The organism is Actinoplanes sp. URMC 104 (assembly GCF_051386375.1).
GTDB lineage: Bacteria > Actinomycetota > Actinomycetes > Mycobacteriales > Micromonosporaceae > Actinoplanes.
The window spans coordinates 56,842-113,247 of the sequence record NZ_JBPQTO010000005.1 but is presented as its reverse complement, the minus strand read 5'-3'; the positions used below and the strand labels follow the sequence as shown (position 1 = coordinate 113,247).

General features: G+C 73.2%; 50 protein-coding genes and 1 riboswitch (2 of these 51 cut by a window edge). Of the genes, 26 read left to right on the top strand and 24 right to left on the bottom strand.

The genetic code is table 11. The features are described 5' to 3' along the window. Positions 1-492, top strand: partial view of an alpha-galactosidase gene (locus ACSNN8_RS20415; protein ID WP_436650866.1) — the 3' portion only. The gene continues 1,593 nt to the left of window position 1, outside the view; 492 of the gene's 2,085 nt are visible here — the last part of the coding sequence; the start codon falls outside the window, past its left edge; the stop codon is at positions 490-492. Between the two features lie 60 nt (positions 493-552). Here the strand turns inward: ACSNN8_RS20415 and ACSNN8_RS20410 are convergent, their stop codons facing one another. Both ACSNN8_RS20410 and ACSNN8_RS20405 read right to left on the bottom strand, forming a co-directional pair. Then, complete coding sequence (locus ACSNN8_RS20410) at positions 553-1,146, bottom strand: hypothetical protein (RefSeq protein ID WP_436650865.1); 594 nt, start codon at positions 1,144-1,146, stop codon at positions 553-555. Between the two features lie 115 nt (positions 1,147-1,261). Beyond that, on the bottom strand, positions 1,262-2,776 hold the full coding sequence (locus ACSNN8_RS20405; RefSeq protein ID WP_436650864.1) for an FAD-dependent oxidoreductase: 1,515 nt from the start codon (positions 2,774-2,776) through the stop codon (positions 1,262-1,264). A gap of 76 nt (positions 2,777-2,852) precedes the next feature. On the opposite strand from ACSNN8_RS20405, the gene ACSNN8_RS20400 reads away from it, so the two are divergent. Next, on the top strand, positions 2,853-3,875 hold the full coding sequence (locus ACSNN8_RS20400; RefSeq protein WP_436650863.1) for an SMP-30/gluconolactonase/LRE family protein: 1,023 nt from the start codon (positions 2,853-2,855) through the stop codon (positions 3,873-3,875). 60 nt (positions 3,876-3,935) lie between these two features. Here ACSNN8_RS20400 and ACSNN8_RS20395 read toward each other — a convergent pair whose 3' ends face one another. Then, the gene (locus tag ACSNN8_RS20395; RefSeq protein WP_436650862.1) at positions 3,936-6,134 is read right to left on the bottom strand and encodes an MMPL family transporter; all 2,199 of its coding nucleotides are present in this window, start codon (positions 6,132-6,134) and stop codon (positions 3,936-3,938) included. Positions 6,135-6,307: 173 nt separating this feature from the next. Here ACSNN8_RS20395 and ACSNN8_RS20390 point away from each other — a divergent pair, with 173 nt between their 5' ends. Both ACSNN8_RS20390 and ACSNN8_RS20385 read left to right on the top strand, forming a co-directional pair. Then, entirely contained in the window at positions 6,308-7,987 is a 1,680-nt protein-coding gene (locus tag ACSNN8_RS20390) for a sensor histidine kinase (protein ID WP_436650861.1), read from the top strand. Continuing rightward, positions 7,984-8,703 (top strand): response regulator, encoded by a 720-nt coding sequence (locus ACSNN8_RS20385; protein WP_436650860.1) that lies wholly within the window; start codon positions 7,984-7,986, stop codon positions 8,701-8,703. The genes ACSNN8_RS20390 and ACSNN8_RS20385 overlap by 4 nt, the downstream gene beginning before the upstream one ends. A gap of 31 nt (positions 8,704-8,734) precedes the next feature. Here the strand turns inward: ACSNN8_RS20385 and ACSNN8_RS20380 are convergent, their stop codons facing one another. Continuing rightward, positions 8,735-9,223 (bottom strand): DUF1772 domain-containing protein, encoded by a 489-nt coding sequence (locus ACSNN8_RS20380; protein WP_436650859.1) that lies wholly within the window; start codon positions 9,221-9,223, stop codon positions 8,735-8,737. A 141-nt stretch (positions 9,224-9,364) separates the two neighbouring features. Between ACSNN8_RS20380 and ACSNN8_RS20375 the strand changes: the two genes are divergently transcribed. Then, on the top strand, positions 9,365-10,774 hold the full coding sequence (locus ACSNN8_RS20375) for an Nramp family divalent metal transporter (protein ID WP_436650858.1): 1,410 nt from the start codon (positions 9,365-9,367) through the stop codon (positions 10,772-10,774). Positions 10,775-10,786: 12 nt separating this feature from the next. On the opposite strand, the gene ACSNN8_RS20370 is transcribed toward ACSNN8_RS20375, so the two are convergent. The 3 genes from ACSNN8_RS20370 to ACSNN8_RS20360 all read right to left on the bottom strand — a co-directional run bounded on the left by ACSNN8_RS20370 (position 10,787) and on the right by ACSNN8_RS20360 (position 14,641). Continuing rightward, a complete protein-coding gene (locus tag ACSNN8_RS20370) occupies positions 10,787-11,299 on the bottom strand; it encodes an FMN-binding protein (protein WP_436650857.1) in 513 nt (170 codons plus the stop codon). Then, positions 11,296-12,687 carry a ferredoxin reductase family protein gene (locus ACSNN8_RS20365; RefSeq protein ID WP_436650856.1) on the bottom strand — a complete coding sequence of 464 codons (1,392 nt, stop codon included), beginning with the start codon at positions 12,685-12,687 and terminating at the stop codon, positions 11,296-11,298. Before ACSNN8_RS20365 ends, ACSNN8_RS20370 begins: the two co-directional genes overlap by 4 nt. 64 nt (positions 12,688-12,751) lie before the next feature. Next, positions 12,752-14,641: a Na+/H+ antiporter NhaA gene (locus ACSNN8_RS20360; RefSeq protein WP_436650855.1), complete on the bottom strand. Its 1,890-nt coding sequence runs from the start codon at positions 14,639-14,641 to the stop codon at positions 12,752-12,754. Between the two features lie 172 nt (positions 14,642-14,813). Here ACSNN8_RS20360 and ACSNN8_RS20355 point away from each other — a divergent pair, with 172 nt between their 5' ends. Then, positions 14,814-15,914, top strand: a complete 1,101-nt coding sequence (locus ACSNN8_RS20355) for a diguanylate cyclase domain-containing protein (RefSeq protein WP_436650854.1) — start codon at positions 14,814-14,816, stop codon at positions 15,912-15,914. An 18-nt stretch (positions 15,915-15,932) separates the two neighbouring features. Further along, positions 15,933-16,370 carry an RDD family protein gene (locus ACSNN8_RS20350; protein ID WP_436650853.1) on the top strand — a complete coding sequence of 146 codons (438 nt, stop codon included), beginning with the start codon at positions 15,933-15,935 and terminating at the stop codon, positions 16,368-16,370. A 2-nt stretch (positions 16,371-16,372) separates the two neighbouring features. Here the strand turns inward: ACSNN8_RS20350 and ACSNN8_RS20345 are convergent, their stop codons facing one another. The 4 genes from ACSNN8_RS20345 to ACSNN8_RS20330 form a co-directional block, all read right to left on the bottom strand. After that, complete coding sequence (locus tag ACSNN8_RS20345; RefSeq protein WP_436650852.1) at positions 16,373-16,495, bottom strand: hypothetical protein; 123 nt, start codon at positions 16,493-16,495, stop codon at positions 16,373-16,375. A gap of 158 nt (positions 16,496-16,653) precedes the next feature. Then, positions 16,654-18,132: a serine/threonine-protein kinase gene (locus ACSNN8_RS20340; protein ID WP_436650851.1), complete on the bottom strand. Its 1,479-nt coding sequence runs from the start codon at positions 18,130-18,132 to the stop codon at positions 16,654-16,656. Positions 18,133-18,135: 3 nt separating this feature from the next. Next, on the bottom strand, positions 18,136-18,564 hold the full coding sequence (locus ACSNN8_RS20335) for a phosphotransferase family protein (protein ID WP_436650850.1): 429 nt from the start codon (positions 18,562-18,564) through the stop codon (positions 18,136-18,138). Positions 18,565-18,718: 154 nt separating this feature from the next. Then, a complete protein-coding gene (locus ACSNN8_RS20330; protein ID WP_436650849.1) occupies positions 18,719-19,378 on the bottom strand; it encodes a hypothetical protein in 660 nt (219 codons plus the stop codon). Positions 19,379-19,510: 132 nt separating this feature from the next. Between ACSNN8_RS20330 and ACSNN8_RS20325 the strand changes: the two genes are divergently transcribed. Both ACSNN8_RS20325 and ACSNN8_RS20320 read left to right on the top strand, forming a co-directional pair. After that, positions 19,511-20,629, top strand: coding sequence for a sensor histidine kinase (locus ACSNN8_RS20325; protein WP_436650848.1), 1,119 nt, complete (start codon positions 19,511-19,513; stop codon positions 20,627-20,629). Further along, positions 20,626-21,294, top strand: coding sequence for a response regulator (locus ACSNN8_RS20320; RefSeq protein ID WP_436650847.1), 669 nt, complete (start codon positions 20,626-20,628; stop codon positions 21,292-21,294). The genes ACSNN8_RS20325 and ACSNN8_RS20320 overlap by 4 nt, the downstream gene beginning before the upstream one ends. Before the next feature lie 5 nt (positions 21,295-21,299). On the opposite strand, the gene ACSNN8_RS20315 is transcribed toward ACSNN8_RS20320, so the two are convergent. Genes ACSNN8_RS20315 through ACSNN8_RS20305 form a run of 3 tightly spaced genes read right to left on the bottom strand, consistent with a single transcriptional unit; the run spans position 21,300 to position 22,871 of the window. After that, entirely contained in the window at positions 21,300-21,887 is a 588-nt protein-coding gene (locus tag ACSNN8_RS20315) for an HAD family acid phosphatase (RefSeq protein ID WP_436650846.1), read from the bottom strand. A gap of 58 nt (positions 21,888-21,945) precedes the next feature. Beyond that, on the bottom strand, positions 21,946-22,323 hold the full coding sequence (locus tag ACSNN8_RS20310) for a VOC family protein (RefSeq protein WP_436650845.1): 378 nt from the start codon (positions 22,321-22,323) through the stop codon (positions 21,946-21,948). 2 nt (positions 22,324-22,325) lie between these two features. Next, complete coding sequence (locus ACSNN8_RS20305) at positions 22,326-22,871, bottom strand: carboxymuconolactone decarboxylase family protein (RefSeq protein WP_436650844.1); 546 nt, start codon at positions 22,869-22,871, stop codon at positions 22,326-22,328. A gap of 213 nt (positions 22,872-23,084) precedes the next feature. Here ACSNN8_RS20305 and ACSNN8_RS20300 point away from each other — a divergent pair, with 213 nt between their 5' ends. Then, on the top strand, positions 23,085-24,872 hold the full coding sequence (locus ACSNN8_RS20300) for a carbohydrate-binding module family 20 domain-containing protein (protein ID WP_436650843.1): 1,788 nt from the start codon (positions 23,085-23,087) through the stop codon (positions 24,870-24,872). A 61-nt stretch (positions 24,873-24,933) separates the two neighbouring features. Continuing rightward, a complete protein-coding gene (locus ACSNN8_RS20295; protein WP_436650842.1) occupies positions 24,934-25,401 on the top strand; it encodes a hypothetical protein in 468 nt (155 codons plus the stop codon). On the opposite strand, the gene ACSNN8_RS20290 is transcribed toward ACSNN8_RS20295, so the two are convergent. Beyond that, positions 25,379-26,284 carry a YihY/virulence factor BrkB family protein gene (locus ACSNN8_RS20290; RefSeq protein ID WP_436650841.1) on the bottom strand — a complete coding sequence of 302 codons (906 nt, stop codon included), beginning with the start codon at positions 26,282-26,284 and terminating at the stop codon, positions 25,379-25,381. The two genes, ACSNN8_RS20295 and ACSNN8_RS20290, sit on opposite strands and share 23 nt — an antisense overlap. A 123-nt stretch (positions 26,285-26,407) precedes the next feature. Between ACSNN8_RS20290 and ACSNN8_RS20285 the strand changes: the two genes are divergently transcribed. After that, positions 26,408-28,147, top strand: coding sequence for a hypothetical protein (locus ACSNN8_RS20285; RefSeq protein WP_436650840.1), 1,740 nt, complete (start codon positions 26,408-26,410; stop codon positions 28,145-28,147). A gap of 51 nt (positions 28,148-28,198) precedes the next feature. Here the strand turns inward: ACSNN8_RS20285 and ACSNN8_RS20280 are convergent, their stop codons facing one another. Next, a complete protein-coding gene (locus ACSNN8_RS20280; RefSeq protein ID WP_436650839.1) occupies positions 28,199-29,107 on the bottom strand; it encodes an N-acetylglucosamine kinase in 909 nt (302 codons plus the stop codon). A 95-nt stretch (positions 29,108-29,202) separates the two neighbouring features. Here ACSNN8_RS20280 and ACSNN8_RS20275 point away from each other — a divergent pair, with 95 nt between their 5' ends. From ACSNN8_RS20275 to ACSNN8_RS20240, 8 genes are all read left to right on the top strand, one after another. Then, on the top strand, positions 29,203-30,120 hold the full coding sequence (locus ACSNN8_RS20275) for a MurR/RpiR family transcriptional regulator (protein WP_436650838.1): 918 nt from the start codon (positions 29,203-29,205) through the stop codon (positions 30,118-30,120). A 20-nt stretch (positions 30,121-30,140) separates the two neighbouring features. Beyond that, positions 30,141-30,869, top strand: a complete 729-nt coding sequence (locus tag ACSNN8_RS20270; protein WP_436650880.1) for a sugar isomerase domain-containing protein — start codon at positions 30,141-30,143, stop codon at positions 30,867-30,869. A gap of 14 nt (positions 30,870-30,883) precedes the next feature. Further along, positions 30,884-32,308 (top strand): N-acetylglucosamine/diacetylchitobiose ABC transporter substrate-binding protein, encoded by a 1,425-nt coding sequence (gene ngcE, locus ACSNN8_RS20265; protein ID WP_436650837.1) that lies wholly within the window; start codon positions 30,884-30,886, stop codon positions 32,306-32,308. Further along, positions 32,308-33,198, top strand: a complete 891-nt coding sequence (locus ACSNN8_RS20260; protein WP_436650836.1) for a carbohydrate ABC transporter permease — start codon at positions 32,308-32,310, stop codon at positions 33,196-33,198. Before ngcE ends, ACSNN8_RS20260 begins: the two co-directional genes overlap by 1 nt. Next, positions 33,195-34,064: a carbohydrate ABC transporter permease gene (locus ACSNN8_RS20255; RefSeq protein WP_436650835.1), complete on the top strand. Its 870-nt coding sequence runs from the start codon at positions 33,195-33,197 to the stop codon at positions 34,062-34,064. Before ACSNN8_RS20260 ends, ACSNN8_RS20255 begins: the two co-directional genes overlap by 4 nt. A 40-nt stretch (positions 34,065-34,104) precedes the next feature. Beyond that, positions 34,105-35,307 carry a glycosyl hydrolase gene (locus ACSNN8_RS20250; RefSeq protein WP_436650834.1) on the top strand — a complete coding sequence of 401 codons (1,203 nt, stop codon included), beginning with the start codon at positions 34,105-34,107 and terminating at the stop codon, positions 35,305-35,307. A 78-nt stretch (positions 35,308-35,385) separates the two neighbouring features. Continuing rightward, positions 35,386-35,479, top strand: a riboswitch (glycine riboswitch). 234 nt (positions 35,480-35,713) lie between these two features. After that, entirely contained in the window at positions 35,714-37,039 is a 1,326-nt protein-coding gene (locus tag ACSNN8_RS20245; RefSeq protein ID WP_436650833.1) for an L-serine ammonia-lyase, read from the top strand. Between the two features lie 127 nt (positions 37,040-37,166). Then, positions 37,167-39,077 (top strand): hypothetical protein, encoded by a 1,911-nt coding sequence (locus tag ACSNN8_RS20240; RefSeq protein WP_436650832.1) that lies wholly within the window; start codon positions 37,167-37,169, stop codon positions 39,075-39,077. Positions 39,078-39,137: 60 nt separating this feature from the next. On the opposite strand, the gene ACSNN8_RS20235 is transcribed toward ACSNN8_RS20240, so the two are convergent. Further along, positions 39,138-41,675 carry a hypothetical protein gene (locus tag ACSNN8_RS20235; protein WP_436650831.1) on the bottom strand — a complete coding sequence of 846 codons (2,538 nt, stop codon included), beginning with the start codon at positions 41,673-41,675 and terminating at the stop codon, positions 39,138-39,140. 266 nt (positions 41,676-41,941) lie between these two features. Between ACSNN8_RS20235 and ACSNN8_RS20230 the strand changes: the two genes are divergently transcribed. Beyond that, positions 41,942-42,487 (top strand): hypothetical protein, encoded by a 546-nt coding sequence (locus ACSNN8_RS20230; RefSeq protein WP_436650830.1) that lies wholly within the window; start codon positions 41,942-41,944, stop codon positions 42,485-42,487. Positions 42,488-42,494: 7 nt separating this feature from the next. On the opposite strand, the gene ACSNN8_RS20225 is transcribed toward ACSNN8_RS20230, so the two are convergent. After that, positions 42,495-43,205, bottom strand: a complete 711-nt coding sequence (locus ACSNN8_RS20225; protein WP_436650829.1) for an anti-sigma factor family protein — start codon at positions 43,203-43,205, stop codon at positions 42,495-42,497. Then, complete coding sequence (locus ACSNN8_RS20220; protein ID WP_436650828.1) at positions 43,202-44,167, bottom strand: DUF1996 domain-containing protein; 966 nt, start codon at positions 44,165-44,167, stop codon at positions 43,202-43,204. Before ACSNN8_RS20220 ends, ACSNN8_RS20225 begins: the two co-directional genes overlap by 4 nt. Before the next feature lie 351 nt (positions 44,168-44,518). Here ACSNN8_RS20220 and ACSNN8_RS20215 point away from each other — a divergent pair, with 351 nt between their 5' ends. The 3 genes from ACSNN8_RS20215 to ACSNN8_RS20205 all read left to right on the top strand — a co-directional run bounded on the left by ACSNN8_RS20215 (position 44,519) and on the right by ACSNN8_RS20205 (position 47,126). Continuing rightward, positions 44,519-45,535 carry an arabinan endo-1,5-alpha-L-arabinosidase gene (locus ACSNN8_RS20215; protein WP_436650827.1) on the top strand — a complete coding sequence of 339 codons (1,017 nt, stop codon included), beginning with the start codon at positions 44,519-44,521 and terminating at the stop codon, positions 45,533-45,535. 56 nt (positions 45,536-45,591) lie between these two features. Beyond that, complete coding sequence (locus ACSNN8_RS20210; RefSeq protein WP_436650826.1) at positions 45,592-46,431, top strand: helix-turn-helix domain-containing protein; 840 nt, start codon at positions 45,592-45,594, stop codon at positions 46,429-46,431. A gap of 65 nt (positions 46,432-46,496) precedes the next feature. Further along, positions 46,497-47,126: a dihydrofolate reductase family protein gene (locus ACSNN8_RS20205; RefSeq protein ID WP_436650825.1), complete on the top strand. Its 630-nt coding sequence runs from the start codon at positions 46,497-46,499 to the stop codon at positions 47,124-47,126. On the opposite strand, the gene ACSNN8_RS20200 is transcribed toward ACSNN8_RS20205, so the two are convergent. Continuing rightward, a complete protein-coding gene (locus ACSNN8_RS20200) occupies positions 47,072-48,484 on the bottom strand; it encodes an alpha/beta fold hydrolase (protein ID WP_436650824.1) in 1,413 nt (470 codons plus the stop codon). The genes ACSNN8_RS20205 and ACSNN8_RS20200 overlap by 55 nt on opposite strands. A 90-nt stretch (positions 48,485-48,574) precedes the next feature. Then, positions 48,575-50,191 carry a glycoside hydrolase family 13 protein gene (locus ACSNN8_RS20195; protein ID WP_436650823.1) on the bottom strand — a complete coding sequence of 539 codons (1,617 nt, stop codon included), beginning with the start codon at positions 50,189-50,191 and terminating at the stop codon, positions 48,575-48,577. Between the two features lie 109 nt (positions 50,192-50,300). On the opposite strand from ACSNN8_RS20195, the gene ACSNN8_RS20190 reads away from it, so the two are divergent. Then, complete coding sequence (locus ACSNN8_RS20190; RefSeq protein ID WP_436650822.1) at positions 50,301-51,767, top strand: ATP-binding protein; 1,467 nt, start codon at positions 50,301-50,303, stop codon at positions 51,765-51,767. Between the two features lie 6 nt (positions 51,768-51,773). Here the strand turns inward: ACSNN8_RS20190 and ACSNN8_RS20185 are convergent, their stop codons facing one another. Then, positions 51,774-52,550, bottom strand: coding sequence for an SDR family NAD(P)-dependent oxidoreductase (locus tag ACSNN8_RS20185; protein WP_436650821.1), 777 nt, complete (start codon positions 52,548-52,550; stop codon positions 51,774-51,776). Positions 52,551-52,636: 86 nt separating this feature from the next. Here ACSNN8_RS20185 and ACSNN8_RS20180 point away from each other — a divergent pair, with 86 nt between their 5' ends. Then, entirely contained in the window at positions 52,637-53,485 is an 849-nt protein-coding gene (locus ACSNN8_RS20180) for a helix-turn-helix transcriptional regulator (protein ID WP_436650820.1), read from the top strand. On the opposite strand, the gene ACSNN8_RS20175 is transcribed toward ACSNN8_RS20180, so the two are convergent. Both ACSNN8_RS20175 and ACSNN8_RS20170 read right to left on the bottom strand, forming a co-directional pair. Beyond that, positions 53,473-54,693 (bottom strand): MFS transporter, encoded by a 1,221-nt coding sequence (locus tag ACSNN8_RS20175; RefSeq protein ID WP_436650819.1) that lies wholly within the window; start codon positions 54,691-54,693, stop codon positions 53,473-53,475. The two genes, ACSNN8_RS20180 and ACSNN8_RS20175, sit on opposite strands and share 13 nt — an antisense overlap. A 58-nt stretch (positions 54,694-54,751) precedes the next feature. After that, positions 54,752-56,406, bottom strand: the 3' portion of a protein-coding gene (locus ACSNN8_RS20170; protein WP_436650818.1) for a putative bifunctional diguanylate cyclase/phosphodiesterase. The gene runs 538 nt beyond the window's last position; the window shows 1,655 of its 2,193 coding nt (coding positions 539-2,193); the start codon falls outside the window, past its right edge — the gene reads right to left on this strand; the stop codon is at positions 54,752-54,754.

Below are 56,406 nucleotides of genomic sequence, written 5' to 3'. Positions count from 1 at the left end.
GTCAGCGCGCCGTGCTCGCACCAGACGCAGCGGGTGCTGCCGCTGGACTTCCGGGCCGCCACCGCGCTGTTCGGTCACTTCGGCATCGAGTGGGACCTGACCGCCGCCACGGAGGAAGATCTGGTCGCGCTCGCCGCGTGGATCGACGTCTACCGGACCCACCGCGGGTTGCTGCACTCGGGCCGGACGGTCCGGCTCGACACCGCTGCCGGAGAGCCCTGGGTGTACGGGGTGGTCGCGCCCGACCGGTCGGCGGCCGTCATGGCGTACGCCCAGCTCGACGAGCTGACGCACGAGCCGCCGAGGTTCCGCGTCCCCGGCCTGTCCCCGGCGGCGCGCTACACCGTGCGGCGCCTCGGCCCGGCCGCCCGGCCCGGGTACGACCCGCCCGCGGTCCCCCTCAGCGGCGCGGCGCTGGCCGACACCGGGCTTCCCGGCCCGCCGCCCGCGCCGCTGTCGGTGCTGGTCGTGCTCCTGACGGCGCAGTGGTGAAGGCGGACGCCCGCGGAGCCGTGCGGCTCCGCGGGCGTCGATCCGGTGATGGTGGAACGGTCAGGCGAGGACGCGCACGGCCTCGATGCTCTGCGCGCGACCGACGGTGCCGACCTGGATCTGGCCGCCCCGGCGGGCGCACTGCCACTTCTGCCAGCCGACGTTGGCCACGTGCGCCTGGGCGCAGACCGGCGTGCGGGTGCTCAGCCGCAGCGCCTCGAGCCGCAGCGAGCGGCCCTGGGTGCCGATGGCCAGCGTGCCGTTGGCGCCGGTGCACCTGGCGCGCTGCCAGCCCTGGTCCTGCACGTGCGCCTGGGCGCACACGCCGCCGGGGCGGCGGGTCGAGATGGCCAGCGCCTCGAGCCGCAGCGAGCGGCCCTCGGTGCCGGCGACCGCGGGACGGCGGTTGCTGGAGCACCGCCAGCCCTGCCAGCCGACGTTCTGCACGTGGGCGTTGACGCAGACCGCGTTGCGGTCCCGGTTCATCACGATCCGGGCCGCCGGGCTCAGCATCGGAGCCTTGACGACGACGGCGGGAGCGGGCGGGGCGGCCGGAGCAGCCGACGCGGTGCCGCCGGCGACCGGCAGCAGGACTGCGGAGACGGCCAGGCCGGCCATCGCCGCGTTACGGAGGAACTTCGGTAGCTTTGCCATGCTGGGGCAAACGGCCGGGCGCTCGGAGCATGACGCTTTCCGGCGCGCTTTTGCCCATTTGCCACCCGGTCGGGTTACAAGCGTGTTTCGTCCGTTTCGTACGGGAAAAGGGGCGTCAGCTCCGGCGTCCGGCCAGCAGGCCGCGGGTCGGCACGGAGAACACCTGCACCGGTCGGGCGCCGTGCCGGCGGAGGATGGCGTTGACCGCGACGGCGGCCGAGGCTGCCGAGCGTTCCATCAGCGCGCAGGGGATGGGCATCCGCACCCAGTCGCCGGCCAGCAGCAGCCCGTCGGCGTCGGTGACCGGGCCGGGACGGGTGGCGTCGCTGCCCACGTCGAACGCCGGGGCGTCGTACCCGACCCGGCTGTCGCTGTCCACGCTGCGCAGCCACCCTGCCTCCGGCCAGATCCCGGCGAGCTGCGACCACATCTCCTTGGCCGCGGTGTCGGCGTCGATCTGGGAGTCGGCGGCGTACGCGTGCAGCTCCACGACGGCGCCGCCGGTGCGCCGCGCCCACCGGGCCGAGCCGCGTTCGATGCGATGGAACAGGCTCACCGAGTCCAGCAGCGGCTCGCGCGCGACACCGCTGAACACGGCGCGCTCCGCCGCCACGTCGCGGTCGGTCCAGAAGCGGCTCACCGCGTACGGCGCCGTGGTGGCGACCGTCGCCATCTCGCTCGTCAGCCGGGGCGGGAGGCCGGACGAGGCGGCGACGACGGCCCGCGCGGACGCCGGGTCGGTGGCGAGCACCACGTGGTCGGCGGTGATCTGCTCGCCGCCGGTGAGGGTGACGGTCCAGCCGGGTTCGATGCGGTCGACGCCCGCGCCGGTGCGCAGGTCCGCGCCGAGCGCCTGCAGCCGCTCGCTCAGCGGCGCCCAGATCGCGGTCTGGTAGTCGTCCTCGGGCGCGTCGAAGTCCAGCCCCTCGGGGTTGCGCAGGAAGTAGAAGTGGAACTGCATGATCATCTCGGCCGCCGACATCTCGGCCGCGTGGTTGAAGAACGAGTGGGCGAACACGTCGAACAGCAGCGCGCGGGCCCGTTCCGGCATGGCGAGCCGGTCCAGGTACTCCGCCGCGGACATCGAGTCGAACTCCCGGTACGTCTGCGCCCGCGAGTACCGCAGCAGCGCCACCGAGGCCGGCCCGTCGACGTCGCGCATCTCGCGCAGCCGCAGGCTGGGGGAGCGGGCCAGCAGCGCGGCCAGGCTCCACGGCGGGCCGCCCGGCAGGCCGCCGAAGTCCTCCTCCGGCCAGGTCCGCGACACCACGGGATAGTGCTCGGCCGGGCGCAGGAACGACAGCGACGGGTCGATGCGGCGCAGGACGTGGCGCCAGTTGTAGTACTGCCGGAAGAACGCGTGGAACCCGTGGCCGACCATCTGGGTGGACCCGTCCGCCAGCCGCTTGGGCCAGGCCGACAGCCGCCCGCCGAGCCGCTCGTCGCGTTCCAGCAGGGTCACCGCGACGCCGCGCTCGGCCAGCAGCAACGCCGCCGTCATCCCGGCGATGCCGCCGCCGACGACCACGGTGCGTACGGGATGTCCGACCTTCTGCGGCAGCGAGCGGTCGACGCGTACCAGGCGGCGGGCGTGGCGGCTGGAGTCGCCGGCACTGCGAAAAGGGCTCATGCTTCCTGGTTCCCGCCCGCCGATGATCCAACCGTGCCGGTCCGCGGGCGGGGCGCAGTCGCGGCAGGATGAGCAGATGCCGATTCCCCGCCCGCCCGCGCCGTGGCTCATCCGCCCTCAGAAGCTGCCCGCCACCACGCCGCCGCCGCTCACCGGGCCGTGGGCACCCGCCGACACCCGCCTCGACGACGTGGAGCTGCTGGCCCTGCCGCACGGGCACGGGCCCGAGGACGTCGCGGTCGGGCCGGACGGGCACGTCTACTCGGGCACGCACGAGGGGCAGATCTGGCGCTGGCCGCCGGACGCGCACGCCGGCGCCGTGCCCGAGCTGATCGCCGACACCGGCGGCCGGCCGCTGGGCATCGAGGCCGACCCCCGCGACGGCAGCCTGATCGTGTGCGACGCCTACCGCGGCCTGCTGCGGCTGACCGGCGACGGCACCATCACCGACCTGGCGCACCGGGTGGCCGGCGAGCGGATCCTGCTGTGCAACAACGCCGCCGTGGCCCGCGACGGCACGGTGTACTTCACCGACAGCTCGCGCCGGTTCCCCGTCTCGCACTGGCGGCGCGACCTGCTGGAGCACCGGCCCAACGGGCGCGTGCTGGCCTACGACCCGGTGTCGCGCCGCACCGACGTGGTCGCCGAGGGCTTCCACTTCCCGAACGGTGTGGCGCTCACCCCGGGCGAGGACGCGCTGCTGGTCTGCGAGACGGTGTCCCACCGGCTGGTGCGGCTGTCGCTGCCGGACGGCGCCGTCCGCGTGCTCGGCGACCTGCCCGCCTACCCCGACAACATGTCCTCGGCGGGCGACGGCACCTACTGGATCGCGCTGGCCAGCCCTCGCGTCGCGCTGGCCGAGCGGCTGCTGCCGCATCCGGCGCTGCGCCGGATCGCGGCCGTGCTGCCCGCCCGCCTGCAGCCGCAGCCGTTGCCGTACGTCATCGCGGCCGAGGTCGACGGCGACGGCGCCGTGCTGCGGACCCTGCACGGCCCGTCCGGCCGCTACGTCATGGCCACCGGGGTGCGCCGGCACGGCGACACGCTCTGGCTGGGCAGCCTGACCGAGAGGGCGATCGCCCGCACCCCGCTCTCCTGAGGCGACGAGCCGACCGGAACCGGGTGCCCGGCGCGGGCCGGGCACCCGGAGAGGGGCCCCTCAGCGGCCGGCGCCGACCGGCTGAGGCAGGGCGGGCGGCTCGTCGGGGACGGTCTCGCGCAGCCGTTCGCCCTCCACGTCGACGTTCGGCAGGAGCCGGTCGAGCCAACGCGGCAGCGCCCACGCCCGGCGGCCGAGCAGCGCCATCACCGCCGGCACGATCGTCATCCGCACCACGAACGCGTCCAGCAGGATCGCCGCGGCCAGCGCGAAGCCGATCGACTTGATCAGCGGATCGGGCGCCAGGACGAACCCGGCGAACACGCTGATCATGATGATCGCCGCGGCGGTGACCACCCGGGCGCCGTGCGCGAAGCCCACGGTCACCGACCGGTCCGGCGGCGCGCCGTGCACGTGCTCCTCGCGCATCCGGCTGACCAGGAACACCTCGTAGTCCATGGCGAGGCCGAACACGATGCCGATGAGGATGACCGGCAGCAGGCTGACGATCGGCCCGGTCTGGTCCACCCCGATCAGCCCGGCCAGCCAGCCCCACTGGAACACCGCCACCACCGCGCCGAACGTCGCGACGACCGACAGCAGGAACCCGCCGATCGCCTTGAGCGGCACCAGCACCGACCGGAACAGCACGGTGAGCAGCAGGAACGCCAGCACGACGATCACCGAGACGTACGGCAGCAACGCGTCGCCCATCTTCGCGGCGATGTCGATCGTGACCGCCGTCGTGCCGGTGACCGACAGGTCGGCGCCGGTGCGGTCCCGCAGCTGCGGGTCGGCGTCGCGGATCGCGTGCACCAGGTCGGTGGTCTGCGTGCTGTCGGGCGCCCCGGCCGGGACCACCTGCAGCATCGCGGTGTCGCCGGCGGGGTTGAACGTCGGCGGGCTCACCGACACCACGCCCGGCAGGGCCGAGATCGTGCCGGCCGCCTCGGTCGCCGCCGCCTGGGGATCGGCGCTGCCGGCGGCGTCGACGACCACCAGCAGCGGCCCGTTGAAGCCCGCGCCGAAGCCCTCGGTCACCAGGTCGTACGCCTTGCGCTGGGTGGTGTCCGGCGCGGCCATGTTGTCGCCGGGCAGCCCCAGCCGCAGATCCAGCGCGGGCACGGCGATCAGCAGCAGCCCGGCGACGGCGGTGCCCACGGTCAGCAGCGGACGCCGGGTGATCGCCCGCGCCCACCGCAGGCTCAGCACCGGTCGCTGCCCGTCGGCCTCGATGTCGCGGGTGCGCCCGGCGCGCCCGGTGATCCGCCGCCCGGTGAACCCGAGCAGCGCCGGCAGCAGGGTCAGCGCGATGAGCACGGCCACCGCGACCGCGCCGGCGGCGGCCAGGCCCATCTCGGTGAGCACCGGGATGTTCACCACGGCCAGCGCGGTCAGCGCCACCAGCACGGTGAGCCCGGCGAACGTGACCGCCGACCCGGCGGTGCCGACCGCGCGCCCGGCCGCCTCCGCGCCGGTCCGGCCCGCGGCCAGCTCGTGCCGGTACCGGGACACGATGAACAGGGCGTAGTCGATGCTCACCGCGATGCCCAGCATCAGCGCCAGCGTCGAGGTGCTGCTGCTCAGGTCGAAGAAGCCGGACGCCACCTGGATGCCGGTCATCGTGGCGGCCACCCCGAGGAACGCGGTGAGCAGCGGCAGCCCGGCCGCGACGAGCGAGCCGAACGTCACGGTCAGCACGACCGCGGCGACGCCGAAGCCGATCACCTCGCTGAGCCCCTGTTCCGGCTCGCTCTGCAGGACCTCGCCGCCGGCCTCCACGGTCAGCCCGGCGTCCCGGCCGGTGGCGGCGGCCGCGAGCAGCGCCTCGCGGTCGGCGTCGGTCACCTCGGACGCCGGCACCCGGTACGCGACCCGGGCGTACGCGATCGTGCCGTCCGGGTTGATCGTGCCGCGCAGCGGATCGCTCACGTCGGCCACCTGCGCACCCGTGCGCAGGGCGGCGACCGTACGGCCGACCGCCGCCCGGTTCTGCGGATCGGTGAGCTTCTCGCCGGTCGGCGCCGCGAACACCACCCGCGCCTCGGCGCCGCCCGCCGGCGACTCGCCGAACCGCTCGCCAAGCAGGTCCTGCGCCTGCTGCGCCTCGGTGCCGGGGATGGCGAAGTCGTCGGAGGTGGGCCCGGACAGCGTGGCGGCGCCCACGCCGAACAACCCGAGCACCGCCAGCCAGATCGCGAGGACCAGCTTGCGTCGCCGGAAGCTGAGCCGGCCGAGCCGATACAGATAGGTAGCCATCGTTCTCCCCCGAAGCCGGGTCGCCTGGACCGCTCCACGGTCGCGAAAACCGCGCCGGAAGTCGTCGTCCAGCCGTGGGCCGTCGCGTACGACGGTTGCGGTACCGCCGGCGCCGCCCGCTACCACGACGAGAGGACGCGCCCCGGTTGCCGGCCCGCGTAGGGTCGGCGGTGATGACATCCACGGAGGGACACCTGATCGGGCGCTGGCGGGTCGTCGCCGAGCGGCCCCTGCTCGTGGACTTCGTGCTGGCCCTCGTGCTGTCGGCCGCCGTGTTCAAGGCGGCGCTGCCCGAGTCCACCCACCGGCCGACGGGCTGGGACGTGCTGATCGCGGTGGTGGCGTTCGTGGCGGTGCTGGGGCGGCGCCGGCGGCCGCTGCTCGCGCTCGCGATCGCCACCACGGCCACCGCCGCCGCCGTGGTGCAGGAGGTCCGCAACCCCGGGCTGATCGTGGCGCTGGGCGTCATCACGTACTCGATCGCCGCGCACACCGACCGGCGCCGCGGCTGGGCGTGCGCCGTGGCGGCGTCCACAGTGGTCTATCTGACCGTGGTGGTGCTCAACCGGGACGCCTGGCTGCGGGCCGACGTCCTCGGCCTGTTCGCCTGGGTGTTCCTGGCCGCGGCGGTGGGCGACGCGACCCGCTCGCACCGGGCGTACGTGCGGGAGGTGGAGGAGCGGGCCCACCGCGCCGAGCAGAGCCGCGAGGACGAGGCCCGCCGCCGGGTGACCGAGGAGCGGCTGCGCATCGCCCGGGAGCTGCACGACGTGGTGGCGCACCACATCGCGGTGATCAACGTGCAGGCCGGCGCCGCCGCGCACGTCATGGCGCGCCGGCCCGACCAGGTGGCGCCCGCGCTGGCGCACATCCGCGACGCGTCGGACAGCGTGCTCGCCGAGATCCAGTCCGTGGTGGGGGTGCTGCGCGCCGACGAGCCGGGCGGGACCCCGACCGGGACCGAGCCGACGCCGGGGCTGGCGCGGCTGCCCGAGCTGCTGGACGGGCTGGCGGCGGCCGGGCTCGCCGTGGACGTCCGGCGCGACGGCGAGCCGGGCGAGCTGCCGGCCGTGGTCGACCTCGCGGCGTACCGGATCGCGCAGGAGGCACTGACGAACGCGCACAAGCACGGCGCCGGCGCGACCCGGCTCACCGTGCGCCGCACCGCGGAGGCGGTCGAGATCGAGGTGCTCAACGCGATGCCGCCGGGCGCGCCGCCGGCCGGGTCCGGGTACGGGCTGCTCGGCATGCGCGAGCGCGCCGTCACCGCGGGCGGCACCCTCACCGCGGGCGTGACCTCGGACGGGTTCCGGGTGCACGCGGTGCTGCCGGCCGCGGAGCCGGCGCCGGCCCCGGCCGGGTGCGGCCCCCGCCCGTTGCGCCTCGGCCGGGAGCTGCGCGACGCCATGGTGAGCCAGATCGCGGCCGTCAACGCGCAGGCCCTCGCCGCCGCCCGGGTCCTCGAGGAGCCGGACCGCCTCCGGGAGGCCTCCGACAGCGTGCTCGCGCAGGCCCGGTCGCTCGCGGGGCGGCCCGGCGACCGGCTGCCGCAGCTGGTCGCGCGGCTGGCGCGGGCCGGGCTCACGGTGGAGCTGCGGCAGCGCGGCGATCAGTCGCCGGTGCCCGAGGCGGCATGCCGGATCGCCGAGGAGGCGCTGACCGGCGCGCACCGGCACGGCGTACGCGCGGCCCGGCTCACGGTGGACCAGCGACCGGGCGCGGTCGAGATCGAGGTGGTGGGCACGACCGGGGACGAGTTCCGGATGCACGCGGTGCTGCCGGCGCCGACGCCGACGCCGGCCCGGACCGCCGGGCGCGGCGCACGGCCGCGGGGCCGGGTGCGACCGGCGTGACCATCCGCGTGCTGCTCGCCGACGACCAGGCGCTGATCCGCGCGGGCTTCCGCATGATCATCGACGCGGAGCCGGGGTTCGAGGTGGTCGCCGAGGCCGGCGACGGCCGCGAGGCGCTCGACCTCGCCCGCACCGCCCGCGCCGACGTGGTGCTGATGGACATCCGGATGCCGCACATGGACGGCCTCGAGGCGACCCGGCGCATCGGCGCCGACCGCGACCTGGCCGGCGTGCGGGTGCTCGTGCTGACCACGTTCGAGGAGGACGACAACGTGGTGCTGGCCCTGCAGGCCGGCGCGAGCGGGTTCCTCGGCAAGAGCGTCGCGCCGGAGGACCTGCTGCACGCCATCCGGGTGGTCGCCGACGGCGAGGCGCTGCTGTCGCCGCGCGCCACCCGAGCCCTGGTCGGCCGGTTCCTCGAGCACCTGCGGCCCGAGACGGTTCCGCCGCCCGCGCTCGACGACCTCACCGAGCGCGAGCGGGAGATCCTCGTCCTGGTCGCCCACGGACTGTCCAACGACGACATCGCCGCCCGGCTGCGCATGTCGCCGCTGACCGCGAAGACCCACGTGAACCGGGCGATGACCAAACTGGGCGTCCGCGACCGCGCGCAGCTGGTCGTCCTCGCGTACCAGTGCGGCCTGGTCCGCCCCGGCGACATGCTGCCGGAAAGCCCCGCGGCCCTGTCCCACCGTTTCGGCACACGCGCCTCCTGATCCCGGGACGAGCCGGGTCGACGCGGCTCCCTCAGGATCGGCCGTGGGCGACCAGGGACCAGCACAGGCAGCCGAAGGCGGCCGTGGTGGCCAGCGTGCGCAGCAGATTCCAGGCGGTCCAGCGGGCCTCGTCGAAGGCAGCGCGGACGGCGGCGGGATCGGCCAGGGTGGCGGGGTCGCCGGCGGCCTTGAGGGCGTCGTTGAGGGGCACGTTGACCGCCACCGTGACGGCGAAGACGACCAGGTAGAGCACGAGCGCGGCCAGCACCCACGGCAGCGCCCGGCGGCCGGGGCCGAGGAACGCCGAGACGGCCGTGAACAGCAGCGCCCCGACGAAGCTCAGAAGGAACCACGGGTTGAGGATGGCGCGGTCGAGGGCCTGGAAGGCGCCGATGAACGTGCGATCGTCGGTGCGTCCGAGCCCCACCATCACGGTGTGCTGGTAGAGCCCGAACACCCCGGCCATCAGTCCCGTGGTCATGGTCGCCGCGATCAGCGCGGTCACCCTCACTGCGTTCATGTCCTCAGTGAACAGGCGCGCCCCGGCCGCAGCCATCGCCGAGGATCCACGGCCCATACGCGAGACGCTTGCCGGTCGAAGGCCCTTGACACAGCGGCGCGGGAATGACCATGGTTGATGTCTCCCGAGCGAGGAGCGGCCGTGGCGATCACCGACGCTTTCCCGACCCGCTATCTGCCCGCGCCCCAGATCCGCGAGCTGCCGGACGAGCCGCGCCGCTACGGGCGGCTGATCGGCCCCGGCATCATCGCGGCGGGCGTGGGCCTGGCCTCCGGCGAGTTCGTGCTGTTCCCGTACATCGCCTCGCAGGTGGGGCTGGTGTTCGTGTGGGCCGCGCTGGTCGGGCTGATCACGCAGTACTTCCTCAACATGGAGATCGAGCGGTACACGCTGGCGACCGGCGAGACCGCGCTGACCGGCTTCAGCCGCTACTGGCGGCACTGGGGGCTGGTGTTCGCGGTCCTGACGTACTTCGCGAACCTGTGGCCCGGGTGGGTGACCAGCTCGGCGACCCTCACGACGTACATCTTCGGCGGCAACCGCACCGTGATCGCCGTCTGCATGCTCGTGGCCATCGGGCTGATCCTCACGCTCGCGCCGGTCGTCTACGTCGCGCTCGAACGCGCGCAGATGCTCAAGGTCGCGGCGGTCATCACGTTCTTCGTGGTGGCGGCGATCTTCGCGGTCGGCGCGTCGGCGTGGGCCGACCTGCCGCAGGTGGTCACGCGGCCGCGGCTGCCGATCGACGAGCTGGGCTTCGCGCTGCTGCTCGGCGCGCTCGCGTTCGCCGGGGCCGGCGGCGGGCAGAACCTGGTGCAGTCCAACTGGATCCGCGACAAGGGCTACGGCATGGGCACGTACGTCCCCCGGCTGGTCAGCCCCGTGACCGGTCAGCCGGAGGCCGAACCCAGCACCGGGTACGTCTTCGAGCCCACCCCCGACAACCTGCGGCGCTGGCGCGGCTGGTGGAAGTTCGCGAACATCGAGCAGCTCACCACGTTCGTGCTGATCACCTTTGTGACGATCCTGTTCACCTCGCTGCTCGCGTACTCCACCGTGTTCGGCCGCGAGGGCCTGGAGAACAGCATCGGCTTCCTGCAGGTCGAGGGCCAGGTGCTGGCCGAGCGGGTCGGCTCGTGGTTCCAGTACCTGTTCTGGGTCATCGGCGCGTTCTCGCTGTTCGCCGCCGCGCTGGGCATCGTCGACTACACGAGCCGGCTGGCCGCCGACGTCATCAAGACCTCGTACGCCCGGCACGCCAACGAGAGCAAGGTGTACGCCGTCCTGGTGTGGGGCCTGGTCGCCATCGGCATCGTGGTGCTGGTCGCCGGCTTCAGCCAGCCGATCGTGCTGCTGGTCATCTCGGCCGTGGTGGGCGGCTTCATGATGTTCCTCTACTCCGGACTGCTGGTGCTCATCAACCGCCGCATCCTGCCGGAGCCGATCCGCGTCCGCGGCGTCCGCCTGGGCGCACTGGTCTGGTCCTTTTTGCTGTTCGGCGTGCTGTCGGTGCTGACCTTCGCCGACCGCATCGGCGAGCTGTTCGACTGAGCCGGCCGGCCGTCACGACAGGTGCGCGGCGTCCAGGGCCGACTGCAGCGACTGCAGGTAGCCCTCGCTGGTGACGGTGGCGCCGGAGACCACGTCGATGTCCGAGCCCTGAGCCTCCAAGGTCTCCTGCACCAGGGCGGGCACCGCGTACGCGTTGATCTCCTGGTCGCGCCCGTTGCCGGTGGGATACACCGGCACCTGCACGTCGGTGATCCGGCCGCCGGCGACGGTGATGGTGACCTGGACGTCGCCCCAGCGGGTGGAGGCGCTCGCGCCGGTGTAGGTCTTGGCGGCCCCGGTGCCGCCGTCGGAGGCGCTCGCGCTGGGCGACGTGGTGGGCGAGGGCCCGGTCTCCTGCGGCACGGGGCCGGCCGTCGAGGGTGTGGTGGCGGGGGCGGTCGCGGCGGCGACGGCGGCGCCGGTGTCGTTGGTGCTGGTGCGGTAGCTGAACAGCAGCACCAGCGCCGCGACGGTGGAGAGCAGCCAGAGGGTGATGCGTCGCATGGCGGGGCGGCCTTTCGTCACCAGGAGAACTGTTCGGTGTGCACGTGAGTGGCGGGGGTGCCTGCGGCGCGGGCGGCGGCGCGGGCCGCCCCGGTCCACGCCTCGGGGCCGCAGATGTAGACGTGCGACCGGTCGGCCCAGGGGGCGATCTCGCGCAGCGCGTCGGCGTCGGCCTGGTCGGCGTACCGCGCGGGCAGCCAGGAGGGCCGGCGGGCGCGGGCCCCGAGCAGGAACACCAGGCGTACGCCCCGGTTCTCGGCGAACCACGTGAGCTCGTCGCGGAAGGCGACCTCCGCCTCGCTGCGCGCCCGGTAGACCAGGGTGGCCTCGCCGGGCCGGTAGGGCAGGTCCCCGAGCAGCGCGAGCAGCGGCGTGATGCCGATGCCGCAGGCGAGCAGCACGACGGGACCACCGGTGTACTCCTCACCGGTCAGCCGGCCGTACGGCCCCTCGACGAGAGCCCTCGTGCCGGGCCGCAGCGTCGCGACGCGCGCGCTGCCGTCGCCGAGGTCCTTGACCGTGATCCGCACCATCCGGCCGTGCGGCGTCGCCGACAGCGAGTACGGGTGGGCGCGCGACCAGCCCGGACCGTCGAGGAAACGCCACTGGAAGAACTGGCCCGCGCGCACCGGCAGCCGGTCGAGGCGCCGGCCGGTCAGGTACACCGAGGTCAGGCCGGGCCCCTCGGCCACTACGTGGCTGACCACCAGCCCGTGCCGCCAACTGCGCCAGGCGGGCAGCGCCACCCGGCAGGCGAGTACGGCCCCGGCGGAGACGGCGTAGAGCGTCCACCAGTACGCCGCCGCGGCGGGGGAGCCGACGAAGTCGGTGCCGGTCCACAGCTGGTGCGGCAGGGCCAGCCCGGCCCCGAGATAGGCGTACAGGTGCAGCAGGTGCCACGACTCGTAGCGCAGCCGGCGCCGCGCCGCCCGGACCGACGTCACCACGACCAGGACCAGCGCGGCAGTGCCCGCCGTGGCCAGCAGCATGCCCGGGTACGTCCAGATCATCTCCCACAGCTCGGCGAACGCGTTGGCGTGCGCGGCGCCGGCGTAGCCGAGCGTGATCAGCACGATGTGCGCGACCATCAGCCAGAACGAGCAGAAGCCGGTCCAGCGGTGCCAGCGGGCGAGCCGGTCCTGGCCGAACGCGCGCTCGACCAGCGGCACGCGCGCCATCAGCAGCACCTGCAACAGCAGCAGGTCCGACGCCCACAGCCCGGTGAGCCGGCCGGCCGCGGACACCGCGGCGGCGCCTCCGCCGCCCAGCTGATGCACGCCGCCGTTGCCGGCCCACAGCGCGGTCACCACGAGCAGCGTCAGCCCGGCCGCGGCGCCGCCGGTCCACCGGAGCGGGGCCCGGCGGCGGACGCCGGCCACCGCCGGGGCCGGGGGAGAGGTCACTGTCACGCAGCCACCATCGGCCGCCCCGCTGAGAAATCGCCAGCCGCTTGCTAGGAGCCGGCTGTGAACCTCAACGGCGTTTGGCGGCGATCTTCGCGCGGACCCGGGCCACGCGGATGGCCTCCTTGAGCGTCTGCACGTCGTAGGCGCCGTAGTGGCGGCGGCCGTTGATGAAGAACGTGGGGGTGCCGGAGACGCCGCTGAGGTCCGCGGACTCCTCGTCGGCGGCGATCCGCTCCTTGCAGGTCGGCTCCATCATGTCGGCGTGGAACCGGTCCTGGTCGAGGCCCAGGTCGCCGGCGTAGGCGAGCAGGTCGGCGATGCGCAGGTGCTCCTGGTGGTCGATCAGCAGGTCGTGCATCTCCCAAAACCGGCCCTGCAGCCCCGCGGCCTCGGCGGCCTGCGCGGCCATCTGGGCCTGCGGGTGCACGTCGGTCAGCGGCAGGTGCCGCCAGACGTAGCGCAGGTCGTCGTCGGTGAGCAGCTCGCGGACCACCGGCTCGGCGCGGCCGCAGTACGGGCACTGGAAGTCGCCGTACTCGACCAGGGTCACCGAGGCGCCGGCCGGCCCGCGCACGTGGTCGCGCTCCTCGTCCACCTCGGGGATCAGGTCGACGATCTCCTCGACGTCGCCGAGCAGCGCCACCGCCTTGCGCGGCTTGGACATCCGGTTGGTCACCTGGAACACCACCCACGTCACCAACGACGAGCCCGCGATCGCCAGCAGCAGGCCCAGCTTGGCCTCGGACAGCTCCGGCTCCTCCAGCGCCAGGTTCGCGATCAGGAACGAGACGGTGAAGCCCATGCCCGCGATCGTCCCGGTGCCGAGCACGGACGCCCAGCCGGCCCCGGGGCGGATCCGGCCGCGGCTCAGCCACGTCACCAGGGCGGACACCCCGGCGATCCCGACCGGCTTGCCCACGACGTACGCCAGGAAGACGCCCACCGTGACCGCCGACGTCAGCGCCCGCCCCAGGAAGCCCGCGTCCACGGCGATGCCCGCGTTGGCCAGGCCGAACAGCGGCACGATCAGATAGCTCGACACCCCCGACCAGGTGCGGGTGAGCCGGTCGTTGGGCGACAGCGACCGCAGCAGCCCCAGCCGGGCGAACCGGGCCAGCTCGGGCGTCGGCTGCTCACGGAACGAGCGGAACAGGTCGCTGGCCTGCTCGAGCTCGCCGCGGCCCGGGGTGTACGCGGCGGCGGCCAGCCCGATCGCCAGGCCGGACACGACCGGGTCGATGCCGCTGGACAGCGTGGCGCCCCAGATGACCAGGCAGAACGGCAGATAGACGAACCCGCTGCGGACGCCCGCCCGCACCATCACCAGCGTCAGCGCGAACACGGCCAGCGCCAGCAGCAGCGGCGCCATCCGGATCTGCTCGGAGTACGCCACCGCGATCACGATCAGCGCCACCACGTCGTCGACCACCGACACGGTCACCAGGAACAGCCGGGCCTGCACCGGGACGTTGCGCCCGACCAGCGCGAGCAGGCCCAGCGCCAGCGCGGTGTCGGTCGACATCGCGGCGCCCCAGCCCACCGCGCCGGGGCCGCCGGCGTTGACGGCCAGGAAGATGCCGATGGGCAGCAGCATGCCGACGATGCCGGCCGCCGCGGGCAGCAGGAACCGCCGCCGGTCGCGCAGGTCGCCCAGGTCGAACTCGCGCCGCGCCTCCAGACCCACCACCAGGAAGAACAGCGTCATCAGCCCGCTGTTGACCCACTCGCGCAGGTCGAGCTCGATGCCGTCGCCGCCGAGGTGGATGCTCATCTCGGTATGCCAGAACGACTCGTACGAGTCGCCCAGGTTGGCCCAGAGCAGCGCCGCGACGATCGACGCGACCAGCACGCCGGCGCTGCCGGCCTCGGTGCTCAGGAAGTTGCGCAGCGGGGTCGAGACCTTGTGGTGCCACTTGGTCGTCGTGGCGGAGTCGGTCAGCTCGGCGGCGTCACTCACGCGTCACACCCAAGCATGCCGCGCGCCTCCTTTTCCACCCTCTGTGACCAGCGCCTACGCTGACGGCGGAGAGTGTACGGCCCCGGTGTGCCGACCACGGGCGCCGGCATCTGGCTAAGATCGGCAGGTTCAGGCGCGCGGCAGGGAGGCCGCGGCCGCGTCGGGAGGCCCCTTGACCAGCATCGAGGATCTGTCGTCGCAGCTGTCCGACGCCCTCGCGCAGCTCGACGGGCTGCGCACGTTGCACGAGGTCAGCAAGGCCGTGCACGCCAGCCTCGACCTGACGGCGACCATGGACGCGGTCGTGCACGGGGTGACCCGCGCCTCCGGCTTCGAGGTCGCGGTGATCAACGTGCTTCAGCCGGACGGCGACTTCACGGTCGTGTCCGCCGACGGCACCGAGGAGATCCGCCGCTCGCTGCTGGGCACCCGCACCACGCAGGCCAACTGGGACGAGCTGTTCGGCAAGGCCGAGCGGTGGGGGTCGCTGTACTTCGTCGACCACGACCACGACATGCCCGACTCCATGATCACGTGGACGTCCGGCGCGCTGCCGACGCCCGAGGACCCCGACGGCTGGCACCCCGAGGACATGCTGTTCGCCCCGCTCACCTCGCCGGCCGGCGAGCTGACCGGCATCCTCAGCGTCGACCTGCCCCGCGACGGGCGGCGGCCCGGCCCGGTGCAGCGCGAGATGCTCGAGCTGTTCGCCCAGCACGCGTCGATGGCCGTGCACCACGCCCGGCTGCACCACGAGCTCGCCGAGAGCCGCGCCCGCCTGGCCCACGCCGCCACCCACGACCCGCTGACCGGCCTGGCCAACCGGGCGCTGCTGCGGGCGTTCACCGACGAGCTGGCCGGGCGCGACGACGACGGCGAGGTCGGCGTCATGGTGATCGACCTGGACGAGTTCAAGGCCGTCAACGACGTGGGCGGCCACGACGCCGGCGACGAGGTGCTGCGTACGGTCGCGCACCGCATGGCCGGGCTGATCCGTCCCACCGACCTGCTCGCCCGCACCGGCGGCGACGAGTTCGTGGTCGTGGTGACCGGCGGTGACGTGGGCACGGTGCTGCGCGACACCGCCGAGCGGATCCACAAGGTGCTCACCGAGCCGATCGAGACCCGCACCGGCGTCCGCACGATCGGCGCGAGCGTCGGCCACGCGCACGGCGGCGGCCGCAGCGACTTCGCCCAGCTGGCCGCGGCCGCGGACGCCGACATGTACCGCACCAAGCAGCGCCACCGGGCCCAGCGCTCCTGGGTGGCGTAGCTACGACATGATCACTGCATGACGTACGCCGCGACAACGCTCGATGTCCGTGTCACCGGCCGCCGGATCGTGGCGACCTTCGTCGACGCGCTGGTTTTCGCGTTCTTCAGCTGGGTGCTCGAGAGGGTGTTCGGACTGGAGGGGGCGGACGGCTTCGACCTCACCACGCTGTCGAACACCGGCACCCTGTGGCTGAGCCTGGTCGTGCTGCTCTATTACGTGCTGCTCGAGGGGCTGACCGGGCGCACGCTCGGCAAGCTGGTCAGCGGCATCCGCGTGGTCGACGCCGGGTCGGGCGGCCGGCCGGGCCTGCTGTCCGGTCTCGTGCGCACGCTGCTGCGGATGATCGACGGGCTGCTCGGCTACCTGGTCGGCCTCATCATCGTCGTGAACTCGGCCAACCGCCGGCGGCTCGGCGACATGGCCGCCAAGACGCTGGTGGTGCGCGCCCGCTGAGCTCAGCGCAGCGCGTCGAGCACGGCGGCCATGATCGCGGGAGCGGGCTCCGCGCCGGGAGTGCAGCCCGCCGCCAGCACCGGACCACCGGCGACCCCGGCCCATCGCCACCCCGTACCGACCATGTCTGCCGTTCCTCGCGACAGCGAGCCCGCACGACAGCGGACGGTGTGATCGTTCAGGGAAGCGAGCCGCTGAAGCCGTGCCCCGCGGCTCGCCGGCGGGCCGACGCGGCTGCCCGGGATGATCCGGCTGGCTCCGGCGGCTCAGGTGCGGGTCGCCGTCAGCGGCGTGGGCAGACGGCCATCGCTTGCGGGTTGTCCCGCACGTCGGGCAGATACGCCTCGGGGACCCATCCCCAGGTGCCGCCGGCGGTGTCGCTCTGGGTGTACGCCCACCAGACACTGGTGACGCCGTCGTGCTCGTACGGTGGGCCTTTGCGGTGGCACCGGAACCACTGATCGCCGGTGCGTTCGAGCAGCGACGCGTAAGGCGTCGGTGACGCCGCGGGTGAGCGGTACACGGGCACAGCGCCGCCGGCCCAGGTCACCCCGCATTGGTACGGCAGTCCACGACGATCTTCGTCGCGTCGGCAGGTCGCTGCGGGTGTCGGCGAGGGTGAGGTCGAGGGCGCCGGGGGCGCCCCCGGCAGGACCGCCGGCGGTAGTGGAGGCGCGGACTCGTGCCCGTCAGCCGAGTGCCGGGCCCACTGCATCCAGCCGAGGGCCGCGACGACCAGCAGGCAGGCGGCGGCGATCAGCGAGGACCGCAGCCGGGGCCGGCCGCGCCGGGCCGATTGCCGGCCGCGCGCGGCGAGGGCGGCCCGCACGGACGCCAGCTGAGCTTGGTACTGCGGTTGCCGCGGTGTGTGGTCGCACCATTGTCGTAGCGCGTGAATGTGGTGGAGCGCCAGCGGTGGCAGCCAGCCGCTGTGCATCAGCAGATCGACGGGTTCGCCCGCGGTGACCCTCTGCCGAAGCTTGCGCGCGTCCGGTCGTCGTGCCGGCCGAGGGTTCAGGCAGTCGGCGAGGATGTGAAGGCTGCCGGGTAGCCGCTTCTTGTCCAGGCCGGTCCGCGGGTCGACGTACTGGCCCGTCATCGCGTACCAGACCACGGCGCCGATACACCAGATGTCGCCCTTGCGGGTTTCCCGGCGACCCTTGAGGCGCTCCGGGGGTATGAATCCCGCCGAACCGATCGGGTGGCCGGCAGCGGTGATCCGCCGCGTCTGGGGCAGCAGCGAGATCCCGAAGTCGATGACGCGTGGACCGCGCTGCTCGAGCAGGACATTCCCGGGCTTCAGATCGCGGTGCACCAGGCGAGCGTCGTGAATGTCGACAAAGGCAGCCGCCAGTCCGGCCAGGAGCGCGCGGGCGCCGGTCTCGGTGAAACGGGCTCCGCCGTCGACGACCTGGTGCAGGGACGGGCCGGCGACGAACTCCATGACGAGGTAGGGATGATCGCGCTCGTCGATGCCCGACATCACCACCGCAGCGGTGTAGCGGCTGTCGACCCGCCGGGCCGCCGCGGCCTCGTTGAGGAATCGCTGGCGGAAGTCGGGCCGTGTCCTGAGGTGCTGGGCGATCCGCTTCACCACCACGATTCGCCCATCGGGCGTCAGAGCGAGGGACAGCTCGCCCATGCCGCCGGCGCCGTAGTGGGGGAGCGGGATCAAGTCGTCGAGCTGGAAGTCGGGTGGTCGTCGGCCCTGCCTCACGCGCCCTCCCTCGGGTACCACGCAGTGCAATCGCGGCGTGACCAAAGGTTATCGGGGGCCGTCCGTCGGGCAACAGTGCCGCATTTCGTGCTCGGGCGCGTGGGCCACATCGAACTCGACCGGCCCCCGGCAGCACGTCTCGAAGTCGATGAAGAGGGGGCCGGTCCGGGTCAGGAGGAGGTTGCCCGGATGCGGTTCGCCATGCAGCAGCTGCTCGGGCCGGCCGCTTCGGCTGACGGCTCGTCGCAGACGCTCCAACGTGCCGGTGAGGAACCGCCGGTCCGGCTCGCCCAGTCCCGGTGTCCGGGCGGGGTCGGCCACGAGCCTCTGGGCACTGAGAACGCGCTCCGTGAAGTGTGGAACCGGCAGGTGGACCGAGCGCATTCCGGCATGCAGACGTTCGAGCGCGTCAACGTAATCCGCGGTGGGAACCGCATGAGGAGTCACCGGCTCGTAGTACGCCCAGAGGGTGCCCACGTAGTCGCCCCGCATTCACCGGTTCGGCGGGTCGGCGTCACCCGCGCCGCGGCCGGCGCCTGATCAGCGGCGGCCGAGGTCCGGTGAACCCCCGCTGCGGGTCCACACGGACGACCTCGGCGCCGTTGCCTGTCGTCGTCGGCCGTCCGGCGGTTCACACGACCGCATGCCCGGGATGTGTGGCGGTCCGGGCTGCTGTGCGCCAGACCTGACGGGCCAGCGCGGCGAGACCGACGGTCAGTAGCGTCGTGCCGCCGACCGTGGTCCACGGCAGGTCGCCGGCGGCGATGTGGACGATCAGCCCGGCGGCGATGGCGGCGGCCGCCCAGCGGGGCACCGCCCGGGCCCGCCACAGGCCCACGCCGAGAAGCAGGTTCCCGAGCAGCAGCCCGGACAGGTAGAGGACAGCGGTGACGGTCACGAGGCTGCTGTCGTCGAGCCGGCCCGCGACGGCGATCGCGGTGAGCCGGTCGTCCGAGGGCGCCAGCACCAGCGCCTGCACGGCGACGATGGTCGTCGTCGCGACGCCGGCCGTCTCGCCGATCAGCACCAACGCGCCTCCGGCCGCCGCCGCCGGCGCGCCCCGGCGCGGGACCAGCCGCAGGACCGCGATCACGACGGCGGGGGCGAGCAGGGCGCCGAGCATGCGGAACAGGTAGACGGCGGTGATGACGGTCGTGTTTTGCGCCATCGTCTCGAGCCGGGCGGCGGGGTCCGCGGAGAACACCGGCCCGAACGATGCGCCCAGGAACGTGGTGACCGCGGAGCCGGCGACGGCCGTCGCGATCATGCGGGTGCGCCATGTGGTCGACATGACCCGAAGGATGCGAGCCCGCCGCCGGCCGTGTCGTCACCACCGGGATCGTTCCCGGTGCTTCGCCCGGGGGATCCGGGCTCCCTCCCGCGGGTGAGTCGCACCCTGCCCCGGCGGGCTTATCGTGAGGCGGTGGCAGCTCGGCGAAGCCTGCCCGCCGGCGATCCGGCGATCGCCGCCGCCCTGACGGCGGTGGCGTTGTTCGAGATCTCCGTGAGCACCGGGCGGTACTCGGTCCACGGTCACCTGACGGTGGCCGTAGTCGCCGTGCTGGCCTCGTGCGCCGCGCTGCTGTGGCGCCGCCGCGCGCCGGTGCTGGTCGCCGCCTTCGCGCTGGGCGTGCTGACGGCGGCGTTCCTGGCCGGCGTCGTCCCGCAGGCCTGGCTCGTCCCGTACGTGCTGGTCCTGAGCTATTCGGTCGGGGCACACGCGCCGGGCAGGCGATCCGGCGCGGGGCTCGGGATCGTCGTCGCGCTGGCGTTGACCATCACGGTCTTCGCCGTCGAGGAGCCCGGCCAGAGCGCGCCCTCCGACTACGTCTTCACCGTCGCCGTGTGCGGCGCGGCCTGGCTGGCCGGGCACGCGCTGCGCCGCCGGCACGCGCAGGCGGCCGCGGACCATCGCGCCGCGCTGGCGGCCGAACGCGCCCGGATCGCCCGCGAGCTGCACGACGTCGTCGCGCACGGGCTCAGCGTGATCGCGATCCAGTCCGACGCCGCCGAGCAGGCCCTCGCCGTCGACCCCCGGCTGGCCGGGGAGCCGTTGCGGGCGATCCGCGCGACCGCGCAGGAGTCGCTGGGGGAGATGCGCCGGCTCGTCGGCCTGCTGCGGGTCGACGACAGCGGGCCGCTGCAACCCCAGCCGGGAACGCGGCACCTGGACGCGCTGACCGAGGAGGTCCGTGCCGCGGGCGTCCGGGTCGACCTCGACCTCACCGGTGAGGCCGCCGCGCTGCCGCCCGGCCTCGACCTGGTGGTGTACCGGATCGTGCAGGAGTCGCTCACCAACGTCTGCCGGCACGCGGGCCCGGCCGCGTCCGTGCGGGTCAGCGCCCGGGTGGGCGAGCGCGACGTGCTGGTCGAGGTGGTCGACGACGGCGTGGCGGCCGGGCAGCCCTCCGCCGGCGGGCACGGGCTGCTCGGCCTGCGCGAGCGGGTCGCCCTCTACGGCGGACGGTTCGACGCGGGCCCGCTGCCCGGCGGCGGCTTCCGGGTGCGCGCGAGCCTGCCGGTGCCTGGGAGCGCCCGGTGATCCGCGTCGTGCTCGCCGACGACCAGGCGCTGGTGCGCGCCGGCTTCACCCTGCTGCTGAACCTGCAGCCCGACATGGAGGTGGTCGGCGAGGCCGCCGACGGCCGGCAGGCGCTGGCCGTCGTGCGCGCCACGAGGCCGGACGTCGTGCTCATGGACATCCGGATGCCGGTGCTCGACGGGCTCGAGGCGACCCGCCGCCTGGTGGGCGCGCGCAGTCCGGCCCGCGTCCTCATGCTGACCACGTTCGACCTGGACGAGTATGTGTACGAGGCGATGCGCGCGGGCGCGAGTGGTTTCCTGCTCAAGGACGTCGGGCACGAGCTGCTGTTCGCGGGCGTCCGCACGGTGGCCGCCGGCGACGCGCTGGTCGCGCCCACCGTGACGCGGCGGCTGATCGAGCAGTTCGTGCGGCGCCCGCCCGCCGGCGCCGGACCGCCGGCCGAGTTCGCCCGGCTGACCGCGCGCGAGCTGGAGGTGCTGCGGCTGCTGGCCCGCGGCCTGACGAACGCCGAGATCGCCGGCGAGCTCACCGTCGCCGACCAAACGGTGAAGACGCACGTCGCGCACCTGCTCGCCAAGCTCGGCCTGCGCGACCGCGTGCAGGCCGTCGTCCTGGCGTACGAGACCGGCCTGATCGTCCCGGGCGACCGCACCCACCGGTGAGCGGGTCAGTCCAGCTGTCCGTCGTAGTCGGGCAGCTTGAACGTCCGCTCCGCGTGGCCTCCGCCGAGGTCGGAGGCGCTGTTGCCGACGTTCGCCACGATCGTGTAGCCGCGCCGCTCGATGTCGGTGCGCGCCTTCGTCTTGAGCGTCTGGTTGCTGCTGAAGTCGAGCGTGGGCCGCGTGTAGACGTCGGTGATCGGATATCCGGCCGCGCGCAGGTTCACCACGGTCACGGCCTCGATGATCTCGGGGCGGGCCGTCACGAAGAACACCGCCGCGCCGGCCGCCTGCGCCTGGCGCGCGAGCGCCAGCACCGAGGGCGTCGCGGCGTACGGGCGGTACTTGCTCTGCAGGGCCGTGTTGTCGATGTCGAGCACGATCGCGGCGCGGACCCGGGCGTCGGGCAGGCGACCGGCCAGGTAGGACCGGGCCTCGCCGGTCACCGCGGTCACGTCCGAGAGCCAGGTCTCGTACGAGGGGAGGGCCTGGACCGTGACGGCAGGAGCGGCCGCCGGCCGGGGCGCGGCGACAGCCGGCGGTGCGGCGATGCCGATGCCGAGGGCGGCGACGGTCACGACGAGTGCTGTACGCATGGCGTTACTCCATCGGTCCCGGGTTGCGCGCGAGCAGCGCCCAGGTGATCGAAGTCTGTCAATCGGGATACGGCGCCGGTGCGGTGGGCTCCCAGTAGACCTCGACGCGCCAGCCGTCCGGGTCCAGGCACTTGAAGGAGACCAGGCCGGGCTCGTCGTCGTCCTCGACGATCGGCACGCCGCCGGCGGCCAGCCGCTCCCGCAGCCGCCGCACCGCCTGCGCGCTGGGCAGCGTGAAGCCGAAGTGGAGGAAGGTCCCGGCCGGCGGTCGCTCGGGTGCGGGATGCAGGGCGAGGTCGAACCCGTCCGAGCTCACGATCGTCGTGCCGTCGGGAAAGGAGCGGGCGGCCGCGGGGTCGAACCCGAAGTACGTGGCGTAGAAGCGCAGGCTGCGCTCGAGGTCGTGCACGGGCAGGCCGAGGTGGGTGACGCGCATCGTCAGGCCTGCGGGGGCATGCGGTAGCCGTGCTCGACGATGCGGGCCGCGCCGGCCTCGTACGCCGCGGGGTCCCGGGGCGCGAAGGTGCCGAGCGCGTCGACGTAGCGGTTGAACATGCTGAACGCGGCGGCGATCAGCACGGTGTCGTGGATCTCGGCGTCGGACGCGCCGGCGTCGCGGGCCGCGGCGATCACGGCGGGGGTCACGTCGTGGCCGCCGGCGCGGGTGGCCGCCGCGAGCGACAGCAGCGCGCGGAGCTTGTCCGGCACGGGCGCCGTGGGCAGGTCGACGCGCACCTGGTCGAGCACCGCAGCGCCCTGGGCGGCGGCGGCCGCGCCGTGCGAGCCGGCGCAGAAGGTGCAGTCGTTGAGGTCCGAGACGTACGCGGCGATCAGCTCGCGTTCGCCGCGCGTGAGCGTGCTCTCGCCGCGCAGCAGGGTCTCGGCCAGCTCCATCAGCGGGCGGGCGGTCTCGGGGCGGTAGCGGAGCAGGCCGCGGATGCCGGGGTCGGTGGTCTCGTCGACGCCTAGATCGATGTACGCCATCGCGCCATCGTGACAGAGATTCATCCGTGCAAGTTGGTTGCAAGCCTTTCCAGCTTCTGCAAGGGCTTGCTATCGTCCGTTCCAATGTGAACGCGGTATTACGCCCTTGCTACGGTTCCGTCGCTGGTGGTGGACCGCGCCGCTGTTCTCGTGCAACGACACGCCTCGATGCAGGTCACGCGAGGCGCCGTGTCCCCACAGCAAGGAGAACCGATGAGAACCCGACGGTTGTGGATCGCCCCCACGATCCTCGCCATGCTCGCCGCGTTCGTCGCGGTCCTGGTCGCCGCCCGCCCCGAGCCGGCCGGCGCGAAGCCCGACGCCAACCCCGGCCCGCGCGACGTGGTCGTGCACCTGTTCGAGTGGCCGTGGGCGTCGGTCGCGTCGGAGTGCACCAACGTGCTCGGCCCCAAGGGCTTCGGCGGCGTGCAGGTGTCGCCGCCGCAGGAGCACGTCGTGCTGCCCGGCTCCGGCTACCCGTGGTGGCAGGACTACCAGCCGGTCAGCTACCAGCTGGTCTCCCGGCGCGGCGACCGGGCGGCGTTCGCGGCCATGGTGAGCACCTGCCACCGCGCGGGCGTGAAGATCTACGTCGACGCCGTGCTCAACCACATGGCCGGCGGCGCGTCCACCGGCGCCGGGTCGGCGGGCTCGACGTACGGCCACTACGCGTACCCGGCGGTGCCGTACGGCACGAACGACTTCCACCACTGCGGCCGCAACGGCAATGACGACATCGCGAACTGGGGCGACCGGTGGGAGATCCAGAATTGCGAGCTGGTCGACCTGTCGGACCTCAAGACCGAGGCCGAGTACGTGCGGGGCAAGCTCGTCGCGTACCTCAACGACCTGATCTCGCTGGGCGTCGACGGGTTCCGGGTCGACGCGGCCAAGCACGTGCCCGTCGCGGACCTGCAGAACATCTACTCGCGGCTGAGCGGCACGCCGTGGATCTTCCAGGAGACGATCGAGGGCGGCGCCGGTGAGCCGTCGCCGTCGGAGTACGCGGGCATCGGCGACGTGACCGAGTTCCGGTACGGCGACGTGGTGGGCACCGCGTTCCGTGACGGCACCCTGTCGGGCCTGCAGAACCTGCCCTCGCAGATGCTGCTCGCGAGCGGCGACGCGGTGGCGTTCATCGACAACCACGACACCCAGCGCAACGGCCGGGCCAAGCTGACCTACAAGGACGGCACGAACTACGCGCTCGCCGAGGCGTTCCTGCTGGCCTACCCGTACGGGACGCCGTCGGTCATGTCGTCGTTCACGTTCAGCAACCCCGAGGCCGGGCCGCCCGCGTCCTCGAACGGCACGACCAGCGCGGTGAACTGCTCCTCCGGCTGGGCGTGCGAGCACCGGCGGCGCACGACCGCCAACCTGGTCGCGTTCCACAACGCGGCCGCCGGCACGGGCGTGACGAACTGGTGGTCCAACGGCGGCAACCAGATCGCGTTCGGCCGCGGTTCCACCGCGTACGCCGTCTTCAACCGCGGCGGATCGCTGAGCCGCACCTTCCAGACGTCGCTGCCCGCCGGCACGTACTGCGACGTGGCCAACGGCGACTTCACCAACGGCGCGTGCACCGGCACGGCGTACACCGTCAACTCCTCGGGTCAGTTCACCGCCACCGTGCCCGCCAACGGCATGCTCGCGCTGCACGTCGACGCCCGCGGCGCCGGCAGCACCACCCCGCCGCCCACCGGCTGCTCCACGGTGGCCGTAACCTTCGCGTCCACCACCACGACGGTGTTCGGCGAGAACGTGTACGTCCTGGGCAACCGCGCCGAGCTGTCCACCTGGAACACCTCGGGCGGCGTGGCGCTGTCGCCGGCCACCTACCCCGTCTGGCGCGGCACGGTGAGCCTGCCCGCGAACACCGCCGTCGAGTACAAGTACGTCAAGAAGAACGGCTCGTCGGTGGTCTGGGAGTCCGGCGGCAACCGCACTCTCGACACCGGCTCCGCCTGCGCCCTGACCGTCAACGACACCTGGCGCTCGTAGCCGGTGCCCGTCGGAGTGAGGGGAGGCCCGCGCGGGCCTCCCCTCACTACTGTGTGCGCCCATGGGGATCTCCGCGCAGCCGGTCGGCGACGTCCACGTCCTCGGGCACTCCCGCCTCTGGCCCGCCATAGCCGTCCCCGGCGCGGCGGCGGTCGTCCTCGCGATCATCAGTGTCGCGCTCCGGGCGTTCCCCCTGCTCCCGATCGGCTTGGTCGCCGCGGCCCTCATGCTCGCGCTCGTCCGCCGCCGGAACGCGGTGCTGGCCGACGACCTGGGTCTGCTCGTCCGGACCCGCGCGGGCACCACCCGCTCGTACGCCTGGACCGAGATCGACCGGATGGGCTGGCACGACAACGGCCTGCTGGGCAGCGTGCTGGAGATCTACCCGCGCGGCGGCCCCTACGACGTGCCCGGACCCAACTCGTCGGTCTTCGTGGGACGCATCTGGCGGCCCCGGCGGCGGCGCCACCCCGACCCGCTGCCCGAGCTGATGGAGCGCCACGGCATCAAGACGCTGATCGACCGCTGAGCCCGGCCTCCGGGTCGCCCTCGGCGGACAGGTCGGCCGGGTCGCCGGTGGTGCTCGTGGCGGTCAGCGCGGCGGCGAACAGGACCATCTGGTTGATCGCGTTGAGGAAGACCAGCAGGCCGACCGAACCGGCGACCAGCTGGTACGTCGGGTTGGCCGCGGTGACCTGCACGTACCACCGGCCGAGGCTCTTGAGCACCTCGATGCCCGCCGCGACCAGGAACGCCGGGCCCAGCACCCGCCGCAGCGGCATCCTGAGCCGGGGCACGCCGGTGAGCATGCCGAGGACCAGCACCGTGTTGACCGTCAGCGTCAGCACGAGGGTCACCGCGCCCAGCAGCCACCGGGCCGGGCCGGCGCCGGTGTCCGCCGCGTCCACCAGGCGGCCGGCCACGACGCTGGTCAGGTACGCCGCCGACAGCGACACCGCGAGCAGCACGCCCAGCCCGGCCATCACCAGCAGGTCGACCAGCACCCGGACGGGCAGCCGGCCGGGGTACTCGGGCAGCTGCCAGATCTTGCGGATCGACGAGCGCAGCGCGTCGGCCCAGAACCAGCCGGTGATCGGCAGCCCGAGCAGCGCGATGATGCCCGCCGTGCTGCGGGCGGTGCTCAGCGCCTGCACGTCCAGGCGCGGCACGTCGTCGGCGACGTAGCTCTCCACCGCCTCCACCACCGCCGGGCTGTCCAGCACGAACGCGAAGGTCGCATAGGCCAGCACGCCCAGCGCGAAGACGGCGAAGAACGCGTAGTACGTCACCGCCGCGGACAGCCGCCCACCGTCGGCCTTGTCGTAGCGCACCCCGGCCCGCACGAGGTGATCGAGCCAGCCGACGCGTTCGCGGAGCCGCCGCCAGCCCGCCGCGAGTCCACGATCCGTCACGCAGCAGCTCTACCCGCCCGGAGGGCCGCTTACGCGACAACGTGAACCCTCGCGGCCGCAGCCTTGGTCAACGTGGAGTGATCAGGTCTTCTCGCTGAGCAGTGATCACCGCACAATGTGAAGGTGCGCCAGAGAATCCTTCTCACAACGGCCAGCGCAACAGTCCTCGCGCTGCTTGGCGTGGTCACAAATCTGATCACCAACGGCTGGAGCTGGTGGCTCTTCGCCGCCTTCCTCCTGCTGCTTGCACTCTCGGTCGCTTTGTCTTTGCATCCGGCACCGCAGCCGTCCCCGGGACGGATTCCGACCACCAACAGCGACTACAGTCTGGCGCCGCGGGGGTTCCGAGGCGAGCTGTACGGGCGACAAGACGAGCTGCGTGACATCGCCCAAGACATAGCCGATCGCCGAAAGGCGAAACGGTCCGCGCCCGGCAGGATCTACGTGCTGCACGGCACCGAAGGCGTCGGCACGAGCGCGCTGGCCTATGCGATCACTTCCCAGGCGGCGGAACGTGGCGTCCAAGTCTGGCGCATCAACGGCGAGCAGCTCGACACGTTCGAAGGCGGCTTGCACGACCTCCGTCACTCGTTACGCCGCAGGGTGCCACCGGGCGGCGAGCGCCGAGATGTCGAGAACGAACTGTGGGACGCTCTCGATGCGTACGGGGAGCCGTGGTTGCTCGTCATCGATGACGTCGACGACCTGAGCGTGCTCGACGACCGCGGGTCGGCGAAGCCGTCGAGGTCCAGGCACCTCCTTCCGCCGACGCGGCTGCCCGGGCGCCTGCGAATCCCGCCCGGCAACTCGACCATCATCGTCACCACCGCCGACGGGGCTGCCGAGCACATGCCGTCGGTGGAGACCGTGCCAGTGGAGTGTCTGGCGAACGACGCGGGCGGCAGTCTGCTGCACGCTGCGGTGTCCGAGGCGGGGAACAGGAGGGAAGCCCAAGAGCTGAGCGACGCGTTGGGCGGGCACACGTTGTCGCTGAGGCTGGCCGGCGCCTACCTCAGGGCGACGGCCGGCCAGAGCGGGATGCCGATGTCGTTCCGTGCCTACCGGGACAGCTTGAAGTGGGACAAGTCCTGGGATGCGCTGGTGGCGCTGGTGATGCCGGAGGGGTCACGCAGGCTGCGAGACACCTGGGAGCGCTCGTTGAAGGTGATCGAGGCCGAGTACGGCGGCGCCCGGCTCTTTCTCGGCGTGCTGTGCAACATCTCCACGGTGGAGATCCCTGTCGTGATGCTGGACCGCAAAAAGCTGGCGAGGTCGCGGCTCGTCCCGCGGTCGCTGCCGATAGGCGAGGTTCTCGGACGCATGGCCGAGTTCGGGCTGGTCAGCCTTAAGGGCAGGGGCGCGGAGCAACTCGTCCGGATCCACCCGGTCATACAGCAGCTCAACCGGCGGCAGCGGGTCGTGCGCCGGCGGGCCACCAGCATCCGGAAGCTGGTCATCAAGCTCAAGAATTTCTCGATGGCGCAGGCGCCACCCGCCGTGCGTGAGGCGGTCGCGCTGGCAATCGGGGTCGACGTGCCGAAGCACAAGCGGTCCCGACCCGGCTGGGTCACCCGGGTCAACGAGTTCGTGCTCGGATCGGACGATGACGACACGAACGCGGGCGCCTTCGGTGGCCCGTGGCGGCCCGTCGATCCCGGGCCCTCGCCTCCACCAGCGGGATCGGGTGGCAGAGCCTTCGTGCTGAGGGAGACGACAGCGGGCGAGCGCGCGTCAACTGGCGAGACACCCGACGTGCTGGCGGGCCGGCCTGGCCATCCCGCCGTGTCGCCGCATCCTCCGACCACCTGGAATCCCGACACGGACCACGCGAGCGCCGAAGACCAGCGCCCCGAGCTGGCCTGACGAGGACTCCCGCCGCCCCTGGTCCACGAGCGACGGCGTGGGCGGTCGCCGTCACCGAAGCAGGACGGCGTGCAGCTCCTCGGCAGCGAGCGGCCCCAGGTCGCGGGCGGCCAGCCAGGCGGCGGCTGCGGCGGGGTCGCGGCTGCGGGTGCAGGGGACGCCGCGGGAGTCGAGGACTGACCGGACGCCGTCGTGCACGGGGGTGTCGGCGGCGAGCAGGCCGCCGGCGAGCACGACCGGGCCGTCGCGGGGCAGCTCGTCGAGGGAGCGGATCAGCTCCCGCGCGGCGGCCGAGGTGATCGACCCGGCGAGGGGGTCGCCGGCGCGGGCCAGTGAACAGACCAGCGGCGCGAGCGCGTCGATTTCGGCGAACGGCAACCGCTGCGCCCACCGGATCAGCGCGTCGGCCGACGTGACGCCGGCCCGCGAGGCGATCGAGGCGGCGAAGGGCGACGACCACTGCCGTACGGCGCACCGCAGCGCGGCCAGCCCGATCCACCGGCCCGAACCGAGGTCGCCGAGCAGCCAGCCGTTGCCGTCCACGGTGCGCACCACCGACGTGCCGCTGACCTCCGCGGCGATGGCTCCGGTGCCCGCGATCAGCACGATCCCGCCCGGCGCGGGGCTGCCCGCGGCGAAGGCCGTCACCGCGTCGCCGACGACCACCCTCGGACACGTCAGCCCGAGCCGCGTCCAGACCTTCCCGTACGCGGACCCACCTCCGGCCGTCAGCGCGCTCGTCCCCGCGACGCCCAGCACTCCCCGCACGACCCGTTCCGCCGGCACGCCGTGCAGGGCGGCCCGCAGCGCGTCGGCCAGCGAGGAGGCGGCCGCCGCGGGCCCGGCCGTCAGCGGGTTCCCGGCGCCGCCCGAGCCGCGCCCGACGATGCGGCCGTCCACCGTGGCCACCACGGCGCGCGTCGAGGTCCCACCCGCGTCCACACCCACGACGAGGTCCATGCCGGAGATCGAAACATGCGAAACAGTTATTGACTAGAGGCAGAGACGGTCGTAATTTTCATCGGCAACAGCAATCGATGAAAAGGATGTACGACGTGACCGGTGAGAGCGGAGGCCTGCTCGGCCGCCTGCGCATCGAGGGGCCGCAGATGCCCGAGGCGCTGGCGCGCATCGCCGAGACGATCCTGGCGGACCCGGAGACCTCGGCGCACGCCAGCATCGTGGACCTGGCCGAGCGCTCGGGCACCTCGACGGCGACCGTCACCCGGTTCAGCCGCACGCTGGGGTTCAAGGGCTACGCCAACCTGCGGGTCGCGATCGCCACCGAGACCGGCCGCGCCGAGCAGGCCCGGTGGGAGACCGACATCAGCGGCGACATCGCCCCGGACGACCCGCTGCCCGACGTGCTGGGCGTGGTCACCGCCGCCGACACCCGGGCGATCCAGAGCACCGCCGCGGGTCTCGACGTCACCGCGATCGAGCGGGTGGCCGAGGCGATCGCGGGCGCGAAGCGGGTGGAGATCTTCGGGCTGGGCTCGAGCGGCACGGCCGCGCGCGAGATGGCGTTCCGGCTCGAGCGCATCCGGGTGCCGGTCTGGCACCGCACCGACTCGCACACCGCGCTCACCAACGCCGCGCTGCTGCTGCCCGGCGACGTGGCGATCGGCCTGAGCCACTCCGGGCGTACGCGGGAAGTCATCGAGACCCTCGCGGAGGCGGCCGACCACGGCGCGCTCACCGTGGCCGTCACCAGCTTCGGCCGCTCGCCGCTGGCCGAGGTCGCCGACGTTGTGTTCACCACCGCGGTGCAGGAGACGACGTTCCGGCTCGCCGCGCTCTCCGCGCTGCACTCGCAGCTGCTGGTCCTCGACCTGATCTACGTCGCGGTCGCGCAGCGCACGTACGAGCGGACGGCCGACGCGCTGGAGCTCACCGTGCGCGCCGTCGACGCCCACCGGCTGCCCGAGAAGATCCCGACCCGCAGGCGCGGGCGTGCGAAAGGACAGCCGTGAGCGTCACCAGCAAGGACTACCTGAGCGAGATCAAGAGGATCGTCGACCACGTCGGCGGCGGCCAGGACGACCGCAAGAACCGGGCCGCCGATCTCCTGGCCGGCGCCGTTCGCGACGGGGGAGTGATCCAGGCCTTCGGCTGCGGGCACTCCGAGGCGCTGGCCATGGAGATCGCCGGTCGCGCCGGGGGACTGGTGCCCACCAACCGGATCGCGCTGCGCGACATCGTGCTGTACGGCGGCGAGCCGCTCGAGGTGCTCGCCGACCCGGCGGTCGAACGCCGGCCCGAGATCGCGCACCGGCTCTACGAGCTCGCGCCGGTCAAGCCCGACGACGCGTTCGTCATCGCCTCGAACTCCGGCATCAACGGCGCCGTCGTCGAGATGGCGCTGCTGGTCAAGGAGCGCGGCCACGCGCTGGTCGCGATCACGTCGGCCGCGCACTCCGCGGGGGTGAGCAGCCGGCACCCCAGCGGCCGCAAGCTCGGCGACATCGCCGACGTGGTGCTCGACAACGGGGCGCCCTACGGCGACGCGACCCTCCCGCTGCCCGGCGGCGGAGCGGTCGGCGCCGTCTCGTCGATCACCGCGGCGCTGCTGGCCCAGCAGATCGTCACCGAGGTGGTCGCGCGGCTGCTCGCGGCGGGCATCGACCCGCCGGTCTACCTGTCGGACAACGTGCCCGGCGGCAAGGAACACAACGCAGAGATCGAGGCGCGGTACGCCGGGCGCATCCGGCGCACCGCATAGGAAGAGAGCCCGTCATGAACCCTGATTCCCAGGTCAGACCGTACCCCACCCGAAGGACCCTGCTGAAGACGGCCGCGCTCGTCACGGCGCCCGCGCTCGGCGGCTGCGTCACCGCGGGCAACGACTCCGGGGGCGGCACGACGACGAAGGACAACGGCGCCGACAAGACGGCGGAGAACCCGCTCGGCGTGAAGGCCGACGCGCCGCTGGAGGTGGTCGTCTTCAAGGGCGGCTACGGCGACGACTACGCCACCAGGGCGGAGGCCGGATACAAGCAGCGGTACCCGCAGGCCGCGATCGACCACAAGGGCCTGCAGAAGGTCGGTGAGGCGATGCAGCCCCGCTTCGTGGCCGGCAACCCGCCCGACGTCGTGGACAACACCGGCGCCGGGCGCCTGGACATCGCCACGCTGGTCGGCGCCTCGCAGGTCACCGACCTCGCCGACCTGCTCGACGCGCCCAGCCTCGACCAGCCGGGCAAGAAGGTCCGCGACACGCTGCTGCCCGGCGTGGTCGACGACGGCACTTTCGCCGGCAAGACTGTCGCGCTCAACTTCACGTACACGGTCTGGGGTCTCTGGTACTCGAAGTCGCTGTTCGCCGAGCGCGGCTGGCAGTACCCGAAGACGTGGGACGAGATGGTGACGCTCGCCGGCGAGATCAAGAAGTCCGGCGTCGCCCCCTGGACGTACCAGGGCAAGTATCCGGAGTACATCAACGACCCGCTGCTGTCGATGGCCGCCAAGACCGGCGGTCCCGACCTGGTCAAGGCGGTCGACAACCTGGAGCCTGGCGCGTGGAAGCAGGAGGGGCTCGTGCAGGCGGCGACCGCGTTCGCCGAGCTCGCCGGCAAGGGCTACCTGATGAGCGGCTCCGAGGCGCTGTCGCACACCGAGGCGCAGGCCGCGTGGTGCCGGCGGAAGGCGGCGTTCATCCCGTGCGGCTCGTGGCTCGAGAGCGAGCAGAAGGGCGTCGCCCCGGCCGGTTTCGACATGGTCATGGGCACGGTGCCCGCCCTGAGCGGCGCCGACAAGCTGCCGGTCACCGCGGTGCAGGCGGCCAGCAGCGAGTCGTTCCTGGTGCCGGCCAAGGCCAAGAACCCGGCCGGCGGCAAGGAGTACCTGCGGATCCTGTTCTCCAAGCAGTCCGCGACGGCGTTCGCGCAGGCCAACAGCACGCTTCCGGCGGTGGCGGGGGCGACCGACGGGCTCACGCTCACCTCCGGGCTCGGCTCGGTGCGCGACGCGGTCACCGCGGCCGGCGCCGACACGTTCACCTACCGATTCCGTACGTGGTACGCCCCGCTCGCCAAGGCGGTGGACGACGCCACCGGCGAGCTGGTGAACAAGCGGATCAGCCCGGCGGACTGGTCGGCGCGCATCCAGAAGGCCGCCGACGCGCTGGCCAAGGACTCCACCGTCGCGAAGTACACCCGCTGATGCGCCACGGCCGCCTGCGGTTCCTGCTCGGCGCGCTGGTGCCGGCCCTGGTGCTGCACGTCGTGTTCGTGCTCTCGCCGTACGCCCAGGCGTTCTGGCTCTCGCTGACCGACTGGACCGGGGTGGCCGGGCAGGCGCGCTTCGTCGGGGCGGACAACTACGTCCGTCTCGGCGGCGACGGGCTGTTCCTCGACGCGGTGCGCAACAACGCCCTGCTGCTCGTGGTGGTGCCGCTGGTGACGATCGCGCTCGGGCTGTTCCTGGCCTCGATGCTGCGCACCACGTCGTCGCGCCTCGCTCAGGGCTACCGGATCGTCTACTTCTTCCCCCAGCTGCTGTCGCTGGTCGTGGTGGCGGTGCTGTGGAGCTTCGTCTACAACCCCAACACCGGGCTGCTCAACTCGGGGCTGCGGGCGGCGGGGCTGGGCGGGCTGGCCCGGTCGTGGCTCGCCGAGCCGGCGTTCGCGCTCGCGGCCGTGATGGCGGTGCTGATCTGGTCGTCGGTCGGGTTCTACGTGGTGCTGTTCAGCGCCGCCATCGAGGGCATCCCGGCCGAGCTGTTCGAGGCGGCGACCCTCGACGGGGCCGGCCGGTGGGCCACGTTCTTCCGGGTCACCCTGCCGCTGGTCCGCGAGTCGGTGCAGGTCGCGTTCGTCTATCTGGGCATCGCCGCGCTCGACGCCTTCGCGGTCGTGCAGGTGATGACCGTCGGTCCGGGCGGCCCCGACGGCGCCACCGAGGTGATCGGCCTGTCGCTGTACCGGACCGCTTTCACGTACGGCAAGTTCGGCTACGCGTCCGCCATGGGTGTCGCGCTGTTCTTCGCCACCCTGACGCTGGCCCTCCTGGCGCTGCGCGCGGGCCGCAAGGAACGGCTGGAGCTCGCATGACACTGCTGCAGACCCGGCCCGCTCTCCAGGCGCCCGCCCAGCCGGCGGTTGGACGAGCCAATCCGCTGCCGCACGTGGCGATGTTCTGCTGGGCGGTCGTGACGGCCCTGCCGCTGCTGTGGGCGGTGGTCAGCTCGTTCAAGACCGACGAGGAGATCCTCAACGAGCCGTGGTCGTTGCCGGCCGAGCCGCAGGCCGGCAACTGGGCGCGGGCCTGGACGGCGGCCAGCATCGGGCGCTACTTCCTCAACAGCCTGATCGTCGTGGGCGGCGCGCTGGTGCTGACCATGCTGCTGGGCGCCCTGGTGGCGTACGCCCTGGCCCGGTACGAGTTCCGCGGCAACCGGCTGCTCTACTACACCTTCGTCGCAGCGATGTTCTTTCCGGTCTTCCTCGCGCTGGTGCCGCTGTTCTTCGTCGTCCAGCAGCTGGGTCTGCTGGGCACCTATCCGGGGCTGATCCTGGTCTATGCGGCGTACGCGGTGCCTTTCACGGTCTTCTTCCTGCATTCGTTCTTCCGCACGCTGCCCAGCGAGATCGCGGAGGCCGCCTTTCTCGACGGCTGCTCGCATCTCGGGGTGTTCCGCGTCATGCTGCCGCTGGCCCGCCCGGGCCTGACCGCGGTGGGCATCTTCAATTTCCTCGGGCTCTGGAACCAGTACCTGCTGCCGCTGGTTCTCAACCCCGACCCGGACCGGTACGTCCTGGCGCAGGGTCTGGCCGCCCTGTCGGTCAGCCAGGGGTATCGCAGCGACTGGAGCGGCCTGTTCGCCGGACTGACCATCGCCATGCTGCCGGTGCTGGTCGCCTATGTCGCGTTCCAACGGCACATCCGCGCCGGAATGACCGCCGGCGCGGTCAAGTAGTCCCCTTGTCATCCCCGATCCCCCTGGGAGGAGTCTGCTCGTGAGAATCGACAGACGTAAATGTGCGGCGGCGCTGGTCGCCGCGCTCGCCGGAGCGGGCGCAGTGGCGCTGTCCACCGAGCCCGCCTCGGCCGCCGACTGCGGCTACCTGTTCGACGACTTCCACTACGCCTCGTCGGCCGACCCCGCGCTGACCGCCAACGGCTGGACGCCGCGCAGCTACCAGGGCGGCCCCGGCGTGCCCGGCGCAAACTGGTCGCCGAACAACATCACGTTCCCCACCAGCGGCGGCCAGAAGGTGCTGCAGCTGACCGCCTCGACCGACGGCACCGGCGCGGGCACCAACCACGCCGAGCTCTACTCCACGCAGAAGCGCTACCTCGAGGGCACGTACGCCAGCCGGGTGCGCTTCACCGACACGCCGGTCAGCGGCAACGACGGCGACCACATCAACCAGACGTTCTTCACGATCAGCCCGCTCAACGGCGACCTCGACCCCACCTACAGCGAGCTGGACATCTCCGAGTACCTGCCCAACGGCGGCTGGGGCGAGACCGGGCCGATCAACTACCAGACGACCTGGTACACGTACCGCAACGAGCCCTGGTACGCCGACAACGTGCACTCCGAGCAGCGGCGCTCGCTGGACGGCTGGCACGACCTGGTCGCGCAGGTCGCCAACGGGCACGTCGTCTACTACATCGACGGCGTGCAGGTCGGCGACCACTCGGGCAAGTTCTACCCGCGCCAGACCATGACGATCAACTGGAACCTGTGGTTCATCGACACGGCGGCGCACACGGGCGGCCTCTCGACGTACGTGGAGCAGGTCGACTGGGTGCTGTTCGCCAAGAACCAGGTGCTCTCGCCGTCGCAGGTGACCTCGCAGGCCTCCGGCTACCGGTCCGGCGGCAGCACGTTCGTCGACACGGTGGCCTCCACGGGCGGCTGCTCCACGCCGACGAACCCGCCGACGACACCGCCCACCACCCCACCCACCACCACCCCGCCGACGTCGCCGCCGATCACGCCGCCGCCCGGCACCGGCTGCTCCGACGCGCCGGCCTGGTCGTTCGGCCAGGTCTACACCGGCGGCAGCCTGGTCAAGCACGAGAAGAGCAGGTACGGCGACCCGAACGGCCCGAAGTCGGGGGAGGGCGTGCACCTGTGGCGGGCCCGCTACTGGACCCAGGGCTCGGAGCCGGGCTGGACCGAGCAGTGGCAGGACCTGGGCCGCTGCTGATTCACTGGGAGGAAGCGGGGCGGTCACGTCCCGCTTCCTCGCGGGCGCTACCTTGCCTGTGACAACTCCATATCGCCGCAGGCCGCCGCGGGAGAGCCCCCCGTTCGCCGGGGGCGCCGAAGGAGCAACTTCTCCCTCAGAATCTCTCAGGCACCCGTACCGCAGTGGCCGCGCAACTCTGGAAAGCCGGGGAGTCCCTGACCCCGCGCCCAAGGTGCAAGCCGCCCCTTTCCCGGCGGCGAAGCTCTCAGGCCCCATGACAGAGCGAGGGAGGTCCGTGCCGCGTGCTGTGGTTTTCGCAGCTCGCGCGCACAGCTGCCGATCGTCCCCGTGGCCGAGCGCCGCGTGACGCCGTCGGTGACCCGCCCGCCGCCCGCACGTCGTCTGTCGCTGAGGAGCCTCACCCATGGCCGTGTCCGTCTTCGACCTCTTCTCGGTGGGCATCGGCCCGTCCAGCTCCCACACGGTCGGCCCGATGCGCGCCGCCCGCATGTTCGCCGCCCAGCTCGACGACCGCGCCGCGCTGGTGCGCGCCGAGCTGTTCGGCTCGCTCGGCGCCACCGGGCACGGGCACGGCACGCCCAAGGCGGTGCTGCTCGGCCTCGAGGGCGAGGACCCGGAGACCGTCGACGTCGCCACCGCGGACGCCCGGGCCGCCGCCATCCACGGCCGCGGCGCCTTCGCCGGGCCCGGCGGGCGTCCCGTCGGCGTGGACCTGGTGCTGCACCGGCGGCGGACGCTGCCCGAGCACCCCAACGGCATGACCTTCACCGCGTACGCCGCCGACGGCGCGGAGATCCTGCGGAAGACCTACTTCTCCGTGGGCGGCGGGTTCGTCACCGGCGCCCTCGGCGCGCCCCGGCCCGCCCCGGCGCTGACCCACCCGTTCGCCGGCGGCGCCGACCTGCTCGCGCTGACCTCGTCGACCGGGCTGTCGATCTCGCGGATCATGCTCGAGAACGAGACCGCGTGGCGGCCCGCCGACGAGACCCGCGCCGGGCTGCTCAAGATCTGGCACGTCATGCGCGAGTGCGTGGCGGCCGGGCTCGAGGCCGAGGGCGTCCTGCCGGGCGGCCTCAGGGTGCGCCGGCGCGCGGCGGCCACGGCCCGTCAGCTGCGCGCCGCCGGCAGCCCGTCGGAGCACGCGATGGAGTGGCTCACCTCGTACGCCATGGCCGTGAACGAGGAGAACGCCGCCGGCGGCCGGGTCGTCACCGCGCCCACCAACGGCGCGGCCGGCATCATCCCCGCCGTCCTGCACTACTACACGACCTTCGTGCCCGGCGCCGACGACGAGGGCGTGGTCCGCTTCCTGCTCACCGCGGGCGCGATCGGGCTGCTGTTCAAGGAGAACGCCTCGATCAGCGGCGCCGAGGTGGGCTGCCAGGGCGAGGTCGGCTCCGCGTGCGCGATGGCCGCCGCCGGGCTGGCCGAGGTGCTGGGCGGCACCCCCGAGCAGGTGGAGAACGCCGCCGAGATCGGCATGGAGCACAACCTGGGGCTGACCTGCGACCCGGTGGGCGGGCTCGTGCAGATCCCGTGCATCGAGCGCAACGGCATGGCCGCCGTGAAGGCCGTCACCGCGGCCCGCATGGCCCTGCGCGGCGACGGCCGCCACCACGTCAGCCTCGACAAGGTCATCAAGACCATGAAGGAGACCGGGGCCGACATGAAAGTCAAGTACAAGGAGACCGCGCGGGGCGGCCTGGCCGTCAACGTCATCGAATGCTGACCGGAACATGCCCGCGACGCTAGCGGTTCGGCGGGATCCATCGGTGGTCATCCACAAATGACGAGCGCCGTCGGGGTTTGTCCACAGGGGCTTCCCATCGGCGTTCGCTGATGGTTACGTGTGGCGCATGAGACCGAGAGGCGCCTTCGTCGCATTGATGGTCGCCGCACTGGTCGGGGCTTCGGCAACCCCCGCCGGCGCGGCGGCTCCCGCGTACAGATACCAGTTCCTGACGCCCGGCGGTCAGCCCCGGCTGACCGAGACGGTGCCGGTCAACGTGGTCTTCGTCGGCTACGAGCAGGCCCAGGTGGGCAAGCAGGCCTTCACCGGCGGGCTCGCCCGCACGTACGAGCCGGTCGTGCGCTCCCGCCTGTCCTACGACGTGGTGGAGAAGCTCGGCATCACCTACAAATACGACTACCGCGTCAAGTACGCCGACAAGGCGTACGAGGACAGGTTCTTCCAGCAGCTCACCAACCTCGCCAAGCCGGCGCCGCTCACGCAGTACCAGACCGCCTACAACGCCGAGCCCGGCGTCCTCGACATCACCGCCAACCACGCGATCGACGGGCCCAGCGTGGAGAAGTGGCTCGCGTTCCACCCGCCCGCCGGCGTGGACACCCGGCGCAACACGGTCTTCTTCGTCAATTGGTACGGGCGGTCCGACTTCAAGTTCCACGTCTACACCAAGACCGGGGAGCCCGACCCCGACACCGGCTACGACTTCGGCGCCAACCGCGACAGCCGCAAGATGATCGCCTGGGGCGGCACCACGGCCGACGACGAGGAGACCGGCCTGGGCGCCACCCGGCGGGTCTGGTTCCACGACCTGTCCGCCGGCCCCGAGGCGAACACCGCCAACTACGACCTGACCAACCCCGACGTCGACGGCGACGACGTGCCCGACTACCGCATGCCGCCGATCTGGGAGTACGCCGCGAACGGCCACCGCTCGCCCGCGGCGCTCGCCGGCGACCTCGGCCGGATCACCCGCTACGTCGCGCTCAACCTGCTGATGACGACCTCGCCGCTCTACCCCGTCGAGCTGCCCACGGCCGAGCCGCCACGCTCGATCAACATCGACAGCAACACGTACGAGGGCTGGGAGGGGGTCGACGCCTCCGCGCGGTACATCAAGCCGCAGCTGGTCGTCGACGAGCTGTCCGAGCTGCGCTGGCGCAACAAGCTCGACTTCGACAACCAGGACTTCGCGTTCGACGCCAAGAACGAGCAGTGCTACGTCGGCTTCATCCAGGGCGAGACCTGCTATCCCGAGAGCGGGCTGCCCTCCGACGCCAACCTGTTCCTCTACAACCGCGACAACCTCGCCCGCACCAAGGACGACGGCGACCGCGTCGACTACGAGCTGCCCGTCTTCAACTACGCCGTGGGCCCCGAGGTCGAGCCCAACCTGCTCGGCTTCGCCGACGACGACTGGGCGACCGGCGACCAGTCGTACGTCTTCACCTTCATCTCGCCCGGCATCGTCGAGCGCGGCTACGGCCTGACCACCACGCAGATCCACGAGGTCGGCCACCACCTGGGCATGTCGCATCCGCACGACGGCTACGACAGCGAGACCGGCGTCGACTACGGCCCCAGCGGCGACACGTTCTACGCCTGGGTCGGCGACGAGAACAACACGATGATGAGCTACATCGACGTCAACTGGGACTTCTCGCAGTTCGACCGGGACAACAGCGACCGCTTCCTGACGGCCGCCTACTGGGAGGCCGCGAACCGCCTGGCCGCGACCATCCCGACCGGCAAGGCCCGCGCCGAGCTGGCCGCCGCCGACGTGCTGCTGGGCCTGGCCAAGGCCGCGTTCGCCAAGCACGAGTACCGGGCGGCCTACGCCCTCGCCGACGCCGCCTACGGCAAGGTCGTCGCCGGCGCCAGGAAGGCCGGGGTCGACCCGTCCTCGGCCGCCAAGGCCATGGCCGCCGAGGCGACCGACGCCCGCAAGAACGCCGACGTCCACAGCCCGCACGAGTTCATCGACACGCTGAGCCCGGAGAGCCCGCGCTCCCAGCCGTGATCCCGGGGCCGCCGCACCCCGCCCGGGGTGCGGCGGCCCTCCCGGAGGCTGTGTGAGGAGTCAGTTGCCACCACCGGCGTCGGCGCTCATCACGGTGAAGGTGGGCAGGGTGGCAACCCCGGAGTACGCGCGATCGGCCGTCGTGAACGAGCCGTCACGGGCGATGTGGTAGACGCGTTGCCGACCGACCCGGTCGGTGACGTAGAGCCCGTTGATCCGCCAGAGACCGGTGGCCATGCCCCGGCGCACGGTGCCGACCAGCTCCCACACCCCGTCCGGGCCGGGCGGCCCGACGGCATCGAGCCGGCTCTGCCCCGCGACGGTGCCCGCGCCGCCGGCGCCGTCGGTACGGATGTCGGCCCACACCTGAGCCACGCCGCTGAGATCGTCCGCGGCCCGGACCCGCAGGCGTACGGTCCGGTCGGCGCCGTTGTCGATCACGGTGTCGCCGACGTACTCGCCGTAGGTCATGTCCGCCGTGGGCGGCAGCTGATCGGACTGTCCGGTGACGGTCAGCGAGGGCAGCCAGGCGCCGCCGGTGGCGCGGGCGGTGCCGACGTGACCCACCCGGTCGGTCGCATCGACCCGGTCGACGGTCCAGGTGCCGGCCGGAAGGTAGGCCGGCAGCACCCCGGTCAGCTCCCAGACCCCACCGGTCGGCGTCCCGGACAGCAGCGCGCGCGAGCGCAACGTGACCGCGGGAGTGGTCGATCCCTCGCCGTACAGTGTGGCGGTCAGGCGGACCACGCCGCTGAGGTCGTCGGCCGCCGGCAGGTGCACCGTCAGCGTCCGGTCGGCGCTGTTGTCCAGGACCGTCCCGGTGGCCCAGGAGCCCGCGGCGACGTCCACGGCAGGAGCGGCGACGTCCGACACTCCGCTGACCATGAGCGGCGGAAACGCGAGGGTGCCGCGCTCGGCGGTCGCGCCCTGCAGGGTGTTCATCGTGGTGTAAGCGCCGTCCGGCGCCACGGTGTACCGCGTGTAATGGTTCGCCCAGTCCTGCAGGTAGACCTCCTGCAGGGTCCACGCTCCCACCGCGGTGCCGGCCGGGACGCTCGCTCGCATCTCGAAGACGCCGTCGTCGATCCGGCCGCTGACGAGCGTCGCGCTCACCTGACCGCCGGCCGACCGGTACGAGCTCCAGCCGACGGACAGTGCCGGCACAGCGGGATCCGGGCTGCGCAGCTTCACCGTCACGTACATCAGGCCACTGAGGTCGTCGGTGACGTGCGCCCGGGCCCGGACGACAGTGTCGGCGGCGTTGCTCACGGCGGGCTCGGTGCTCCATTGCAGGCTGGCGAAGTCCATGGCAGGCGCGGCGATGTCGGTGCATCGGTCGACGGCGGAGTCCGGGCCGCACGTGTCCGGCAGCGGCGTGGGCGACGGCGACGGCTGGGCCGGCGGCGCGACCGCGGAGGGATCGACGACAGGGCCGGACGGCGACCCGGTCGGCGGCAGCGAGGCGACCGGCGGCGTCCCCACCGCCGGGGTGAGCGATGGTGATGGCGTGACCGGCGGGGTGGCTGATGGCGTGACGGATGGCGTGGCCGCGATGTCGGTGGGCGGCGGGGGGTCGACGAGCGCCGGCGACGGTGTGGCGGTCACGGACACCGCGGGCGCCGGTGTCGTGGGCGGCGGCACGGTGGTGGCCGGGTCCGCGGGCGTGCCTGGCGGCGTGACCGCCGGCTCCGGCGTGGGGCCCGGAGCACCGGAACACCTGCCCAGGCACCTGTCCGAGCCGCCTCGGTCGGTCACGCGATCCTCGCCGCTCGCCAGCAGCTGATCGTTGCCGGCTCCACCGCTGAGCGTGTCGTTGCCGGCTCCGCCGCTGACCGTGTCGCTGCCGGCGCCACCGTTGAGCGAGTCGTTGCCGAGCCCGCCGGCGAGCTTGTCGTCACCCGACCCGCCGGCGAGCCGGTCGTTCCCCGCGCCCCCGTCGGCGGCGTCGTTGCCGGCGCCGCCGCTGAGCGTGTCATCGCCGGCTCCACCGCTGAGGGTGTCGTTGCCGGCGCCACCGAGAATGATGTTGGCAGTGGCGGAGCCGAGCAGGACGTCGTTGCCGGCGCCGCCGACGAGGTTCTCCACCCCGGCGCCGATCCGGTCGTTCTCGCCGGGAGCACCGGCGCCGGCGCGGCCCGACAGGGTCACGGTCACCGCGGCGGTGTGGTCGGTGTATGAGACCGTGTCGGCACCCGGGCCGCCCGTGAGCTGATCGGCGCCCGCCCCGCCGACCAGCACGTCGCTGCCGGGGCCGCCGGTCAGCACGTCGGCGGCCGCACCACCGATCAGCGTGTCGGCTCCGCCGGCGCCGACGAGCACGTCGACGCCCGACCCGCCGTCGAGAACCACGTTGCTCGCCGCGCCGACGAGGGTGTCGTCACCGGCCAGGCCGCAGACCACGTCGCGGGCATGGGTGGCGCGCAGCCGATCGTTGCCCTTGGTGCCGATGACGGTGCACGCTTTGCCGTTCGACGCGGCGGGCGTGGCAGCCGTCGCCGCCGGCGCCCCCAGCGTCGTGAGGCATGCCAGAACCACTACCGCCAGGCCGGCGCGACCATGCCGGCCGAGGCCGCGGGCCGCCCGCATCACCAGGGTCATGTCGCCAGCCTGCGCCGGCTCGCGCGGCCGGGTCGGCAGTATCGGCAAACCGGCCGGGGGTCGATGGTCCGAGCCGGGGGCGCTTCCTACGAGGCGATGCGGCCTTGCAGCCCTTTCCGGGCGTGATGGCGGTGCGGTCCCAGCGGGCCTTTGCGAGGTCCTGTCACATATCCGCCTCGCCGCCGGGGCACCGGAGAACGCTTCCATCGGGCATGATCAGCGGGCTCCAGCACGTGCACCAGGACAGGGGAACGTTGAGCCGACGAATGACCTCGCGCCGGGTGGCGTTGACCGCCGCCTTCGTGGCCCTCGCCGCCGGGGGGACCGCCGCCTGCGACGCCGGCGCCGACGACGACCCGTACGACTTGTCCGACACGACCACCTACAGCGCCGACGGCGTCGTCGACTCCGACGCGGTGCCGGCCCTCGACGATCCGTCCGTCGACGACGAGGACTCGACCGACGAAGAATCGACCGACGGGGAGCCGGCCGACGAGGAGCCGATCGGCGACGGGCCGACCGACGAGGTGTTCTACTGCGCCGACCAGGACGGGCAGATCGTCGACGAGGAGTTCTGCGACGTCGACGAGGACGACGAGACGTACTTCCTCTGGCATTCCCCCGTCTACCTGCGCGGGCTGACGCCGGGCGAGTTCCTGGACGGCGGGGACGCCTTCCCGGCCGGCGACCGCGACGCCCGGCGCGCGTTCAAGCTGCCGGCCACCGGCAAGGTGACCAACGGCGTGGTCAAGACGAACGTGGTGGGTCGCGGCAGCGTGGGCGGCGGCGTCAGCGGCACCTCGGGCGGCTGACGCGGCGTCAGACGGCGACCTCGGCGAACCGCTTGCCGGCGGTGTTGACGACGCGGACGGCCCGCACGTTCGCGGGGGCGATCAGGGCGCTGCCGTTGAGGGTGGTGCCGGCTTGCTCGCCGTTGGGCGGGACGACCCAGCTGCCGGCCTGCGCCACCGAGCCGTCGCGGCCGACGACCTCCAGCACGCAGCGCTCCCCGGCCGGGATGCCGGCGACGGCGGCGGTGACCCGCACCCAGCCGGACGCCGGGGCGACCGCGACGGTCATCCGGGCGCCGGTGGTTGGGTCGACCCCGGTGCCGGTCCGGGTGCCGGGGACGACCGTCGGCTCGGTGCTCGGCGCGGGCGCGGGCGCGGGTTGGGCGAGCGGGGCCTCGGGAGCGGACGCGCGACCGGCGAGCACGCCGCCGCCGATCAGCGCCACGAGCACGACCGCGGCCGCCGCGGAGACCAGGCCCGTACGGCGTCTGCTCCGCCCGGCCGACTCCGCGCGCACCTCGCGCAGCGTGCGCTGCAGCAGCAGGTCGCCGCCGTCGGGCGGGCCCTCGAGCAGCATGACGTCGGGGACCGCCTGCAGCCGGGCCGTCCAGTCGCGCAGCGAGCCGACCTCCTCGCGGCACTCCGCGCAGCCGGCCAGGTGCTCGTCGACCTGCTGCCGCGCCTCGGGCGTGAGGTCGTCGAGCAGGTAGCCGGCGAGGTCGGCGTGCCCGCCGGTCACGACGAGCCGCCGTTCTCGCAGGAGCGGCCCTCGTTGAGGCAGGCGACCACCCGGTTCATCACCTTCTGCGGCATGAGGTTGACCAGGAACCCGTGGTCGGTGGCGGGGTCGTTGCGCTGCCCGTCGAACGCGTCGATCCGGTAGCGGACGCCGGGCGGCACGGCGTACGTCATGGTGATCCGCAGCCGGGGGACCGCGAACGTGCCCACCGGGCAGCCGCCGCCGCGGGCCGGGAAGACGACCTGCTGGCGGTGGTCGGGGCTGTCCAGGCGGCGGCCGTCCCAGCAGCTCGGGAACTCGAAGATCCGCACCACCGCGGCGCCGTCGCCGCAGAGCGGGTACTTCGACGTGCGCCGGTCGGGCGTGTCCGAGCAGCTCCACCAGACGCGCGCGTTCCGGCCGCCGTTGGTGTGGGCGTACGCGTCGCCGACCGCGGCCCGCAGCAGCCGCGGCATGGGCAGCACCCGGCCGCGGGGGTTCCCGAGGTACGTCATGGTCACCGCCGTCGGCACCAGCGCCGGCCCGCCGTGCCCGCCCTCGTCCGCGCCGCCCGTGCGCAGCACCGGCCAGTAGTAGGTGGAGGCGTCGCCGTTGGTGCAGGTTGTCGGTTTTCCGACAAGGCTGTCGACGGTCGAGTCGTCCTGCACGCCGAGGTTGCCGATGTAGTCGTGCACGTGGTGCGCCGGCCCCGGCCGACCGGGCGTGACCACGATGTTCGCGGTGTTGCGGTGCCCGCGCTCGTTGCGGCCGCAGTCCCAGGTGTACGACCCCGTGGACGCGCCCCTGACCGCCGGCTCCGCGGCCGGCACCGCCTCGGCGCCCCTCATGGAGGCAGTGTAGAACTCGTCCGCCCGCCCCGGGCGCAGCGTGATCCCGGCGGCCACCACCCCCACGACCAGCACGAACTCGAGAGCGACCGCGAGCGGCCCCATCCCGCGCCGCCCCGGCCGAGCCATCGACATACCTCGACGATACCTACAACCGGGCGGCGAGCCTGTCCCCCTCGACGCCCGGCTCGCACCCTCGGGGAGGGGGTCGGCTGGTCCCGTCCGTGGACCGGAGGGTGTCGGTCAAGCTGCCGGACTGACGCGCCTGCGCCGGCGCGTCAGCCACCTTCTCCGCATTCCCCGGCGGCGCGGAACGACGGATCCGGCTTACATCCGAACCAACTCAAGGACGGACCCATCCCCAAAGCTTCGCGTCCGTTGGGCCCGCACTGCTTTGACATTCATTCAGTGAACGTTAACATCGATGAAAGACGATGGCAGCGCGAATCGTGGGCGGGTTGCCGAGCCGAGGTCGAGGGAGAACCGATGTCCACCACCAGAGGCCTGATCCGCCACGCCCTGCTCGCCTGCGCCGTCGTGGCGGCGGGGGTCGTCGCGGTCGATGCGCGGGCGGCGACGACCGTCCCGGCGCCGCTGGCCACGCCGACCGTCGCGCCGCCGTCGTACCCGAACCCGGGTGTGGTCACGGGGGCCACCGGCACGCACGACCCGGCGATGGTCAAGACGCCGGCGGGTGGCTACCTCCTGGCGCAGACGGGCAACGACATCCCGCTGACGACCTCGGCCGACCGTACGGCCTTCCGCGCGGCGGGCACGGTGTTCCCGAACGGCGCGCCGTGGACCACGACGTACACGGGCGGCAGCCGCAACCTGTGGGCGCCCGACATCTCGTACCGCAACGGGCAGTACTACCTGTACTACTCGGCCTCGACCTTCGGCTCGAACCGCTCGGCGATCTTCCTGGCGACCAGCCCCACCGGCGCGTCGGGCACGTGGACGAACCGCGGTCTGGTGATCGAGTCGAGGACGACCGACACCTTCAACGCGATCGACCCGAACCTGCTGGTCGACGACGCGGGCCGGTGGTGGCTGAGCTTCGGCTCGTTCTGGTCGGGCATCAAGCAGGTGGCGCTCGACCCGTCGACCGGCAAGCGCTCGGACTCGGCGATCCGCGGCATCGCCGGGCGTGGCGGCGGAGCCATCGAGGCGCCGTTCCTGGTGAAGCACGGCGCCCACTACTACCTGTGGGTGTCGTTCGACCGCTGCTGCCAGGGCGCCGCCAGCACGTACCGGATCATGGTGGGCCGCTCGACCAGCCCGACCGGCCCGTTCACCGACCGCAACGGCGTCGCGCTGACCGCGGGCGGCGGCACCCAGGTGCTGGCCGGGCACGGCAGCATCCACGGCCCCGGCCACCAGGCCGTGCTGCCCGACACCGACGCCGACGTGCTCGTCTACCACTACTACGCCGACAACGGCGCCTCCCGCCTGGGCATCAACCTGCTCGGCTACGACGCCGCCGGGTGGCCGTTCGTCTACTGAGCGGCGGCCGGGACCGGGCGCGGAACGCCGCAGGAGCCGTCGGCGATGATGTCGGCGTGGAGTATGTGTCCAGGGTGCCCGGTCCGCCGCTGGACGGGCTGATCGACGACCTCTACTACCTGGAGGGCGTCCCGCCGTACTCCCGGTTGCTGCTGCCGGCGGCGCCCGCGCCGTTGCTCGTCGTCAACCTCGGGGAGCCGTTCCGCATCCGCGCGGGCACCGACGGGGACGCCGCGGAGTACCCCGACGGCTGCGCGGTCGCCACGCCCACGCGGGCGTGGGAGTTCGGTTACCCGGTCCCGACCCGGTCCGTGGGCGCCCACTTCAAGCCGTGGGGCCTGGCGCCGTTGATTCCGATGCCCGCGGCCGAGTTGTGCGACCGGCCCGCGACGGTGGAGCAGATCTGGGGCCGGCCCGCCGTCGCCGCACTGAGGCACCGGCTGACCTCGGCGGAGGCGCCGCACGACATGCTGATGGTGCTCGAGGAGGAGCTGGCGCGGCGGCTGCGGGCGATCGACGGTCTCGACCTGGTCCGCGAGATGGCCACCGCCGTCGCGGCGACCGGCGGGGCGGCGCCGATCGGCGAGATCGGTCTGGCGGCCCGCGCCAGCAGCACGTACCTGGCTAAGCGGTTCAAGGCCGTCGTCGGTGTCACGCCGAAACGGCTGGCCCGCAGCTACCGCTTCACCTTCACCGTGCTGGCGCTCGACGTCGCCGCGCCGATCGACTGGGGAGCCGTCGCGGCCGGCGCGGGCTACTTCGACCAGGCGCACTTCGTGCGCGAGTTCCGGGAGTTCACCGGGCTGACGCCGACCCGGTACGCCGAGGTCCGGCGGCGGTTCCTGCGCGATCATCCCGGCCACGTCCTGGACGGCTGGCCGCTCCCTGCCGATTGATTTCGTACAAGAGCGCCGGCTCGCGCCGCACCAGACTCGGGGGCCGGAGATCAGAGGGGGAAGCCGTGGGGAAAGTGGTCATGAACGCGTCGGTCTCGGTGGACGGCTTCATCGCCGACGAGAACGACGATCCCGGTCCGATCTTCGAGTGGCTGGTGAGCGGCGACGTGCCGTTGGACGGCGGTGGCGTGCTGAAGGTGTCGCAGGCCTCGTTCGACTACGTCCGGCCGTACTGGGACGAGATCGGCGTGACCGTCGCCGGCCGGCACGCCTTCGACATCACCGACGGCTGGGACGGGACGCCGCCGAGCGGGATCGACCACGTGGTCGTGGTGAGTCACCGTGGTGCGCCCGAGGGCTGGGACCCCCGGGCGCCGTTCCACTTCGTCGACGGCGTCGAGGCGGCCGTGGCCAAGGCGCGGGAGCTCGCGGGTGACCGCACCGTCGAGTTCGCTGCCGGCGACGTCGGCGGCCAGGCGCTCGCCGCGGGTCTGGTCGACGAGGTGCGCATGGACGTCGCCCCCGTCGTGCTCGGGTCCGGCAAGCGTTACTTCGGCTCCGTCGACGCGCAGCACCTGCTGGACGGCCCGGACGTCGTCGTCCAGGGCAACCGGGTGCTCCACCTGCGCTACCGGGTGCGTCAGGCCGCGGGGCAGCGCGCTCCCGGCGGCGGCACGACCAAGTCGATCAGGTAGCGGTCCACCGCGGCGGTTGTGCAGGGCGTGGCGCCGTACGCGCCGTGGCCGGAGCCCTCGTAGGTCACGAGCCTGCCGTGCCGGCCGAGCTGGGCTGCGACGCCGGCGGCCCACACGTGGCCGGTGCGGACGTCGTGGACGGCGTTGAGCAGCAGCAACGGGGTGCGGGTGCGGACCTGCAGCCGGTGCGGCGGGTTCGCCACGGGGGAGGGCCAGCCCAGGCAGGCGCGGATCGCGAGCAGGCCGGCGCCGTACCGGACGTCGGGGGCGGCGGCCCGGGCGGTGCGCACCAGATCGGCGTACTGCCGGAAGTCGCGCACGTCCGCGGGCCAGTCGGCGCAGAAGACCGACGGCACGGGGACCGGCAGGCGGAGCTGCGGGACCGTGCCCTCGGAAAGGCTCTTGATGTCCTCGGCGAGGCCGGCGCGGTCGGGCGCGGCGAGCCGGACGATCGGCAGCGCGGCGATCTCGAAGGCGGTGTGCGGCCGGTACTCGCCCGCGTCGGCGCGCCGCAGCACGTCGTTCCAGACGGCGCGGACGTCGTCGCCGTGCAGCACGCACTCCGTCGAGGCGGCGCACCAGGAGACGAACTCGTCGAACCCGTCCTGCAGCGCGGAGGCCTGCGTACGGACGAAGCCGCGCACGTCGAGGCTGTGGTCGAAGACGCTCTTCAGCACGATCGCCCGCACGCGGCCGGGGTAGCGCTCGGCGTACTGCTGGCCGAGCAGGGTGCCGTACGAGCTGCCGTGGAACGTGAGCTGCCGCAGGCCCAGCGCCGCGCGCAGCGCGTCGAGGTCGCGCACCGCGCTGTCCGTGCCGGCGTGGTCCCACACCGGGCTGGTCACGCGGCAGGCGTCCCACGCCGCCCGGTTCGCCGCGGTCACCTCGTCGAAGTCCGCCTGGCTGGTCAGCAGCCCCGGGTCCGACAGCGACAGCGGGCAGGACGGCCCGCCGCTGCGCGCCACGCCGCGCGGGTCGAAGCTCACCGTGTCGAACCGGTCGAGGATCTCCTTGCTGAACCGGTTGCCGCGCCGGATGCGCTCGACCCCGGAGTCGCCCGGCCCGCCCGGCCCGAACACCAGCGTGCCCGGCTTCCCCACGGGGTCGCGCGCGGGGCGCCGGGCGACCGTCAGCTCGAAGGTCGCGCCGTGCGGCCGCGACCAGTCGACCGGCAGGCGCAGCTTGCCGCAGCGCACCACCGGGTCGACGGGCACGCCGGGCGCGTCGTCGGCGCAGGCCGTCCAGGTGATCGGCGGGACCCGGGCCGGTGCGGAGGCGGAACTCGGCGGGTTCGCCGCCAGCGCGAACCCGGTCGTGATCGCGGTCAGGGAGGCGACGAGGCTGCTGCGACGGATCATGCGGTCCATCGTCGGCAGTCGCCGGCCCGAGGCGGCATGGGGTGAAGCCCTGAGAAGCTCCCCATCTTGCGCGCCCCGGGCCGCTCGCGGTCAGCCGTGCGTCCACACGGCGGTGTCCGGGGCCAGCGTCAGCGTGCCGCCGGCCGGATCCGTCACGTCGGGCGACGAGGCGAGCAGCAGCCGGTGGGCGGGCACCTCGACGGCCGCCGAGCCCATGTTGATCCAGCAGGTGACCGGCGCCGGGTCGTCGTGGCGGGCGAGCAGGTCGACCCGGATCACGTCGCCCGTGCGGGTGACCGATGCCAGGCCGGAGCCGAGCGCGGGGTGCAGCGACCGCAGCGCGATCGCCCGGCGGTAGAGGCTGAGCGTGGACCCGGGGTCGGTTGCCTGCAGGTCGGCGGCGTGGCGGGCCCACTCGGCGGGTACCGGCAGCCACGGCTCGGCGCTGCCCGCGGGCGAGAAGCCCAGCCCGGGGGCGAGCGCCTCCCACGGCATCGGGATGCGGCAGCCGTCGCGGCCGGCCCGCTTGCCGCCGGAGCGAAGGAAGATCGGGTCGCGGCGGTCGGCGTCGGGCACGTCGGCCTCGGGCAGGCCGAGCTCCTCGCCGGCGTACAGGTACGCCGAGCCGGGCAGCGCCAGCATGAGCAGCGCCGCGGCGCGGGCGCGGCGCAGGCTGCCGTAACGGGTGACCTGGCGGGCCTTGTCGTGGTTGCCGAGCACCCAGGGGGCCGGCGCGCCGACCCGGTCGAAGGCGGCGAGCGCCTCGCCGATCGTGTCGGCGAACGCCCGCGCGTCCCAGTCGCTCTTGAGCAGCCGGAACTGGAACGCGTGGTGCAGCTCGTCGGGGCGGGCGTAGCGGCCCACCTCGTCGAGGTCGGCCAGCGACACCTCGCCGACCAGCATCTTCCCGCCCTCGTACGAGTCGCCGACCGCCCGCCAGCGCCGCCACACGTCGTGCACCTGAGGCTGGTTGGTGGTCATGGCCTGCTCGGGCCCGTGCCCGAACAGCGTGGGGGAGTAGATGCCCGGGTTGTCGCGGTACTCGGGGTCCTTGAACAGCCCGTACGCGACGTCCACGCGGAAGCCGTCCACGCCCAGGTCGAACCAGAACCGCAGCGTACGGTCGAAGTCGTCGGCCACCTGCGGGTCCGCCCAGTTGAGGTCGGGCTGCTGCGGGGTGAACAGGTGCAGGTACCAGCGCCCGTCCGGCGTCCGCGACCACGCGGACCCGCCGAACATCGACTGCCAGTTGTTGGGCGGGTTCTCCGACGCCGGCCGGAAGTGGTAGCGCGCCGCCTCGGGGCTGTCCGGGTCGGCCAGCGCCCGCCGGAACCAGGGGTGCCGGTCGCTGGTGTGGTTGGGCACGATGTCGAGCAGGACCCGCAGGCCCAGCGCGTGCGCGTCCTCGACCAGCGCGCGGACGTCGGCGACCGTGCCGTAGTCCGGGTCCACCGCGGTGTAGTCGATCACGTCGTAGCCGCCGTCGGCGCCGCCCGACACGTAGTGCGGGGTCACCCAGACCGCGTCCACGCCCAGCTCGGCCAGGTACGGCAGCCGCGACCGCAGCCCGGCGAAGTCGCCCACGCCGTCGCCGTTGCCGTCGGCGAACGACCGCAGGTAGACCTGGTAGACCACCGCGTCGCGCCACCACGCGTCGCGGGCGCCGCGCTGCGCGAGCCGGGTGTCCTCGATCGGCTGAGCTGTCATGCCGGCACCGATCGGCCGGGCCGCCGGGCGGCTGCGGGATCGCACCGAACGGCAACTGCTGTGCGCCCGTGTCACTCTTGGTGTCAGTGCCACCGCTGGGAGGTAAGAGATGACCGACCCCTTCGCGCGTCCGCGCGGCGAGACGTTCGAGTACGCGGGCGCGACGGTCGAGCTGGTCGACGTCGCCACCGTGCTGGCCGCGGCCCGCGTCAACCCCGTCGACCTGCTGCGCCGCTCGTCGTGGCCGGCGCCCGTGCAGCGCGTCGACCTGACCGTGTCGAGCGCGGACCGCCCCGGCGGGCCGGTGCACACGTTCGCCGCCGCGATCAGCACCGCCGAGGAGCCGCTGTCCTCCGAGCGCATCCGCAAGCTGGTGCTCGGCAACGACCCCGTCGGGCTGCTGCTGGCCAAGCGCATCGAGGCCGGTGACCCGATCGCCACCCGCATCGTCGACGGGGTCGGCGCGGCGGCCGCGGCGGCGTACAAGAAGCTGGGTCTGGACCGTCCGGCGCAGCCGGCCGCCGGCCGGGAGCCGGGCACGCTCGCGGACGCCGTGGTGGGGTTGCAGGCCGAGATGACCTACGACGAGACCGGTACGGTCGTGCGGCTGCACGCCGAGGTGCCCCGCGACGAGGTGACCGCCGCCCACCTGCAGGCGTTCGCCGGGCTGACGCTGCAGGCCGTCCTCGAGCTCGCCGGGCCCGACTCGCTCACCGGGCGGCGCTTCGTGCTCAGCCGCGAGACGCTGTCGAAGACGCCGCCCACCACCCAGACCGTCACGCTCGACATGGTGGGCGGGCTCGCCGACGTGGTGTCCGAGCTGCGCCAGATCGCCGTGTCGTTCCGCCACCCCGAGGCGATGGCCCGGTGGGGCGCGCGCCGGCCGCAGGGCATCCTCATGTACGGGCCGCCCGGCACCGGCAAGACGATGCTGTCGCGGGCGCTGTCCAACGAGATCGGCGCCGACTTCCGCGAGATCCGTACGCCCGAGATCCTCGACAAGTGGCTGGGCGGCTCCGAGCGCAACATCAAGCAGATCTTCCGCGACGCCCGCCGCTACCGCGTGCCCACGCTCATGCTGTTCGACGAGTTCGACTCGATCATCAGCTACGCCGGGGCCGGCGGCGACGCGGCCAGCCAGGCGATCAACGCGGTGGCCGGCATCTTCAAGCAGGAGATGAACGACCTCATCGAGGCCAACCCCAACGTGATCGTGGTGGCGACGACGAACTTCCCGCACCGGGTGGACGACTCGCTGATCCGCTCCGGCCGGTTCGACGTCAAGATCAGCGTCCCGAAGCCGGACGACGCGTCGCGCGCCGAGATCTTCCGCAAGATGATCCGCGGCCTGATCGCGGCGCACGAGGCGCCCGGTTTCCGGATGTTCGCCGACGACCTCGACCTGCAGGCGCTGGCCGCCGCCAGCCACGGCATGACCGGCGCCGACATCAAGGAGGTGCTGCGCCGCGTGCAGCTCTCCAAGGCGATGCAGGACGCCCGCACCGGCGGCCGGGTCGACCCGATCGGCCAGGAGGAGCTGCTGGCCAGCATCCGCGAGCTGCTCGGCCAGCACTAGAGCGCGTCAGGCGCCGGCGCCCCCGTCCACCGGGAGGAGGGCGCCGGTGACCATCGAGGCGCGGTCGCTGAGCAGCCACGCCGCCGCCTCGGCGACCTCGTGCGGCTCGGCCATCCGGCCGAGCGGGATGGACGCGTCGATGTTCGCCTTGATGCCGGGGCTGGCCGCCTCCCACTGCTCGATCATCTCGGTGGCGGTCCCGCCGGGTGTCAGGCCGTTGACCCGGATGCCGTGCGGGCCCCAGGTGACCGCGGCGGTCTCGGTGAGGCTGTTCAACGCGCGCTTCATCGCCCCGTACGCGGGCAGGGCCACGTTGGCCCGCCGGCTGCCGATGCTCGACGTGTTCACGATGGCCCCGCCGCCGCCCCGGCGCATGAGCGCTGCCTCGGCGTTCATGGCCGTCCAGTGCGCCCGGAAGTTCACCGCGAACTGCCGGTCGACGTCCTCGTCGCTGGTGGTGTCGAGCGGGCCGGGCTGCTGGATGACCGCGCCGTTGTTGAATGCTCCGTCGAGCCGCCCGTGCAGCCGGTCGGCCCGCTCGACGGCCGCACGAATGCTCGCCGGGTCGGCCAGGTCGAGGGCCACCGCGTCGGCGGCACCGCCCGCGGCCCGGATGTCGGCGGCGAGGCGGTCGAGCGCGCCGGTGCTGCGGGCGGCGAGGACGACGGCAGCCCCTTCGCGGGCGAACAGGCGGGCCGCCGCCGCGCCGATGCCGCGGCTGGCCCCGGTGATGAGGACGACCTTGCCGGTGAGCAGGCCGGTGGTGGTGGTGGTGTCAGTCATGCCGACAACGGTGCGGCCGCCCGGGACCCGCAGGCAGGCACAGGCTGTACCAGGATCGGCACTGCCGCCGCGGGCATACTCGACGCATGCAGAAGCAGGAGCTCGGGGCGTTCCTCCGCAGCCGCCGGGAGAGGCTCGCGCCCGGGGACGTGGGCCTGCCGTCCGGTCCGCGGCGCCGCACCCCGGGGTTGCGGCGCGAGGAGGTGGCCGTCCTCGCGCAGATCTCCACCGAGTACTACGTCCGGCTGGAACAGGGACGCGCGCCGCGCCCGTCGGCCCCCGTGCTGGCCGGGATAGCGGCCGCGCTCCGGCTCACCGCCGCGGAGTCCGACCACCTGCACGTCCTGGCCGGCACGGCTCCCGTCCGCACCGGGCGGCACCGGCGCGACGTCCGCCCGAGCATCCTCGCGCTGCTCGAACGGCTCCCGCAGACGGCCGGGTTCGTGGTCTCGGCCGCGTTCGAGGTGCTCGCGTGGAACGATCTCGCCGCCGCGCTGCTCGACGACTTCGCCCACGGGGAGCGGAACCTGGCGCGCAAGGCGTTCCTCGACCCGGACCCCCGGCTGTACGGGGTGAGCGACGTGGCGGAGTTCCGGCACCACGTCGTGACGGAGCTGCGTGCCTCGCTCGCCCGCTACCCGTCCGATCCCGCGGTCACCGGCCTGGTCGAGGAGCTGCGGGACGGCAGCGCCGAGTTCGCGCGGCTGTGGGAGCGCCACGACGTCCAGGCGGCATCGATGCTGACCAAGACATTCCGGCACCCGGTCGTCGGGGACATCACGGTCGACTGCGACACGCTGGCGCTCACCGACCGCGACCAGCATCTCGTGCTCTATACCGCGCCGCCCGGCTCACCGGACGCCGAGGCGCTGGCGCTGCTGGCCGTGCTGGGCACGTCGTTCCGGCCGCTCGGCACGGGAGGTCATCGAGGCTGAACGCGCTCGGGGACGCGGAGCTCGCGCCACGGCAGCAGGGCCGAGCTGGCCAGCACCCCGAGCCCGCACACCAGCAGGGCGGCGCGCACGCTGGTCACGGCCGCCAGCGCGCCGCCCAGGGCGATGCAGATCGGCTGTACGGTCCGCGACGTGATCGACCAGCAGGCGATCACGCGGGAGAGGTAGCCGTCCTCGGTCTCGGTCATGCGGTAGGACGCGAACGCGGGGTTGAAGACGCCGGTGAGGAACAGCGCGAGGAACTCCACCACCATCATGACGACCAGGCCGGTGACGCCGCCGGGCAGGAAGGCGAGCAGCCACAGCCACAGCGCGCGCCCGACCCCCGAGGCGAGCAGCACGCGGCGCCGGCCGAAGCGGTCGGTGAGCGGCCGCAGCGCCAGCGCGCCGAGCACCCCGCCCGCGCACGCGACGCCCCAGGCCAGCCCGTACTGCCAGGGCGCGAAGCCGAGGTCGCGCAGCATCAGGACGGTGAGCAGCGGGGAGGCGGCCATCATCGGGCCGGCGAAGACCTGCGCGTTGAGGAACAGCGGGCGCAGGCCGCGGTGCGCCGCGAGGTAGCGCCAGCCGCCGGCGATCTCGCACAGCCGCGAGCCGGTCCCCGCGCGTACGGGAGGGTCCGGCTCGGGAGTCCGCAGGGACCGCACCCCCAGGGCCGACAGCAGGAAGCTCACCGCGTCGGCCCCGATCGTCCACGCGACGCCCAGCACCGAGGTGAGCGCGCCGCCGATCGCCGGGCCGGCGCTGTACGCCGTCCAGAACGTCGCCTCGAACCGCCCGTTCGCCGCGTCCCGGTCGCCCGGCCCGACCAGCGCCTTGAGGTGCGCGCCGCTCGCCGACGCGAACAGGATCGCGCCGACCGCCTGCACCACCGCCACGACGCAGAGCTGGGCGTAGCCGAGCACCCCGGCGAGCATCGCCACCGGCACGCTGCCGACCGCGGCGAAGCGCGCCAGGTCGGCGCCCACCATCACGGGCCGTTTGCGGCGGAACTCGACGAACGGGCCGGCGGGCAGCGCGAGCACGGCCGCGGCCAGCCCGCCGCACGCGGCCAGCAGCGACACCTGGAACTCCGGCACGTCGAGCACGAGGACCGCGACCAGCGGCAACGCGCCGAACCCGACGCCGGTGCCGAACTCGCTGATCGCGTACGCCGACCACAGCCGGCGGAAGTCGGAGCCGAGCGCCACCCGGGCACCCTACCGGCGCCGGCCGCGAAGCAGGCGCCGACGCGGCGGGAAGGAAGCCCTACCGGGCGGGCACCCCGGCGCCGCGGAAGTCCGGCTGCGGCACGGGCCGGCCGAAGTGGTAGCCCTGCGCCAGCCGGTAGCCCAGCGCGTACAGCGAGGCGGCCTGCTCGGCGGTCTCCACGCCCTCGGCCACCGCGGTCAGCCCGAGGCCGTCGCTGACCTGGATCAGCGCGGTGGCGATGACCGCGTGCCGCCCGGCCATGGCCAGGTTGTCGACGAACGACTTGTCCACCTTGAGCACGTCGACCGGCACGGTCTGCAGCAGGCCCAGCGAGGAATGCCCGGTGCCGAAGTCGTCGAGCGCCACCTGGACGCCCAGCTCGTGCAGCTCCTCGACGGCGCGCACGGCCGCCCCGCCGCCGAACACCGCGGTCTCGGTGACCTCGACGATCAGCTCGCCGGGCGCCATGCCGGCGGCCGCCAGCGCGTCGGCCACCACCGCGGCGAAGCCGGGCTCGGCGAGCTGGCGGGCCGAGACGTTGACGCTGATCCGCTCGGGGCCGGCGCCGGCGGCGTGCCAGGCGCGGAACTGCGCGCACGCGGTCCGCAGGATCCACTCGCCCAGCTCGACGATCAGGCCGTTGCGCTCGGCGACCGGCACGAACTCGGCCGGGCTGACCGGACCGCGCCCGGGGTGGTTCCAGCGCAGCAGCGCCTCCACGTAGCGCAGGCCGCCGCCGGGCAGCTCGACGATCGGCTGGTAGACGAGGTGGAACTGCCCGGCGTCAAGCGCGGCGCGCATCTCGGCGCCCAGCCGGGCCTCCTCACCCGCCCGCTCGTCGAGGCCGGCGTCGTAGCGCCGGAAGCGGGCCTGCCCGGCCTTGGCGGCGTACATCGCCACGTCGGCGCGGCGCAGCACCTCGACCGGGTCGGCGCCGCCGGCGATGCCGATCGCCGCGCCGACCAGCAGCTCGTGGCCCGCCACCTCGAACGGCCGGCCCAGCGCCGCGGCGAGCCGGGCGACGACCGCGTCGCCGCGCGCGGGGGTCGCGTCGTCGAGCAGCACGGCGAACTCGTCGCCGCCCATCCGGGCCAGCAGGCCCTCGCCGGGCAGCTCGGCGCCGAGCCGGTCGGCGACGGCGATCAGCAGGCGGTCGCCGACGGCGTGGCCGTGCCGGTCGTTGACCTGCTTGAAGCCGTTGAGGTCGAGCAGGCACACCTGCGGCGAGCCGGTCGCGGCGGCCGCGGCCAGCCGGCGCTCGAAGCGGCGGCGGTTGGCCAGCCCGGTGAGGTCGTCGCGCAGGGCGAGGTCCTCCAGCTGGGCGGACTGCTGCTGGGTGCGGCGCACGAAGCCGCCGAGCCGGGTCACCACGAGCAGGAACAGCACGACCGCGCCCGTGCCGATCGCCCCCCAGTCGATCCGCTCGCCGCGGGCGCCCTGCAGGAACAGCACCGCGGGCACCAGCATCGTGCAGGCGCCCAGCACGACCAGGCGGCCGTGGCCGAACCGGGCCCGCTCGCCGGTCGAGTGCCCGATCCGCGCCATCGAGGGGTGCAGGGCCGCGCTCGCCCAGAGCACGTACGCGAGCATGAAGCCCGCGTTGGTGGCGCTGCTCGAGTCGCCGGAGAACGCCTGGCCGAGGCTCCACACCGTGTCGCTGGCGAAGTTGGCCGAGCAGCCCGCCGCGAGCAGCCACAGCGCGGGCGGCCGCG

Excerpts from the sequence above, each read along its gene's own strand:
- ACSNN8_RS20190 (WP_436650822.1), top strand. The coding sequence starts at position 50,301 with ATGACCGACCCCTTCGCGCGTCCGCGCGGCGAGACGTTCGAGTACGCG.
- ACSNN8_RS20200 (WP_436650824.1), bottom strand. The coding sequence starts at position 48,484 with ATGATCCGTCGCAGCAGCCTCGTCGCCTCCCTGACCGCGATCACGACC.
- ACSNN8_RS20185 (WP_436650821.1), bottom strand. The coding sequence starts at position 52,550 with ATGACTGACACCACCACCACCACCGGCCTGCTCACCGGCAAGGTCGTC.
- ACSNN8_RS20240 (WP_436650832.1), top strand. The coding sequence starts at position 37,167 with ATGAGACCGAGAGGCGCCTTCGTCGCATTGATGGTCGCCGCACTGGTC.
- ACSNN8_RS20230 (WP_436650830.1), top strand. The coding sequence starts at position 41,942 with ATGACCTCGCGCCGGGTGGCGTTGACCGCCGCCTTCGTGGCCCTCGCC.
- ACSNN8_RS20195 (WP_436650823.1), bottom strand. The coding sequence starts at position 50,191 with ATGACAGCTCAGCCGATCGAGGACACCCGGCTCGCGCAGCGCGGCGCC.
- ACSNN8_RS20215 (WP_436650827.1), top strand. The coding sequence starts at position 44,519 with ATGTCCACCACCAGAGGCCTGATCCGCCACGCCCTGCTCGCCTGCGCC.
- ACSNN8_RS20400 (WP_436650863.1), top strand. The coding sequence starts at position 2,853 with ATGCCGATTCCCCGCCCGCCCGCGCCGTGGCTCATCCGCCCTCAGAAG.
- ACSNN8_RS20260 (WP_436650836.1), top strand. The coding sequence starts at position 32,308 with ATGCGCCACGGCCGCCTGCGGTTCCTGCTCGGCGCGCTGGTGCCGGCC.
- ACSNN8_RS20315 (WP_436650846.1), bottom strand. The coding sequence starts at position 21,887 with ATGCGTACAGCACTCGTCGTGACCGTCGCCGCCCTCGGCATCGGCATC.
- ACSNN8_RS20350 (WP_436650853.1), top strand. The coding sequence starts at position 15,933 with ATGACGTACGCCGCGACAACGCTCGATGTCCGTGTCACCGGCCGCCGG.
- ACSNN8_RS20300 (WP_436650843.1), top strand. The coding sequence starts at position 23,085 with ATGAGAACCCGACGGTTGTGGATCGCCCCCACGATCCTCGCCATGCTC.
- ACSNN8_RS20180 (WP_436650820.1), top strand. The coding sequence starts at position 52,637 with ATGCAGAAGCAGGAGCTCGGGGCGTTCCTCCGCAGCCGCCGGGAGAGG.
- ACSNN8_RS20245 (WP_436650833.1), top strand. The coding sequence starts at position 35,714 with ATGGCCGTGTCCGTCTTCGACCTCTTCTCGGTGGGCATCGGCCCGTCC.
- ngcE (WP_436650837.1), top strand. The coding sequence starts at position 30,884 with ATGAACCCTGATTCCCAGGTCAGACCGTACCCCACCCGAAGGACCCTG.
- ACSNN8_RS20380 (WP_436650859.1), bottom strand. The coding sequence starts at position 9,223 with ATGAACGCAGTGAGGGTGACCGCGCTGATCGCGGCGACCATGACCACG.
- ACSNN8_RS20390 (WP_436650861.1), top strand. The coding sequence starts at position 6,308 with ATGACATCCACGGAGGGACACCTGATCGGGCGCTGGCGGGTCGTCGCC.
- ACSNN8_RS20345 (WP_436650852.1), bottom strand. The coding sequence starts at position 16,495 with ATGGTCGGTACGGGGTGGCGATGGGCCGGGGTCGCCGGTGGTCCGGTG.
- ACSNN8_RS20330 (WP_436650849.1), bottom strand. The coding sequence starts at position 19,378 with ATGTCGACCACATGGCGCACCCGCATGATCGCGACGGCCGTCGCCGGC.
- ACSNN8_RS20305 (WP_436650844.1), bottom strand. The coding sequence starts at position 22,871 with ATGGCGTACATCGATCTAGGCGTCGACGAGACCACCGACCCCGGCATC.
- ACSNN8_RS20410 (WP_436650865.1), bottom strand. The coding sequence starts at position 1,146 with ATGGCAAAGCTACCGAAGTTCCTCCGTAACGCGGCGATGGCCGGCCTG.
- ACSNN8_RS20310 (WP_436650845.1), bottom strand. The coding sequence starts at position 22,323 with ATGCGCGTCACCCACCTCGGCCTGCCCGTGCACGACCTCGAGCGCAGC.
- ACSNN8_RS20405 (WP_436650864.1), bottom strand. The coding sequence starts at position 2,776 with ATGAGCCCTTTTCGCAGTGCCGGCGACTCCAGCCGCCACGCCCGCCGC.
- ACSNN8_RS20395 (WP_436650862.1), bottom strand. The coding sequence starts at position 6,134 with ATGGCTACCTATCTGTATCGGCTCGGCCGGCTCAGCTTCCGGCGACGC.
- ACSNN8_RS20280 (WP_436650839.1), bottom strand. The coding sequence starts at position 29,107 with ATGGACCTCGTCGTGGGTGTGGACGCGGGTGGGACCTCGACGCGCGCC.
- ACSNN8_RS20295 (WP_436650842.1), top strand. The coding sequence starts at position 24,934 with ATGGGGATCTCCGCGCAGCCGGTCGGCGACGTCCACGTCCTCGGGCAC.
- ACSNN8_RS20255 (WP_436650835.1), top strand. The coding sequence starts at position 33,195 with ATGACACTGCTGCAGACCCGGCCCGCTCTCCAGGCGCCCGCCCAGCCG.
- ACSNN8_RS20220 (WP_436650828.1), bottom strand. The coding sequence starts at position 44,167 with ATGTCGATGGCTCGGCCGGGGCGGCGCGGGATGGGGCCGCTCGCGGTC.
- ACSNN8_RS20235 (WP_436650831.1), bottom strand. The coding sequence starts at position 41,675 with ATGACCCTGGTGATGCGGGCGGCCCGCGGCCTCGGCCGGCATGGTCGC.